Annotated in this window: 59 protein-coding genes, 1 tRNA gene and 1 pseudogene (2 of these 61 running past the window's edge); 52 read left to right on the top strand and 9 right to left on the bottom strand. The window is 40.9% G+C overall.

Translation table 11 applies throughout. From position 1 onward, the window contains the following. The 8 genes from guaB to ACGG81_RS04945 all read left to right on the top strand — a co-directional run. Positions 1–380 carry the end of an IMP dehydrogenase gene (gene guaB / locus ACGG81_RS04910; RefSeq protein ID WP_008976260.1) on the top strand. It extends 1,075 nt beyond the left edge of the window, so the window shows 380 of its 1,455 coding nt (coding positions 1,076–1,455); its start codon lies off the left edge, out of view; its stop codon occupies positions 378–380. 122 nt (positions 381–502) lie between these two features. Next, positions 503–1,171, top strand: coding sequence for an N-acetylmuramoyl-L-alanine amidase family protein (locus tag ACGG81_RS04915; protein WP_390109901.1), 669 nt, complete (start codon positions 503–505; stop codon positions 1,169–1,171). Between the two features lie 33 nt (positions 1,172–1,204). Beyond that, on the top strand, positions 1,205–1,717 hold the full coding sequence (locus ACGG81_RS04920) for a YqeG family HAD IIIA-type phosphatase (protein ID WP_016439255.1): 513 nt from the start codon (positions 1,205–1,207) through the stop codon (positions 1,715–1,717). Positions 1,718–1,812: 95 nt separating this feature from the next. Then, a complete protein-coding gene (gene efp, locus ACGG81_RS04925; protein WP_008976257.1) occupies positions 1,813–2,370 on the top strand; it encodes an elongation factor P in 558 nt (185 codons plus the stop codon). A gap of 197 nt (positions 2,371–2,567) precedes the next feature. Beyond that, complete coding sequence (locus ACGG81_RS04930) at positions 2,568–2,678, top strand: DUF3789 domain-containing protein (protein ID WP_009262774.1); 111 nt, start codon at positions 2,568–2,570, stop codon at positions 2,676–2,678. A gap of 215 nt (positions 2,679–2,893) precedes the next feature. Beyond that, a complete protein-coding gene (locus tag ACGG81_RS04935) occupies positions 2,894–3,784 on the top strand; it encodes a DUF5688 family protein (protein ID WP_009262773.1) in 891 nt (296 codons plus the stop codon). A gap of 68 nt (positions 3,785–3,852) precedes the next feature. Then, positions 3,853–3,924 (top strand) — tRNA-Arg (locus ACGG81_RS04940). A gap of 20 nt (positions 3,925–3,944) precedes the next feature. Beyond that, positions 3,945–4,679, top strand: coding sequence for a hypothetical protein (locus ACGG81_RS04945; RefSeq protein ID WP_270456772.1), 735 nt, complete (start codon positions 3,945–3,947; stop codon positions 4,677–4,679). Between the two features lie 112 nt (positions 4,680–4,791). Here ACGG81_RS04945 and ACGG81_RS04950 read toward each other — a convergent pair whose 3' ends face one another. From ACGG81_RS04950 to ACGG81_RS04970, 5 genes are all read right to left on the bottom strand, one after another. Next, on the bottom strand, positions 4,792–5,601 hold the full coding sequence (locus tag ACGG81_RS04950; protein WP_009262771.1) for a hypothetical protein: 810 nt from the start codon (positions 5,599–5,601) through the stop codon (positions 4,792–4,794). Continuing rightward, a complete protein-coding gene (locus ACGG81_RS04955) occupies positions 5,595–6,293 on the bottom strand; it encodes an ABC transporter ATP-binding protein (protein ID WP_016439252.1) in 699 nt (232 codons plus the stop codon). The genes ACGG81_RS04950 and ACGG81_RS04955 overlap by 7 nt, the downstream gene beginning before the upstream one ends. After that, positions 6,294–6,662: a GntR family transcriptional regulator gene (locus ACGG81_RS04960; protein ID WP_016439251.1), complete on the bottom strand. Its 369-nt coding sequence runs from the start codon at positions 6,660–6,662 to the stop codon at positions 6,294–6,296. A gap of 86 nt (positions 6,663–6,748) precedes the next feature. Further along, positions 6,749–7,651, bottom strand: a complete 903-nt coding sequence (locus ACGG81_RS04965) for a deoxyribonuclease IV (RefSeq protein ID WP_008976251.1) — start codon at positions 7,649–7,651, stop codon at positions 6,749–6,751. A 39-nt stretch (positions 7,652–7,690) separates the two neighbouring features. Then, positions 7,691–8,347 (bottom strand): flavin reductase, encoded by a 657-nt coding sequence (locus tag ACGG81_RS04970; RefSeq protein WP_336304766.1) that lies wholly within the window; start codon positions 8,345–8,347, stop codon positions 7,691–7,693. A 206-nt stretch (positions 8,348–8,553) separates the two neighbouring features. Here ACGG81_RS04970 and argS point away from each other — a divergent pair, with 206 nt between their 5' ends. The 3 genes from argS to ACGG81_RS04985 all read left to right on the top strand — a co-directional run bounded on the left by argS (position 8,554) and on the right by ACGG81_RS04985 (position 12,421). Beyond that, complete coding sequence (gene argS / locus ACGG81_RS04975; protein ID WP_008976249.1) at positions 8,554–10,320, top strand: arginine--tRNA ligase; 1,767 nt, start codon at positions 8,554–8,556, stop codon at positions 10,318–10,320. A gap of 18 nt (positions 10,321–10,338) precedes the next feature. Next, positions 10,339–11,487, top strand: coding sequence for an alanyl-tRNA editing protein (locus ACGG81_RS04980; RefSeq protein WP_336304768.1), 1,149 nt, complete (start codon positions 10,339–10,341; stop codon positions 11,485–11,487). 73 nt (positions 11,488–11,560) lie between these two features. Continuing rightward, positions 11,561–12,421, top strand: coding sequence for a CPBP family intramembrane glutamic endopeptidase (locus ACGG81_RS04985; RefSeq protein ID WP_390109910.1), 861 nt, complete (start codon positions 11,561–11,563; stop codon positions 12,419–12,421). A gap of 87 nt (positions 12,422–12,508) precedes the next feature. Here the strand turns inward: ACGG81_RS04985 and ACGG81_RS04990 are convergent, their stop codons facing one another. After that, a complete protein-coding gene (locus ACGG81_RS04990) occupies positions 12,509–12,877 on the bottom strand; it encodes a VOC family protein (RefSeq protein WP_117576324.1) in 369 nt (122 codons plus the stop codon). 234 nt (positions 12,878–13,111) lie between these two features. Between ACGG81_RS04990 and ACGG81_RS04995 the strand changes: the two genes are divergently transcribed. The 8 genes from ACGG81_RS04995 (at position 13,112) to rplT (ending at position 21,379) form a co-directional block, all read left to right on the top strand. After that, positions 13,112–14,326 carry an NlpC/P60 family protein gene (locus ACGG81_RS04995; protein ID WP_116441839.1) on the top strand — a complete coding sequence of 405 codons (1,215 nt, stop codon included), beginning with the start codon at positions 13,112–13,114 and terminating at the stop codon, positions 14,324–14,326. Positions 14,327–14,483: 157 nt separating this feature from the next. Further along, positions 14,484–15,803 (top strand): NlpC/P60 family protein, encoded by a 1,320-nt coding sequence (locus ACGG81_RS05000; protein WP_390109915.1) that lies wholly within the window; start codon positions 14,484–14,486, stop codon positions 15,801–15,803. 177 nt (positions 15,804–15,980) lie between these two features. Beyond that, complete coding sequence (locus ACGG81_RS05005; RefSeq protein ID WP_008976242.1) at positions 15,981–17,345, top strand: spore germination protein; 1,365 nt, start codon at positions 15,981–15,983, stop codon at positions 17,343–17,345. Positions 17,346–17,604: 259 nt separating this feature from the next. Further along, positions 17,605–18,990: an MATE family efflux transporter gene (locus ACGG81_RS05010; protein ID WP_016439242.1), complete on the top strand. Its 1,386-nt coding sequence runs from the start codon at positions 17,605–17,607 to the stop codon at positions 18,988–18,990. Positions 18,991–19,001: 11 nt separating this feature from the next. Further along, a complete protein-coding gene (locus ACGG81_RS05015) occupies positions 19,002–19,871 on the top strand; it encodes a DegV family protein (protein WP_008976240.1) in 870 nt (289 codons plus the stop codon). Positions 19,872–20,262: 391 nt separating this feature from the next. Continuing rightward, positions 20,263–20,757 (top strand): translation initiation factor IF-3, encoded by a 495-nt coding sequence (gene infC / locus ACGG81_RS05020; protein WP_008976239.1) that lies wholly within the window; start codon positions 20,263–20,265, stop codon positions 20,755–20,757. A 35-nt stretch (positions 20,758–20,792) separates the two neighbouring features. Next, the gene (rpmI, locus tag ACGG81_RS05025; RefSeq protein ID WP_008976238.1) at positions 20,793–20,990 is read left to right on the top strand and encodes a 50S ribosomal protein L35; all 198 of its coding nucleotides are present in this window, start codon (positions 20,793–20,795) and stop codon (positions 20,988–20,990) included. Between the two features lie 32 nt (positions 20,991–21,022). Beyond that, the gene (gene rplT / locus ACGG81_RS05030) at positions 21,023–21,379 is read left to right on the top strand and encodes a 50S ribosomal protein L20 (protein ID WP_008976237.1); all 357 of its coding nucleotides are present in this window, start codon (positions 21,023–21,025) and stop codon (positions 21,377–21,379) included. 90 nt (positions 21,380–21,469) lie between these two features. On the opposite strand, the gene ACGG81_RS05035 is transcribed toward rplT, so the two are convergent. After that, positions 21,470–22,081, bottom strand: coding sequence for a DUF1836 domain-containing protein (locus tag ACGG81_RS05035; RefSeq protein WP_008976236.1), 612 nt, complete (start codon positions 22,079–22,081; stop codon positions 21,470–21,472). A 186-nt stretch (positions 22,082–22,267) separates the two neighbouring features. Between ACGG81_RS05035 and ACGG81_RS05040 the strand changes: the two genes are divergently transcribed. The 26 genes and pseudogenes from ACGG81_RS05040 (at position 22,268) to ACGG81_RS05165 (ending at position 46,761) form a co-directional block, all read left to right on the top strand. Continuing rightward, positions 22,268–22,972 carry a LytR/AlgR family response regulator transcription factor gene (locus ACGG81_RS05040; RefSeq protein WP_390109921.1) on the top strand — a complete coding sequence of 235 codons (705 nt, stop codon included), beginning with the start codon at positions 22,268–22,270 and terminating at the stop codon, positions 22,970–22,972. A gap of 38 nt (positions 22,973–23,010) precedes the next feature. Further along, on the top strand, positions 23,011–24,324 hold the full coding sequence (locus ACGG81_RS05045; protein ID WP_390110341.1) for a sensor histidine kinase: 1,314 nt from the start codon (positions 23,011–23,013) through the stop codon (positions 24,322–24,324). Next, complete coding sequence (locus tag ACGG81_RS05050; RefSeq protein WP_390109923.1) at positions 24,321–24,755, top strand: DUF3887 domain-containing protein; 435 nt, start codon at positions 24,321–24,323, stop codon at positions 24,753–24,755. Before ACGG81_RS05045 ends, ACGG81_RS05050 begins: the two co-directional genes overlap by 4 nt. Positions 24,756–24,773: 18 nt before the next feature. Beyond that, positions 24,774–25,520, top strand: a complete 747-nt coding sequence (locus ACGG81_RS05055) for a DUF3784 domain-containing protein (protein WP_270458436.1) — start codon at positions 24,774–24,776, stop codon at positions 25,518–25,520. Positions 25,521–25,526: 6 nt separating this feature from the next. Next, positions 25,527–25,907, top strand: a complete 381-nt coding sequence (locus ACGG81_RS05060; RefSeq protein ID WP_117576318.1) for an SdpI family protein — start codon at positions 25,527–25,529, stop codon at positions 25,905–25,907. Between the two features lie 76 nt (positions 25,908–25,983). Continuing rightward, positions 25,984–28,209 (top strand): DNA helicase PcrA, encoded by a 2,226-nt coding sequence (pcrA, locus tag ACGG81_RS05065; RefSeq protein ID WP_317343700.1) that lies wholly within the window; start codon positions 25,984–25,986, stop codon positions 28,207–28,209. Positions 28,210–28,327: 118 nt separating this feature from the next. Beyond that, entirely contained in the window at positions 28,328–28,567 is a 240-nt protein-coding gene (locus ACGG81_RS05070) for a hypothetical protein (protein WP_016439235.1), read from the top strand. 149 nt (positions 28,568–28,716) lie between these two features. Then, positions 28,717–30,087 (top strand): 23S rRNA (uracil(1939)-C(5))-methyltransferase RlmD, encoded by a 1,371-nt coding sequence (gene rlmD / locus ACGG81_RS05075; RefSeq protein ID WP_390109927.1) that lies wholly within the window; start codon positions 28,717–28,719, stop codon positions 30,085–30,087. A 96-nt stretch (positions 30,088–30,183) separates the two neighbouring features. Continuing rightward, complete coding sequence (locus tag ACGG81_RS05080) at positions 30,184–30,372, top strand: tRNA (uracil-5-)-methyltransferase (protein ID WP_202030777.1); 189 nt, start codon at positions 30,184–30,186, stop codon at positions 30,370–30,372. A gap of 20 nt (positions 30,373–30,392) precedes the next feature. Beyond that, positions 30,393–31,082 (top strand): response regulator transcription factor, encoded by a 690-nt coding sequence (locus ACGG81_RS05085; RefSeq protein ID WP_390109930.1) that lies wholly within the window; start codon positions 30,393–30,395, stop codon positions 31,080–31,082. Beyond that, positions 31,058–32,323 carry a sensor histidine kinase gene (locus tag ACGG81_RS05090; RefSeq protein ID WP_390109933.1) on the top strand — a complete coding sequence of 422 codons (1,266 nt, stop codon included), beginning with the start codon at positions 31,058–31,060 and terminating at the stop codon, positions 32,321–32,323. Before ACGG81_RS05085 ends, ACGG81_RS05090 begins: the two co-directional genes overlap by 25 nt. 177 nt (positions 32,324–32,500) lie before the next feature. Next, complete coding sequence (locus ACGG81_RS05095; protein ID WP_006426335.1) at positions 32,501–33,175, top strand: ABC transporter ATP-binding protein; 675 nt, start codon at positions 32,501–32,503, stop codon at positions 33,173–33,175. Continuing rightward, positions 33,172–35,616 carry an ABC transporter permease gene (locus ACGG81_RS05100; RefSeq protein ID WP_390109940.1) on the top strand — a complete coding sequence of 815 codons (2,445 nt, stop codon included), beginning with the start codon at positions 33,172–33,174 and terminating at the stop codon, positions 35,614–35,616. Before ACGG81_RS05095 ends, ACGG81_RS05100 begins: the two co-directional genes overlap by 4 nt. Positions 35,617–35,900: 284 nt before the next feature. After that, positions 35,901–36,287 (top strand): hypothetical protein, encoded by a 387-nt coding sequence (locus ACGG81_RS05105; RefSeq protein ID WP_318265109.1) that lies wholly within the window; start codon positions 35,901–35,903, stop codon positions 36,285–36,287. 486 nt (positions 36,288–36,773) lie between these two features. After that, a complete protein-coding gene (locus ACGG81_RS05110) occupies positions 36,774–37,277 on the top strand; it encodes a CarD family transcriptional regulator (RefSeq protein WP_318265110.1) in 504 nt (167 codons plus the stop codon). 43 nt (positions 37,278–37,320) lie between these two features. After that, a pseudogene (locus tag ACGG81_RS05115) lies at positions 37,321–38,421 on the top strand (PhoH family protein). 18 nt (positions 38,422–38,439) lie between these two features. Further along, positions 38,440–39,102, top strand: a complete 663-nt coding sequence (locus tag ACGG81_RS05120) for an HD domain-containing protein (protein WP_117576300.1) — start codon at positions 38,440–38,442, stop codon at positions 39,100–39,102. A 59-nt stretch (positions 39,103–39,161) separates the two neighbouring features. Next, positions 39,162–40,073, top strand: coding sequence for a hypothetical protein (locus ACGG81_RS05125; RefSeq protein WP_390109943.1), 912 nt, complete (start codon positions 39,162–39,164; stop codon positions 40,071–40,073). A gap of 23 nt (positions 40,074–40,096) precedes the next feature. Further along, a complete protein-coding gene (gene ppk1, locus ACGG81_RS05130) occupies positions 40,097–42,148 on the top strand; it encodes a polyphosphate kinase 1 (protein ID WP_390109945.1) in 2,052 nt (683 codons plus the stop codon). Between the two features lie 196 nt (positions 42,149–42,344). Further along, positions 42,345–42,668 (top strand): ArsR/SmtB family transcription factor, encoded by a 324-nt coding sequence (locus ACGG81_RS05135; RefSeq protein WP_008976158.1) that lies wholly within the window; start codon positions 42,345–42,347, stop codon positions 42,666–42,668. 61 nt (positions 42,669–42,729) lie between these two features. Further along, positions 42,730–43,668, top strand: coding sequence for a CobW family GTP-binding protein (locus tag ACGG81_RS05140; RefSeq protein ID WP_390109948.1), 939 nt, complete (start codon positions 42,730–42,732; stop codon positions 43,666–43,668). A gap of 12 nt (positions 43,669–43,680) precedes the next feature. Next, positions 43,681–43,911, top strand: coding sequence for a thioredoxin family protein (locus ACGG81_RS05145; RefSeq protein ID WP_008976156.1), 231 nt, complete (start codon positions 43,681–43,683; stop codon positions 43,909–43,911). A 103-nt stretch (positions 43,912–44,014) separates the two neighbouring features. Further along, positions 44,015–45,028 carry a permease gene (locus tag ACGG81_RS05150; RefSeq protein ID WP_270602006.1) on the top strand — a complete coding sequence of 338 codons (1,014 nt, stop codon included), beginning with the start codon at positions 44,015–44,017 and terminating at the stop codon, positions 45,026–45,028. Between the two features lie 15 nt (positions 45,029–45,043). Continuing rightward, positions 45,044–45,481, top strand: coding sequence for an arsenate reductase ArsC (locus ACGG81_RS05155; protein WP_390109953.1), 438 nt, complete (start codon positions 45,044–45,046; stop codon positions 45,479–45,481). A 151-nt stretch (positions 45,482–45,632) separates the two neighbouring features. Next, positions 45,633–46,361 (top strand): hypothetical protein, encoded by a 729-nt coding sequence (locus ACGG81_RS05160; RefSeq protein WP_390109954.1) that lies wholly within the window; start codon positions 45,633–45,635, stop codon positions 46,359–46,361. 52 nt (positions 46,362–46,413) lie between these two features. Continuing rightward, complete coding sequence (locus tag ACGG81_RS05165) at positions 46,414–46,761, top strand: hypothetical protein (protein ID WP_270458454.1); 348 nt, start codon at positions 46,414–46,416, stop codon at positions 46,759–46,761. A gap of 106 nt (positions 46,762–46,867) precedes the next feature. Here ACGG81_RS05165 and ACGG81_RS05170 read toward each other — a convergent pair whose 3' ends face one another. Then, positions 46,868–47,590 carry a GntR family transcriptional regulator gene (locus ACGG81_RS05170; protein WP_009262735.1) on the bottom strand — a complete coding sequence of 241 codons (723 nt, stop codon included), beginning with the start codon at positions 47,588–47,590 and terminating at the stop codon, positions 46,868–46,870. A gap of 198 nt (positions 47,591–47,788) precedes the next feature. Between ACGG81_RS05170 and ACGG81_RS05175 the strand changes: the two genes are divergently transcribed. Genes ACGG81_RS05175 through ACGG81_RS05185 form a run of 3 tightly spaced genes read left to right on the top strand, consistent with a single transcriptional unit; the run spans position 47,789 to position 51,758 of the window. After that, positions 47,789–48,301 carry a flavodoxin gene (locus ACGG81_RS05175; protein ID WP_009262734.1) on the top strand — a complete coding sequence of 171 codons (513 nt, stop codon included), beginning with the start codon at positions 47,789–47,791 and terminating at the stop codon, positions 48,299–48,301. 12 nt (positions 48,302–48,313) lie between these two features. Next, positions 48,314–50,266, top strand: coding sequence for a sensor histidine kinase (locus tag ACGG81_RS05180; RefSeq protein ID WP_117576295.1), 1,953 nt, complete (start codon positions 48,314–48,316; stop codon positions 50,264–50,266). Continuing rightward, on the top strand, positions 50,238–51,758 hold the full coding sequence (locus tag ACGG81_RS05185; RefSeq protein WP_009262732.1) for a response regulator: 1,521 nt from the start codon (positions 50,238–50,240) through the stop codon (positions 51,756–51,758). The genes ACGG81_RS05180 and ACGG81_RS05185 overlap by 29 nt, the downstream gene beginning before the upstream one ends. A gap of 95 nt (positions 51,759–51,853) precedes the next feature. On the opposite strand, the gene ACGG81_RS05190 is transcribed toward ACGG81_RS05185, so the two are convergent. Further along, complete coding sequence (locus ACGG81_RS05190) at positions 51,854–53,200, bottom strand: extracellular solute-binding protein (RefSeq protein WP_009262731.1); 1,347 nt, start codon at positions 53,198–53,200, stop codon at positions 51,854–51,856. A gap of 247 nt (positions 53,201–53,447) precedes the next feature. Here ACGG81_RS05190 and ACGG81_RS05195 point away from each other — a divergent pair, with 247 nt between their 5' ends. The 4 genes in view from ACGG81_RS05195 to ACGG81_RS05210 are tightly spaced (at most 44 nt apart) and all read left to right on the top strand, a layout consistent with a single transcriptional unit that may run on beyond the window. After that, positions 53,448–54,350, top strand: a complete 903-nt coding sequence (locus ACGG81_RS05195; RefSeq protein ID WP_009262730.1) for a carbohydrate ABC transporter permease — start codon at positions 53,448–53,450, stop codon at positions 54,348–54,350. A 12-nt stretch (positions 54,351–54,362) separates the two neighbouring features. Next, entirely contained in the window at positions 54,363–55,715 is a 1,353-nt protein-coding gene (locus tag ACGG81_RS05200) for a carbohydrate ABC transporter permease (protein WP_009262729.1), read from the top strand. Between the two features lie 37 nt (positions 55,716–55,752). Beyond that, positions 55,753–57,003 carry an RICIN domain-containing protein gene (locus ACGG81_RS05205; RefSeq protein ID WP_117576294.1) on the top strand — a complete coding sequence of 417 codons (1,251 nt, stop codon included), beginning with the start codon at positions 55,753–55,755 and terminating at the stop codon, positions 57,001–57,003. Positions 57,004–57,047: 44 nt separating this feature from the next. Then, positions 57,048–57,671, top strand: the beginning of a protein-coding gene (locus ACGG81_RS05210; protein ID WP_016439213.1) for a DUF4091 domain-containing protein. Its footprint extends 1,065 nt past the window's final position; only the first 624 of its 1,689 coding nucleotides appear in the window; its start codon is at positions 57,048–57,050; its stop codon lies off the right edge, out of view.

The raw sequence follows: 57,671 nt of genomic DNA on the forward strand, positions 1-57,671 counted from the left end.
GAAGTATCTTCGCAGGATGTGATGAGAGCCCAGGAACATTTGAATTATTCCAGGGAAGAAAATACAAAGTATACCGTGGAATGGGATCGATCGCAGCGATGGAAAATGGAAGCAAAGACCGTTACTTCCAGGCAGATGCGAAGAAACTTGTTCCAGAAGGTGTAGAAGGACGTGTGGCATATAAAGGAACTGTAGAAGATACCGTATTCCAGCTCATGGGTGGTCTTCGTGCCGGAATGGGATATTGCGGGGCAAAGACAATCGAAGAACTGAAAGAAAGTGGAAGATTTGTGAAGATTTCTGCTGCTTCCTTAAAGGAAAGTCATCCGCATGATATTCATATTACAAAAGAAGCACCAAACTACAGTGTGGACGAATAGAAAATAAAGAGAGGACTGCCAGACGGCGGTCCTTTTGCAATATTTTAAGAAAAACTTCATTCTTTTAGGAAAATCTTGTGCTAGAATAGATAGAGATAAGAGAATCAAAAGGATAAAAGAGCATGAGATACAGAAAAAGAGATTATTATGTAAGAGGAAGAAAAAGAAAGCACATAGTAGTTGCAGCAGGAATCATTATCGTTTTTGCTTTGAGTATAGTGTTAGGTCTGATGAAAGCGTGCGGAATCGGGTTTTTCGGCAGGGCAGAACAGCTTAGCCAAGAGGAGATTGAAGAGCGGAAACCAGATATTGACGTTCAGCTGCTCACAGTCAATGAATATTCCAGACCAGGGACGGAAGTGGAAAAAATCAGAGGGATTGTGATCCATTATACGGCAAATCCGGGTTCTACAGCACAGAATAACCGAGATTATTTTGAGGGACTGAAAGATAGCCATGAAACGAGTGTAAGCAGCCATTTTGTTGTCGGATTGGAAGGAGAGATTATCCAGTGTGTTCCGACGTGGGAGATGGCATATGCGTCTAATTCAAGAAATGTCGATACAGTTTCCATTGAATGCTGTCATCCCGATGAAACTGGTAAATTTAACAGGAAGACATATCGTTCCGTTGTAGAACTGACTGCATGGCTTTGCCAGAAGTTTGGACTGACGGAAGAGGATGTGATCCGTCATTATGATGTGACAGGAAAAGCATGTCCGCTTTACTATGTTGAATATGAGAAAAAATGGGAAGAATTTAAAAAAGATGTAAAAAAGGCAATGCGATAAAATAGAAAAAGACAGGGTACGGGGAGGAAAAAGATGTTCGATATGTTTTTTCCGGATGAATATGTGGCATCCACATATGTGATTCCGTTTGAAGAATTATATGAAAAAGGGTACAGAGGTGTACTGTTTGATATCGATAATACGTTAGTGCCGCACGGTGCACCGGCAGATGAGCGGGCCAAAAAGCTGTTTGCAAGACTGAAGGAGATTGGATTTTCTTGTTGTCTGATTTCAAATAATCAGGAACCAAGGGTGAAGATGTTTAATGAGGAAATCCAGGTGCCTTATATTTACAATGCCCACAAGCCGTCTACAAAGAATTATCGAAAAGCAATGGAACTGATGGGGACAGATGAAAAGAATTCTTTGTTTGTGGGGGATCAGTTATTTACCGATGTTCTTGGTGCAAAGCGTGCAGGAATGCACAACATTTTAGTGAAGCCGATGCATCCGAAAGAAGAGATTCAGATTGTTTTGAAACGGTATCTGGAGCGGATTGTGCTTCATTTTTACAAGAAAAAGCAGAATAAGCCAACTCTTAAGTAAAAAAAGGTTGAAAATACTCGCGAAGTATTATAAAATGGTAAACAGTCAAATGAATGAGAATTGCTTTCATGGGCATAATTTAAGGAGGATTACAGATGATTTCAGCAGGAGATTTTAAAAACGGTGTAACAGTTGAAATTGAAGGAAATATTTTCCAGATTATGGAGTTTCAGCATGTAAAACCAGGTAAAGGTGCGGCGTTTGTTAGAACAAAATTAAAAAATATTATCAGTGGGGGTGTGGTAGAGAAGACATTCAGACCTACTGAGAAATTCCCAAAAGCTCACATCGAGAGAAAAGACATGCAGTACTTATATACAGATGGTGAATTATATCACTTCATGGATGTCGAGAATTACGAGCAGATCGCGTTAAATGAGGATGCGATTGGAGATTCTCTGAAATTCGTAAAAGAAAATGAAATGGTAAAAATCTGTTCTCACAAAGGAAATGTATTTGCAGTAGAGCCGCCGTTATTTGTAGAGCTTCAGATCACAGATACAGAGCCTGGATTCAAAGGAGATACAGCACAGGGAGCTACAAAGCCAGCTGTTGTTGAGACAGGTGCTACAGTATACGTTCCATTGTTCGTAGAGCAGGGAGATGTATTAAAGATTGATACTCGTACAGGAGAGTATTTATCAAGAGTTTAATTTAAATAAGATTGACAGTGGCTTAACGGCCACAGAAGACTAGATAAGACTGTTGCAGATATGTGACAGTCTTATTTTTTCGTAAAATGTACATAAAGAGAGGTATTAAAAACAGAACTGAAATGTATAAGGAAGAGAAATGCGGGCATACTGACAGATAGAACAGAGTAGCAAGCGAAAAAGTGGGGGTAATCAGTATGTTAAATTTTTTATGTGGGATGTGGGCCGGAAGTACGATTGGAGTATTGGTGATGTGTCTGATTCAAGGAGGCAAAGAGGGAGAAGTGAGAGAAGACAAAGAAAAGTAAGAAGAAGGGGAAGAACATTTTTTAGAAAAAATGTAGAAATTAGTAACAAAAATATAAGAAAAAATAGCTTGCATCAGAGGGAATCGAAAGGTATAATGTGTTTACATCATTTCAAATTCATTTCAATCAAATCAATTTTCGCAGGTACGGGTCGTACCAATATCCGACAGGATGTTATTTCATGGACTTTCTGATTATAAAAGAAAGGAAAGAGTATGAATTATCAACAATTTATTGAAGAAGTAGAAAGACGAGTAAAAGAAAAAATCAAGGGAAATGAGACGATTACCGTCTATATCCACACAGCAGTTAAGAATAATGGAAAAGAACGAAAAGGGATTACTGTGTCAGAGAAAGGAATCCATATTTCGCCTACCATTTATTTAGAAGAATATTTTCAGCAGTTTCAGGAAGGGAAGCCGATTGAGAAAATTGTGGAGAAGATTCTTCAACTTTATGAGGAAGTTAAGTGCAGTCATCCATGCGAGGAGAGTCTTTTGCAGAATTATGAAGAGCTGAAGGGGAAATTTGCATGCAAATTGATTCATCGGGGAAAAAATGAAAAGCTACTGAATGACATCCCTTATGTTCCGTGGATGGATCTGGCAATAGTAGTGTTTGTCCTTTTGGAAGTCAGTCCATATGGAACGGCGACAGTTCTTGTCAGGAAGGAACACTTGGAAATATGGGGACTGACAGAAGCACAACTTTTCGATGAGGCGAAAAAAAATACGCCGATTCTGCTTCCGTACCAGTTTTGCCCGATGCGGAAGCTGCTTCGGGAAATCTGCCCATATGCAGTGGATGAGGGAGAAGAGGAAGAAGAAAGTCTATATGTACTTTCCAACAAGCTGAGAAGTTTTGGAGCAGCAAGTATGCTCTATGAGGGGATCCTTGAGAAGGTGGGGCAGAAGCTGGGAGAGAATTATTACATTCTTCCGAGCAGCATCCATGAGGTGATCGTTGTCCCGGAGAGCAAAAGTCCGGTGAAGCAGGACCTGGAAGAAATGGTCAGAGAGATCAATGAAACGCAGGTGGAAGAGGAGGAAGTGCTTTCAGACAGAGTATATTATTTCAGTCGAAAGGAAAATCGATTGTTTTTATAGTTGGGCTTTACTTTTGAAAAAAAGTATGTTATTATAAGAAAGCGGTTTACGAAGTAAATGCGCCATATACACCTATAGCTCAGGGGATAGAGCACCGCCCTCCGGAGGCGGGTGCGGCGGTTCGAATCCGCCTAGGTGTGTATACCAATAGGAGGTAATTATGAAGCGGTCGAAGCGGACGGCGAATTCTTTCAGGAGGTATATCAGGCGTTACTTAAAAGCAATGTGTAGAAAGAGAAGAAATCAGAAGAAGCATCGAAGTGTGAGGTGTCAAAGAGCACAAGTGCTGTTTCGCATGAGTTTTATCCTGATTATCGCCAGTATTCTTTTTACCAATGAAAAATCACAGAAGATCACATCAGAGAAATCAAAGTCAGTTCAGACATCTGAGCATTATCTATTAGAGAACAATCCATTAGAAAAAAATAAATATCAGCCATTGAATTACCTTGTCGTGGATTATTTTACAAAACTATCTTCGGGAGATTTGGATGGAATTTGCAAACTATATGAGTCATTTAGTGAAGAATCTTTCGAAAAGATAAAGACCGGACAGAATCTGGCTGAATGGTATCAGGGAATTGATATTTACACAAAGAAGGCGAAAGAGCCACATGCCTATGTTGCCTTTGTCAGCTATCATATGAAACTTCGCGGTGCAGACCTACTTTTGCCTGGGCTTGAGACGATGTATGTCAGAGAAGAGAAAGATGGAACTTTTCATCTTGTGGACAAACCTTATGAGCCGGAAGTTGAGCAGGAAATTAGAGCACTAGCCAAAGAAAGAGCAGTCAGAGAACTTCTCTGTCAGGTGGAAAATCAGTATGCATATGCGAGCAGAGACAAAGAAGCATTGCAGAGCGCTTTGGCATGGCAGCAAGGCAGTGATGAGTAGAGAGAACACAGAAATAGGTATAGAAAAAGATGCCCGCAGGGAAACGAACTGAGGTAACCACTCAATTTGTACCGATGGGCATCTTTTTGCTGCTCAAAAATTTTTTCAAAATCTAATTTAAATTGATCTTCTTCGACAAAATATAGTGCGTGATCACATAGGCAATCACTGCCTGCACAATGGCGAGTATGAGAGAGTTCTTCGTAATAGAAAGAAAATATTCTGTCTGAGAATAAGATTCCGTGAAGAATCGGGTTGTCTCCGAACCGAACCCGATAGTATTTGGAAGTGTCCCTGAGAGAACACTTGTCAGTAAAACAATCACTGAAACAAGGGCGGTAAGACCTAAATAAGTCAGCAGTGCCATTAAAATCCGATGTTTGGAGAACAGCTGTCCGACTGCAATGCAGAAGTAGATTAAAATAATCCCTGTGAATGCAGAGATACAGTTTAATAAGAACATCAAGATAAAAAAGGCGTTGGAGTCCATTCCCAATTCTTTTGTCAGAGATTCAGATAGTTCCGGCCAGTGGGCGGAAACTTCTGGAACCATGACAAGAATGATAAAAGAAGCAAAGATAATGACAGTATCGATCAGCGCCCAAAGACCGCCAACCAGTGTACGGGCAAGCAGATGCTGTCCGGGTGTCACCGGCAAGGTAAAAGCCAGGTATCCTTCATCACTAAACAAACTCTGATAGAACCGGACAGAGATAAACAGTTGTGTACCGGTACTGATACCCACAAGCGAAAACAAGTAGAGCGTGATTAATATGATAAAGACAACAGTTGGAACCCGTTCGTAAACTTTTCCTGTAATAAAAAAGCGTCCGAGAATACTTGCAAGCAGAAGCAGAGCATGAAGTGGAAGCAACAGCCGTGACTGCGAGCGCATTTCATATTTCATTAATCGACTTAACATTGGAACACCTCCCGGAATAATGTATCGATGGATTTCTTCTGCTGAAAGCGAATCTCATCTACCGAATGGTTTAAAATCAGTTGCCCATTCTGAAGAAAGAGAACGCGATCGAGTATATTCTCAATCTCTGCAATCAAGTGCGTAGAGAGCAGAATCGTCGCATTTTCGTTGTAATTAGAGAGAATGGTACTCAGAATATACTGTCGGGCAGCAGGATCGACACCGCCGATCGGCTCATCCAAAATATAGAGATCGGCATCCCGGCTCATGACAAGGATGAGCTGTACTTTTTCCCGGGAACCCTTTGACAATGTGCGGAGTCTGGCGTCCGGACTGATCCCGAGGCGCTCCAACATTTCCAGTGCACGTTCTTTGACAAAGTTCGCATAGAAATCATCAAAATAAGCGATGATTTCACGCACTTTCATCCAGTCATTCAGATAGGTGCGCTCAGGGAGATAAGAAACAATCTCCTTTGTCCGTGTGCAAGGCGCCATTCCATCGATCAGGACTTTTCCGGAAGTAGGAGTGAGAAGTCCGTTGATCAGTTTGATCAGTGTAGATTTTCCACTTCCACTTGGACCGAGAAGCCCTACAATCTGTCCGCGCTCCAGTGTAAGTGAAAAATCAGAAAGTGCAGGAAAATGATTGTATTCTTTTGTTAAAGACTGACATTGTAATATTGGATCCATCTAGTTTTCCCCCTCTGCTGCTTTTGTTACTAAAGTAAGCAGCTCTGCACGTGAAAAGCCGAGCTGCTCCATCTTCTGAAAAAATTCTTGAATATGTTCTGTTGCAAGTTCCTTTTTCATTTGTGTCAACATCTCTGTGTCTTCTGTGATAAATCTCCCGCTTGTCCGCTGTGAGTACACAAGACCGCTGCGTTCGAGCTCCGACAATGCTTTTTGCATTGTGTTCGGGTTGACAGCAGCTTCCAGTGCAAGATCCCGGACAGAGGGCAATTTATCTCCAGGCTGATAGACTCCCGCGATAATATCCCTTTGAATACGCTCCATGAGCTGAAGGTAAATTGGGCGGTCATTGTCCAGTGTCCATGACATAATTTTATCACCTCGTTTGTATTATTGATATAATACAATTATTTTAAAGAGAAATGGAAGAAAAGTCAAGAGAATGGAGAAAAGGATTATTCATTTGCAGAGATAATCTGGTCCGCAAGGTCTGGATAAAAGGTCTGGCGGCGAAGCATCTCCATCTCGTATTTATATGGTGCGTAGGATTTCTTCTCTTTTGTCGGAGAAGGAATATAAGGGGTCTCAAGGATTTTCGGGACATCTGTAAAATCCGGGTGATGTACGATATAGGAGAGTGCATCAAATCCAATTTCTCCAAATCCGATATTGGCATGCCGGTCTTTGGCGGCTCCGGAAGGATTCTTACTGTCGTTGACATGGAAGACTGCAATCTGATCCTTTCCGATCAGACGGTCAAACTTTTCGATGACACCGTCAAAGTCATGGATGATATCGTAACCGCTGTCGCTTGTGTGACAGGTGTCGAAGCAGACGCGCAGTTTGTCGCTGTGAATGACACCGTCATAGATCTGTGCGAGTTCTTCGAAGCTGCGTCCGATCTCAGATCCCTTTCCCGCCATGGTCTCCAGTGCAATGTTACAAGGGGTATCAGCTGTGAGTACCTCGTTGAGTCCTTTGATAATCTGTGCAATTCCAGCTTCGGTTCCTGCTCCGACATGGGCGCCTGGATGCAGAATCAATGTTTGACTTTTGCAGGCGGCAGTCCGTTCAATCTCGAGCTGAAGAAATTGTACTGCAAGCTCGAAAGTCTCAGGTTTTACAGAGTTTCCGAGATTGATGATGTAGGGAGCGTGGACGATGATTTCTTCAATCTGATGTTGGGACAGATAGTCCCATGCGGCATCAATATTTAATTCGCTGATAGACTTTCTTCTTGTATTCTGGGGTGCCCCGGTATAGAACATAAATGTATCTGCACCGTAGGAAACCGCTTCTTTTGCGGAGCCAAGCAGCATTTCCTTGCCGCTCATTCCAACATGTGAACCTAATTTCATAGATAGACCTCATTTCTGTAAAGTCCCCCGCAGGGGGGACTATTTTTTGATGAATTTTTCTTTTGGCATTTTGCAAAGTGGGCAGGTAAAGGAGTCCGGAAGTTCCTCAAAAGGAGTTTCTCCGTCATAGACATATCCACATACCGAACATACCCATGTTTCTTTTTTTGTCAGAGTTTCTGTTTTTTCAGTTTCCTCTTCCGAAAGATAGGTCGGAGCATTTTTAGGACTCTTTCCTTTGATGACTTTGTGGTAGTAAGCATAAGTCATAGCAGGATCTGTCCCTTTGCTATCGCCATCGATCACTTCCCCAAGGAAGACGGTGTGTGTGTTTGTCTCCATCTGATCAATGATCTTACAGACGATATATCCGCAGCAGTCAGTGAGTACAGGCAAATGTTCCTGCTCCTCATAAGAAACTCCGGCAAACTTATCTGTGTCGCGACCTGACTGAAAGCCAAACTGACCAATCAGTGAGGGATCAGACTTTTCGGATAAGATAGAAACAGCAAAAACACCGGCACGTTTCATACAGTCGTTTGTATAATTATCATGATTCATACTTACTGCGATGGTAGCCGGAGAGGATGTGATCTGCATAACACTGTTGGCGACACATCCGGTTGGACGGCTTCCATCCAGGGTAGTAACGACGTAGACTCCGTAAGACAAATTGCGAAAAACATTTGTGTTCATAAAAAAATCCTCCTTTATCTTTGATAATAGTAATTGTTACTGAAATTATATCACAAATGAATGCCAGTTACAACTAGTATACGGAAGAAAAGCAGATAGATACAAATGTTTTTAAAATAGGTAGTTGTTGCTCTATCTTTCTTGTGCTAAAATAATGTATTAGCAATCGATGCACAGAATCATCAAAAGATGAAGATGGAGGTATTATGAAGAAAATTTTTGAATTTATACAGGAAGAATTGGAAAATGCATTTGAAGCGGCAGGGTATGATCGCGGACTGGGAAAGGTTACGTTATCAAACAGACCGGATCTATGTGAATATCAGTGTAATGGAGCAATGGCAGGCGCTAAGACGTATAGAAAAGCACCGATCATGATCGCGAACGATGTTGTGGAAAAACTTCAGGAGAGTACATGTATTCAGGAAGCAGAGGCAGTTGCTCCTGGATTTATCAATCTGAAGCTTGACAGAGAGTTCCTTGCAGGTTACTTAAATCAAATGAGCGAGGATGCACATCTTGGATTTGAAACTGCAAAAGAGCCAAAGACAATTATTGTTGATTACGGCGGAGCGAATGTGGCGAAACCACTTCATGTTGGTCATCTGCGCTCAGCGATTATTGGAGAGAGCATCAAGCGGATCGGAAAATTTGCAGGGCATCATGTGATCGGTGACGTTCACCTTGGTGACTGGGGATATCAGATGGGACTTGTGATCACAGAGTTAAAGAAGAGAAAACCAGAACTTCCGTATTTTGATGAAAACTTTGCGGGGGAATATCCGGAAGAAGCTCCGTTTACAATCGGGGAGTTGGAAGAAATCTATCCGACTGCAAGTGCTTATGCAAAAGAACATGAAGACTATAAAGAAGAAGCGCTTCAAGCGACTTTTCTGTTACAGAACGGACACCGTGGCTATCGTGCAGTGTGGAAACATATCATGAATGTGTCTGTTGCTGACTTGAAGAAGAACTATGGCAACCTGAATGTGGACTTCGATCTCTGGAAGGGAGAGGCGGATGCACAGGAGTATATCCCGGATATGGTAGAATACATGAAGAAAGAAGGATATGCACATATCGACAATGGGGCTCTTGTTGTAGATGTAAAAGAAGAGACAGATACAAAGGAAATTCCGCCATGTATGATCCTAAAATCAGACGGTGCAGCGCTCTATGATACGACAGATCTTGCCACTTTGATCGAACGTGAAAAATTATACCAGCCGGATGAAGTGATCTACGTTGTTGACAAACGTCAGGAGCTTCATTTTGTACAGGTATTTCGCTGTGCGAGAAAGACAAAGATCGTGAATGAGAAAACAGATCTTCAGTTTGTCGGATTTGGCACGATGAATGGAAAGGACGGGAAGCCGTTCAAGACAAGAGATGGCGGTGTGATGCGTCTGGAAAATCTGATTCGTGAGATCAATGAGGAGATGTACAAAAAAATTACTGATAACCGCACCGTATCAGAAGAAGAGGCGAGAAAGACAGCACAGATCGTTGGACTTTCTGCAATTAAGTACGGAGATCTCTCCAACCAGGCATCAAAAGATTATGTGTTTGATGTAGACAGATTTACTTCCTTTGAGGGGAATACAGGACCATATATCCTTTATACGATCGTGAGAATCAAATCAATCCTTGCAAGATATGCAGAGATGGAAGGAAGTAAGACAGATGTAAAACTCCTCTCAGCATGTTCAGACAGCGAAAAAGCATTGATGTTAGAGGCTGCAAAATTCAACAGTGTGATTGAAAATACGCTGGAAGAACTGGCTCCGCATAAAATCTGTGCATACATTTATGATCTGGCAAATACATTCAATCGCTTTTATCATGAGACAAAGATTCTTGCAGAAGAAGACAAGGAGCGTCAGGCAAGCTTTATTGCACTGCTGACAGTGACAAAGAAAGTACTTGAGACATGCATTGATCTGCTTGGATTTGAAGCGCCGGAGAGAATGTAGGAAGGATAAGCGGTACAGATGACAGAAAAATTATTTTATCAGGACAGTCATAGAAGTACATTTACGGCCATCGTGCAGGAAGTAAGACCGTCGGGGAACGGGTATGAGATTATTCTTGATCGGACTGCTTTTTTCCCGGAAGGCGGTGGGCAAAGCTCAGATACCGGAAGTCTCGGAGGTGTTTCAGTGAGTGATGTGCAGGAGATAGATGGGAAGATCATTCACTACACGGATGGGCCTCTTGTGGAAGGAACGGAAGTAGAAGGATGTATTGACTGGACAGAACGTTTTTCGAAAATGCAGCAGCATACTGGGGAGCATATTGTTTCGGGGCTGATTCATAAGATATATGGATATCATAATGTAGGGTTTCATCTCGGGACAGACAGTGTGACACTTGATTTTAACGGAGTTGTTCCGAAAGAAAAACTGCATGAAATAGAGCAGCTTGCCAATGAGGCAGTTGCAAAAAATCTCCCAGTGCAAGTATTGTATCCGACGGATGAGGAACTTTCAAAGATCAGTTACCGGAGTAAGATTGAGATTGAAGGGCAGGTACGGATTGTTGTGATTGATGGATATGATGTCTGTGCCTGCTGTGCACCACATGTGAAGCAGACGGGAGAAATCGGTTTGATCAAACTTGTCGGCATGCAAAATTACAAGGGCGGTGTGCGCATCTCGATGCTCTGTGGATTTCGTGCGCTGGAAGATTACTATCAGAAAGAAAAAAATAACCGGGAAATCGCAGTGATGCTTTCGGCAAAAGAATATGAGACAGCGGTGGAAGTGGAAAGACTTCAGGAAGAACTTGCGATGAAGAAGGCAAAAATTGCAGAACTGGAACAGAAGTTTTTGGAACAGAAAGTAGAGACGCTTGATGTTTCCGGTGAAATTGTCTGCCTGTTTGAAGAGACAGATCCGGTTATGACGCGTGAAATGGTAAATCTTCTCTTGAAAAAAGGAGCAAAGATGGCAGCTGTCTTTTCTGGAAATGAGAGAGAGGGTTACCGATATGTGCTCGGAAGCCGTAGCCTGGATGTCAGGAAAAATGGAAAGCTTCTCAACGAAGCGTTTCATGGACGCGGGGGAGGAAAGCCGGAGATGGTGCAGGGAACTGTACAAGGGAAAAGAGAAGAAATTGAGGCGTTCCTGAATTGTAGATAGCAATAGAGAAGAAAAATATCTGCTAAAACAGATGGACGAGAGACAGAAAAGCAGAAAGAAGAGAGGAGACTGGATGAAGCAGAGAAGTATTTTAGGGCGAGTGGCTGTTCCGCTTTTGATCTATTATGGAATATCGCTCGTCATTACGATGTTTGCAAGCGCCATTGTTGCCGGACTGAAGATGCCACAGTATCTGAATGGTCAGGTCGAGTATGCACAGATGGTAACCGAGATGACCAATGAGATTTTAAAGTATACGACTATCATCACTGGAGTGACAGCAATTGTAGCGATACCGATATTTTGGTGGATGTTCCACAAAGATAACCGGATCAGAAGACAGATGGGGATGGCTGAACCAGCGAAAGCCTCACCGGTAAAATATGTCTGGATTGTTATACTTGGTGTGGCGGCTTGTGTGGCGCTGAACAATATTCTTACGTTGAGCAATCTTGCGATGATTAGCTCTTACGAAGAAACTGGGGGAAATTTTTATAAGGTGAACATTGTGGCACAGATTATCTGTCTGGGGATTCTGACGCCGATTGCAGAAGAACTTGCTTTTCGCGGTTTGATTTTTAAACGTTTGCGGGAAGTAATGAACATGAAACGAGCTATTTTGATCAGTGCACTGATTTTTGGAATTTATCATGGCAATCTTGTTCAGGCAGTTTATGGAGGTGTGTTGGGTGCCCTGCTTTCATATGCTTATGAAAAATACGGATCGATCAAAGCGCCGATACTTGCACATATGGTATTAAATCTGACCTCTGTGATCTTGTCAGAAATCGGTGGATTTAGTTGGATGTTTGAACAACCGATGCGAATGGGAATTGCAACAGTTGCATGTGCAGCAATCTCTGCGACAATGTATGTTATGATTCAGAGAATCGGGCAGGGAGAAGCAGACCAAACATCATCAGAACAGCAATAAAGATTGAAAAAACAGAATTGCAAAATGTCCTGCGGGAATCAGCAGATTTCCAGCAGGACATTTTGCATAGCGAGAAGAGAATCGGAACTATTTTGCAGGAACAATTTCCAACCAGTATCCATCAGGATCTTCAATAAAGTAGATTCCCATTGCTTCGTTTTCGAAACAGACACATCCCATTTCTTTATGTTTTGCGAGAGATTCTTCGTAACAGTCTGTCTCAAAAGCAAGGTGAAATTCGTTGTCACCAAGATTGTATGGTCGGTCCCAGTCACGAAGCCATGTAAGTTCTAACTGGTGAGAGGTTTTGCTGTCGCCAAGATACACCAGGGTAAAACTTCCGTCTTCTGCATGATGTTCGCGGACAACGTCAAGTCCGAGCGCTTCCTTATAAAAGGCAAGAGATTTTTCCAGATCTCTTACATTAAAATTATTGTGTACAAATTTAAAACTCATAGTCAGCCTCCTGAAATTTTTCTTTGAGTATAACTTGTCGGAGAAAAAATGTAAAGAAGTTTTCCGAATTTCAAAGTGAAGAATCTGTGAGAGAAAGGAGGAAGATGGGACGGAAAAATATTACAAAAATGTTAAAAGTTATTGCATTTTAGGTGAAAAGAAGCTATAATAGCCCATATGAGAGTAGATATTTGATCTAAAGCAATAAATTTAGAAAGTCAGGATAGGTATTTTATGTATAAGAAAAAGTTTGGAAAATTAGTGATTATTTCATTAATGGCAGCAGCCTTAACAGTGACACCGGTATTTGCTGCACCGACAGTCAATGAATTACAGCAGAAGAAAGCAGAAGAGCAGAATAAAGTAAGTTCTCTGCAGGCAGAATTGACAGAACTTCTTACAAAGATGAGCGATCTGGAAGCAGATCTGATTGAAAAAGGTACAGAAGTGACTCAGGCAACAGCAGATTTGGAAGATGCACAGAAGAAAGAAGAAAAGCAGTATGAAGATATGAAACTTCGTATCAAATACATGTATGAAGAAGGAAATACTACATTTGTTGAGAAACTTTTGACAGCAGACAGTATTTCAGAACTTCTGAATCAGGCAGATTTTGTACAGAGTGTCCATTCTTATGACAGAAAAATGCTTCAGGAATATGTGGATACTAAACAGCAGATCGCAGATTTGAAAGCGACTCTGGAGACAGAGATGGCAAATATGGAGCAGATGCAGGATGATTATGAAGGAGAAAAGCAGAATCTGAATGCAACAATTGAGACACATAGAGCAAATGTAGCAGATTTTGATGTGCAATTACAGGCGGCAGTTCAGGCAGCAGCAGAGGCGGCTGCTCAGAGAGAGGCAGAGCTTCAGGCTTCCGTAAATGAAATTACAGGTGGCCAGAATAATGGCAACACAGGTGGTCAGTCAGGAAATGTTGGAGGTTCCGGACAGAATAACAATGGAAATACAAGTGTGACACCACCGCAGGGTGGTTCTGGGGATACAACAGGTGGTGTAGAGCAGACACCAAGTGTACCAGAGATCCCACAGCAGCCAGAACAGCCGCAGCAACCACAACAGCCTGTGACTCCTCCGGTAGGAGATACAAGCGTAGGACAGGCGATCGTCAATGTTGCTTATGGATATCTTGGCATCCCATATGTATGGGGAGGAACGACAACAGCTGGATTTGACTGTTCCGGTATGGTGCAGGCAGCACATGCGGCAGTTGGAATCGGTCTTCCACGTGTCAGTGAAGCGCAGGGGGCATGTGGACAGGCAGTAGGAAGTATGGCAGAGGCACTTCCGGGTGATATTGTATGTTATGGTTATCATGTAGGAATTTATATCGGCGGTGGACAGATGATTCATGCACCAGAGCCGGGAGATGTTGTAAAAGTATCTTCAGTATACGGCTCTCCATGGTTTAGACGCTGCTGGTAATCAGAGAGAATAAAAAAGGATCAGAGAGCTTTCAAAAGTGTTCTGTATATTTGGAGAAACACGATGTGCTACTTGATAGTTGAAGAGGAGAGGGTTGAAGTTATCAACCCTCTTTTGTGTATTAACAGGAAATCATTCAAAAGAGAAAGGAAAACGTATGAGAAAGAGAATTGGGAAGACAGTTGTGGCAGTGACTTTAGTCGGTTCGATGGCGGTAACACCTGTATTTGCCGCTCCGGCAAAGGAAAATGAAAAACAGACGAAAGAAAGTTCCGTGTCAGATCTCCAAAGTGAATTGGAACAGGTGATGACAAAGATGGCAGACCTAGAGACAAAACTGATCGCAAAAGGAGAAGAGATCCAGAAAGCTTCCAAAGAATTGCAGCAGGCGGAAGAAAAATCAGCAAAGCAGTATGAAGATATGAAGTTACGTATTAAATACATGTATGAAGCCGGAGATACAGAACTTGAGAAATTTATCAATGCGGAGTCGGCCGGGGACGCATTGAATAAGGCAGAATATGTGCAGGCAGTTTATACTTATGACAGAGATAAACTTCAAGAATATGTTGATACGAAAAAAGAGATTGAGAATCTGAAGACTACATTGGAAAAGGATAAGGCATCTCTGGAGAAAATGAATACAGAACTGAATGTGAAGAAGGAGACATTGACAACGACTATCCAGACAAAGCAGGCAGAAGAACAGCAAGTACTTGCAGCTGCTCAGGCGGTAGCGGAAAAACGTCAGGCGGAAGGAAAAGCAGAGAAGACGGATAATCCAGAAAAAGAAGAAACAACACCTGCACAGCCAGATGAAAGTGTTCAAGAACAAGTACCGGTAGAGCCGGAGACACCGAGTGAACCGCAGACACCTGCACAGCCGGAGACACCTGCACAGCCGGAGACACCGAGTGAGCCACAGACACCTGCACAGCCGGAGACACCGAGTGAGCCACAAATACCGACAGAGCCGGAAACACCAAGTGAGCCACAGGCACCGGCAGAGCCGGAAACACCAAGTGAGCCACAGGCACCGGCAGAACCAGAGACGCCAAGTGAACCGCAGACACCGGCAGAGCCGGAGATGCCAAGTGAGCCACAGACACCAGCAGAGCCGGAGACCCCGGAAGAAAATCAGAGTGCGGCGCAGCAGATTGTAAGTGCGGCATATAGTTTCCTTGGAATCCCATATGTATGGGGAGGAACGACAACAGCAGGATTTGATTGTTCCGGTATGGTACAGGCGGCTCATGCGGCAGCAGGGATTTCTATTCCACGTGTCTCCTGGGATCAGGGAGCAGCAGGAGTTGAAGTATCTGCTTCGGAGGCACTTCCGGGAGATATTGTATATTATGGATGGCATGTGGGAATCTATATTGGAAATGGTCAGATGATCCATGCACCGGAAGAAGGAGATGTAGTAAAAATTTCAACGGTAGACTGGGCGGCGCATACATTTGTACGTTGCTGGTAATGGAGATAAGGATGGACGAAAGAGAGCGTTCATCCTTTTTTGTAGAAAAATTATTGCAGCTTATGGAGTAAAAATACATTTTGTATGAGCAATCGCGGTTTGTGAAAAGAAAATCGAATAGAATATTTTGAAGAAAATCCGGCAATCCTAATCAGGTAAAAGCAGGAGGAAGATTGCATGGAAGAGAATAAGAAAAAAATAATGGGGACATTGGAGGAGAATGTCGCTTATATGAATGAAGTTCTGCCTGTAAAAGAGAGTTTTGACCTTGTACAGAGAGATATTGTGATCGGCGGAAAGAAAAGCAGCTTTTTCTTTATCGACGGGTTTACAAAGGATGATACAATGCTAAAGATCATGACCTCTTTTTTTTCAGTGACAGAAGAAAAAATGCCAGACAGTGCTACAGAGTTTTCCAGGTTGCTCGTACCTTACGTAGAGGTCGATACACTTTCTGAATTTGATGGAATCATCAAAAATTTGTTATCGGGGACTACTTGCCTTTTTGTAGATGGCTATGAAGCATGTATTGTGATTGACTGCCGCACTTATCCCGCCAGGGGAGTAGATGAGCCATACAATGACAAATCTCTGCGTGGCCCAAGAGATGGATTTGTGGAGACGATTGTTTTTAACACGGCGCTTATGAGAAGAAGAATCCGCGATCCGCATCTGATCATGAAAATGACAGAGATAGGAGAGAGTTCAAGGACCGATGTGGCGATTTGTTATATGGATGACCGGGTCGATCAAGAACTGCTGAAAAATCTGAACAGCAGATTGGAAAAAATTCATGTAGATGCTCTGCGGATGACGCAGCAGACGCTTGCGGAAGAACTGTTTAAGCGGAAGTGGTTCAATCCGTTTCCAAAATTTAAATTCACAGAGAGGCCAGATACAGCAGCGTCTTGTCTGCTGGAGGGAAAAGTTGTGATTCTTGTAGACAACTCCCCATCAGCGATGATACTACCGACGTCAATTTTAGATATGATCGAAGAGGCAAATGATTACTATTTTCCTACTATTACGAATGTGTATCTGAAAGTGTCACGTGCGTTGATCACAATTGCCACAGTGTTTGTTACACCATTGTTTTTACTATTTATGCAGAATCTTGAGTGGCTTCCGGAAGTGTTTGCGTTTGTGGCGATCAAAGATACAGTGAATATTCCACTGATTTTTCAGTTGCTCATTTTGGAACTTGCTATTGACGGACTTCGCTTGGCGGCAATGAATACACCAAGCATGCTGAGTACACCGCTCAGTGTGATCGCAGGAATCGTTATGGGAGAATTTTCAGTGCGCTCCGGATGGTTTAATTCTGAAGTGATGCTGTATATGGCGTTTGTCGCGGTTGCAAACTATACACAACCTAATTTTGAACTTGGATATGCGTTAAAATTTATGAGACTGTTACTTCTTGTTCTGACGGCAATGTTTAACTGGATCGGATTTCTTATAGGATGTGTGATCGTAATTGTTTCGATCGTTTGTAATAAGACGCTGTCGGGGAGAAGTTATTTGAGAATCAGTAAAAACTAAAAATTGACAAGTCAGGTAAAAGACAGCAGAAGGAATACGCTGCCATACAGACGAGGAAAGGCAAAGAAATCCAGAAGTGAAATGTGAAAAGTAAATAAAATATAGCGAAAGAATTGAATCGCATGAAAAAGATTGTTATAATAAAATACAGTGACAGATAGAACTGATATTTCTGAAGCCCCAGAAATATCAGTATTTATTTGTCCAAAAATTTTGGTAGCAGGGATGTCAGAGAAAAAAGAGAAAGGAAGAAGTTGAAATGGAACAAAGTAAAGATGAAAAACTGGGGACCGAGAAGCTTGGAAAACTCATTGTAAGTATGGCGCTTCCGGCAGTTGCAGCACAGCTGATCAACGTTCTCTATAACATCGTAGACAGAATTTATATCGGACATATAGCGGGACATGGAGATATGGCACTTACCGGTGTGGGGGTCACATTCCCGATCATTACTATTATTTCGGCGTTCAGTGCATTCGCCGGAATGGGAGGGGCACCGATTGCTTCTATTCATTTGGGAAAGAAAGATTATGAGGGAGCGGAAAAGATACTTGGAAACAGTACGAGTCTTCTGCTCTTGTTTTCAGTTGTGCTGACTGCATTCTTTATGATTTTTAAAACACCAATTTTATATGCATTTGGAGCAAGTGATAACATCATCTCATATGCGCAGGAGTACATTACGATTTATTTAGTGGGTACAGTGTTTGTACAGCTTGCAATCGGGCTGAATACATTTATCAGCGGTCAGGGAAATGCAAAAGTTGCAATGCTGTCCGTTTTGATCGGAGCAATAATTAATATTGTGTTGGATCCGATTTTTATTTTCTTATTTGATATGGGAGTGAAAGGTGCAGCGCTTGCCACAATTCTTTCTCAGGCAGTCAGTGCAGTTTGGGTAGTGAGATTCCTCATGTCAAAGAAAAGCATTATCCGTATCCGAAAAAAATATTTGAAACTAAGCAAAAAGATCGTAGGGGCAATTGCGGCAATCGGCATTTCCCCGTTTATTATGCAGAGCACAGAAAGCCTTGTGACGGTTGTATTGAACAATGGGCTTCAGAAATATGGCGGAGATCTGTATGTTGGAACGATGTCCATTCTGATGAGTGTGATGCAGTTGATCATTGTTCCGATTCAGGGTGTTTCACAGGGAGTGCAGCCGATCATCAGCTATAATTTTGGTGCAGGAAAGAGAGAACGGGTGATGGGCGCATTTAAGCGAATGCTTATTATCTGTCTGGCGGCATCGATGACACTTGGGATTTCAGCGATTGTTGGACCGGAATTCTTTGCGAGAATGTTTACAGATAAAAAAGAACTTGTGGATCTGACAGCAAGTGTCATGCCGGTATATTTCTTTGGAATTACGATTTTTGGGATCCAGATGGCATGTCAGTGCGCGTTTATCGCACTGGGGCAGGCAAAGTTATCACTGTTTGCGGCACTTTTGAGAAAGGTGATTTTGCTCGTGCCATTGGCAATCATTCTCCCGAAATATTTCGGAGTGTCCGGAATTTACTATGCAGAACCAATTGCGGATATTATTGCAGTATTTGTGACGAGTGTCTTATTTTTGACGATCACAAGAAAGTTTTTGCGTAATTGCGGAAATAATGATATGATGGGGAAAAGAAAACAATAGGAGGCCCATCTATGAGAGAATATGTGATAACAACGGACAGCACAGTCGATCTTCCAAAAGAATATTTAAGAGAACATCAGGTACAGGCAGTTTCGCTTTCCTATGAGATAGAAGGGGAGACTTATGAGGATCTAAATGGTCTGGAACCGGCAGTTTTTTATGAAAAAATGCGAAATGGGGCAATGCCGACGACTTCTCAGGCAAATCCAGAACAGGTGAGAGAGTTGTTCGAGGGAATATTGAAAGAAGGAAAAGACATTCTCCACATTGCTTTTTCTTCCGGGTTGAGTGGAAGTTATAATAGCGCAAGGATCGCGGCAGAAGAACTGAAGGAAATGTATGAAGGGGCAGAAATTTGCGTGATTGATTCCCTCTGTGCATCGGTCGGAGAAGGGTTATTATATCACAAAGCGAGATGCATGAAGGAAAAAGGCAAAACTTTGCAGGAAGTAGCAGCATGGGTGGAGAAAAACAAGTTACATATCTGCCATAATGTTGCGGTGGATGATCTGAATCATTTGTATCGAGGAGGGAGACTTTCCAGAACGTCAGCGGTGGTCGGGTCTATGATCAATATCAAGCCGTTCATCCACATGGATGAAAATGGGAAGCTTGTTCCGATCGGAAAGGTCAGAGGGCGTAAAAAATCATTGAATATTCTGGTGGATGCGATGGCAGAGCAGATCAAGGGATATGAGGAAGAGAACGATGTGATCATGATCAGCCATGGAGACTGTATAGAAGATGCCAGATATGTGGGGAAATTGGTAGAAGAGCGGTTTGGGATTCACAATATTTTGATTAATTATGTCGGAACAGTTATCGGCTCTCATACCGGGACAGGAGTTGTAGCGCTCTGTTTTATGGGAAACAAACGATAGAGAAAATAGAAAGACGGGATGCTGAGGGGCAAATATTTTGCTCATACGGTATCCTGTTTTTGTATGTGAGCGGTATATCCCAGGACAGAGTGGTATATCCTAGAACAAATAGAAGGAGTTTTGGAAACAATCTAATAAGTTTCAAAAAAGTAGTTGACAGTCTGTGGAGAATGTAGTATGATACATCTTGTGTAAAACGAAAAAGAAAGTAGAGTATCCACTCTCACCGCAGCACAATCGGGTGACTTCGGTTAATATAAGAACTGTCACTTTCGTAAATGTAGAAAGTTATAGGATTGTATTGTGTGGATAGTCGAAGCTATTCACTTTTTTTTGCGTTAAAAGAGTATGAGAGATTAGTTTATGGAGGTGCACGACTATTAGCGATTTAATGATTAATGAGCAGATCAGAGACAAGGAGATTCGTCTGATCGGGGAAGATGGAGAACAATTAGGAATCATGTCAACAAGAGAAGCTATGAAATTAGCAGCAGAAGCAGAGCTTGACTTGGTGAAGATAGCTCCAACAGCAAAGCCACCGGTTTGTAAGATTATCGACTATGGTAAATACAAATATGAGTTGACAAGAAAAGAAAAAGAAGCAAAGAAGAAACAAAAAACGGTGGATGTCAAAGAAGTGCGTTTATCACCTAATATTGATACAAATGATTTGAATACGAAAGTAAATAACGCAAAGAAATTTATTCAAAAAGGAAATAAAGTCAAAGTGACATTACGTTTTCGCGGAAGAGAGATGGCACATATGCAGACAAGTAAGCATATTTTAGACGATTTTGCAGATATGTTAAAGGATATTGCAGTCGTAGAGAAGCCAACGAAACTCGAAGGCAGAAGTATCAGCATGGTTTTAACTGAAAAACGTTAAAAATAAATAATCTACATTTAAGGAGGAAAAACATCATGCCAAAAATAAAAACAAGTAGAGCAGCAGCAAAACGTTTCAAAAAAACAGGTACAGGAAAATTAAAAAGAAATAAAGCTTACAAGAGCCATATCTTAACTAAGAAATCTACAAAGAGAAAAAGAAATCTTAGACAGGCAACTATCACAGATGCTACTAATGTTAAGAATATGAAGAAAATCTTACCATACTTATAAGATTTGAAGAATTGAAGGAGGATTAGAAAGACATGGCAAGAATTAAAGGCGGAATGAACGCTAGAAAAAAACACAATAGAACATTAAAGCTGGCGAAAGGTTACAGAGGAGCCAGATCTAAACAATACAGAGTTGCAAAACAGTCAGTGATGAGAGCACTCACATCTTCTTACGCAGGAAGAAAAGAGCGCAAACGTCAGATGAGACAGTTATGGATCGCTCGTATCAACGCAGCTGCAAGAATCAATGGATTATCTTACAGCAAATTTATGTACGGTTTAAAATTAGCTGGAGTTGAGATGAACAGAAAGATCTTAGCTGATATGGCAATCAATGATGCACAGGGATTTGCTACATTAGCAGAAGTTGCAAAATCTAAATTAGCTTAATTTTGAGATAGAAAATCAATCAGATTTTAAAGAGAGGCAGCGTACCACAAACGTGGAATACGCTGCCTTTTTATAATGCAAAGAAAAAAATCACTTTTTATGTTTCCTGTTATCGGAAGGCGGGAGTGCGTCAACGAGTTTCTCAATCAACTGTTTCTTGACATATACATCAAAACTTAATGTACAGATAAAAGAAAACAGACGGAGAAATTCACGATTCTCCTCATCCGCATCAGAAAAGGTTTCAGAAGAAGTGCGGTAAATTTCTGTAATATCTTCTTTCAGATGATCGATGCGGGATTTCTCAAGGCTGCACACCTCCTCGTAGAGATCTGTGAACGACAGTTCCTTATCTGTGTGGAAGTAGTTCTCTGTGATCGGTTTGAGCAATGTCTCAATATCTTTGATTGATAAAATATTTTTAAAATAATAGATAAAAATGAGAACCATCACATGCTCTTTAGAATACTTTTTCTTCAGAGGAGGTGGGAGAAGTTCATTCTTTGCATAGTTGTTGATCATTGTTTTTGTGAGAATCTTATCGTCTTCATATCGCTTGGAGGATTTCATGTGGTCATTCATAAAAGTTGTGACTTGATCCATATATAGGTCGATATTTGGAATCTCATCTGCCTTTACATAGTCAATTCTTGAAATACTTTCTAAAATACTGTTTAGGATATCTTCTGTGTTAATTGTCATGTCATCACCTCATAGTCTTAGTATATAGTATTGAAAACGAGGAAGCAACATAAATATAGGTAGTTTTAAGAAAACTATTGGATCAAATCCGGATGATAGGTACGAAAAACTGTATTTCAGTCAGGAAGCTTGAAATACAGTTTGGGGAAAGCGTATAATGGCGATAGAAAGGAAAGGGAAGAAGAGATGCCAAAGATTGCAGTATGTGATGATGACAAAGAGAGCGTCATGCGGTTAAAAGAGATGATTTTATCAGCCGGTATCTCAAAAGAGATAGACTGCTATGAGAACGGTGAGAAATTAGTGGAGTCCGATCAGAACTATGACATTCTTTTTCTTGATATTGATATGGATGGGATGAATGGCATTGAGACGGCGAAGATTCTCAGGGAAAAGGACAAGAATGTAAAAATTATCTATGTGACAAGTTATGCGGAATATGTGCATTACGCTTTTGCGGTTCATGCATTTGCCTATCTCTTGAAACCGGTGAGCCAGGAGCAGGTAAAAGCACAGCTGCAGGAGGCGATTTCCTATTATCAGAAGAGGAAAAAAGAAGATGAGATCAGTATTCGATTTGAGACAAAGGATGGGTCAGAACTTGTAAGGATCAATGATATTTACTATTTTGAATACCGGGAACGCCGAGTGTATGTAAAGACAAAAAAGGAAAATCTGATCATTCGCGGAGGGATCCGAGAGATTGCTGAGCGGATGAAAGGATACGATTTTGCAGTGCCTCATAAAAGTTTTGTAGTAAATCTTTTTTATGTCAAAGCGGTGAAAGGGTATGATATCCGGATGATGGATGGCAGTCTGATCCCGCTTTCTCAGAAAAAATCAACAGAATTTCGGTCACTGCTGAATAAATTCCTTGCAGGGTGTATTTAAGATGATCTGTCGTAAGAAATACAGGAAGAGAGGTGGGAATGGTTTTGGCCGTAAATGTATGGTTGAATTTCGTAGAATTAATCGTAATCCACACGATGATCTATTATTTTTTAAGTTGCCTTCCGAGAAACATCCATAGACCGAAATGGTGCTATCTGGTGGTATTTTTTCTGCATAGCATGACATTTTGTTATGTGATTTATCGGTGGGGAAATGCAGGGGCGGGAGCACTGATAACAGTGGCTGGATGTATACTGGCCTGCTATTTTCTATTTACCACAGACCAGATACAGATGTTTTACAGCTGCGTATATGTGACAGTGTTGATCCTATGTCAGGGGATTGTCATATATGGTCTGGGAAGCATCTATGCACGCCTAGGTTTGTTTATCACTTACCGGGAGGCAAATGTGATGATCCTTTTGAAGATTGTGGCAGAGATTTTTGTGACAAAATGTTTCGTGTGGATTTCCCGAAGAAGAAGAGCGAGCAGTCTGACAAAGTTTCAGTATATAGTTTTTTTGATCGTTCCGGTATTCAGTATAGTGTATTTCTATTCCATCTGCGTGTTCTCGGGAATCTATGTTCAGCTTTACGGGATGGAGCTTGTAGTCTTTAATATTGTATTGCTGCTTGTGATGAATGGATGTATGACATATTTGCTTGCAAAAATTTTGAAGACCAATTCTCTTCAAAATGAGCTGAATCTGGCAAATCAGAAAGAGGAGATGCAGTGCCGGTATTATGAGGAGATAGAGCAGAAGTATCAAGAATCCAGGAAGATTATTCACGATATGAGAAATCATCTTCTTGTAATCGAGCAGCTCCAAAGCTCAGGAGAAGAAGAGCGAGCAAGAGAATATATAGGAGATGTACATCAGATGTTAAATATGTTTGGTCACAAATACTATACCGATAACCGTCTGCTAAATATTATCTTAAACGATAAAGAAAAGGCGGCAAATAGAGCAAGTGTAACATTTGATGCGAGAATCGGTGCGATTGCTTTGGAGGGAATGAAAGACAGTGATCTTACAACTGTTTTTGCGAATCTTTTGGACAATGCAGTTGAGGCGGCGAAGGAATCAGAGCAGAAGCAAGTGGTGATACGGGCGGACAGCATTCATGAATTTAATGTGATCCGCATTGAAAATACGATGTCCTTATGTCAGAAAAAGAAGGAAGGTCATATGGGAATCGGATTGGAGAATGTGACAAGAGTGTTGAAAAAGTATGACGGCAGCTTTCAGCGAGAAAGGATGGATGGGAAATATGTCTGTATCGTGACGATGCCAAAATTCCCGGGAATGACTGAAAAAGCAGAGTTCAATGAAAAGAGGAAATGGATATGAAAAAATGTACAGAAAAATGGATGCACGTATTTGTATGTGCCGGATGTGCAGCAGCAATGATTTTTGCAGGCTGTTCCGGTCAAAAACCATTGTCAGACCGTTTTGTGGAAGAGACGGTCAAAAAGACGGCAGAAGAGATTATCGAACTTATCCATGAGGGGGACTATGAAAAGATCATAGAGGAATATGAGAGTGCAAAGCTTGTGACGGTACTTACAGAGGAGGATTTAAGAAATGCAGTGCAGCCTGTGATGGAAGAATTGGGTGAGCCGGAAAAAATTGAGAAGACAGTTGTGCGTGGAACCGAAAATCCAGAGACGAAGGAAAAGTACGCAACTGCGGTCAGTATAGTATCTTATGAAAATGGGAAAGCACAGTATACGATCACGTTTAATCAGGCGATGAAGATGGAAGGTTTTTACATTAAATAAGGGAAGGAAAGAATGGTTATGTTGGGATGGATTATTTTCGCTGTTTTTGCGGTGATGGGAGTTCTTTTCTGGACGGGAAAAGGAGGATGGCTCATCGCAGGCTATAACACAGCGAGCGCAGAGGAAAAGAAAAAATATGATGAGAAAAAGCTGAATAGAACAATGGCGAAGGGATGGACGATCATCACAGTAAGCCTTCTGTTTCTTAATTTTGCAAAGGAAGATATGACTCAGGGTTTTCTGACGATATCTATGATCCTTATGTTTGTTGGAATCGGCTATATTCTGCTGATGACAAATAACTGTTATGTAGAAACAGAAGAAATGTCTGAGACAGAAAAAGAAAAAATTGCAAAAGAAAGAAGAAATGGAAGACGGTATTCTTTGATCATCCTGACAATCTTAGCAGTTTTGACAGGGGTACCAATATTTGCAGGTTCTGTCAACATAGAATTTGAAGAGGATAAAATTCGTCTGTCAGGATTTCTTGTTCCTGGATATACGCTGGAGCAGAAGGAAATTCTCTCTGTGGATTACGAAAAAGAACTGGATCTTGGAAGGCGGACGAATGGAAATGGTTCTGTGAGGATTCAGGCAGGGCAGTTCCGAAATAAGCGATTTGGAAATTATCGTCTGTACAGTTACAACGCATGCAGAGAATATGTTGTGATCGATACAGAAGACAAAACGATCGTTGTCAATGACAAGACACCGGAGAGGACAAAAGAACTATATGAAAAATTAAAAATATTTTCAGAGAGGTGATCACATATGGCAGAATTTTGGTTTTTATTTATCTGTAACATGCTTGTACCTGTGACAATGCTTGTCTTAGGCTATTTGTTCAAAGGAATTCATTTTCCCAAGGATGTGAACGCACTTTGCGGCTATCGTACATCGATGTCAATGAAAAATGAAAAGACCTGGAAATTCGCCAATGCCTACTGGGGAAAAATCTGCTGGCGGATTGGCTGGGGTGTGGCTCTGGTCACAGCCTTTGCGACTATACTTTCTTATCTCGCAGGAGAAGAGATATTTAATACGACATCGATCGTACTTTGTATGGGACAGTGTGTAGTTCTGCTTGTGACGATCATTCCGGTAGAGAGAGCGCTGAAGAAGAAATTTGATCGGAACGGGGAGGAGCGATAAAAGATTTCTGGCATTGCGTTTCGCGGAGAGTTTGGTATAATAGGATAAGCAGTAAGGGATAAGGAGTCATAAAACTATGAGTATATATGATACATTAAATGCAGAGCAGCGGGAGGCGGTCTTTCACACGGAGGGACCGCTTCTTATACTGGCAGGAGCCGGATCTGGGAAAACAAGGGTGCTGACGCACCGTATTGCATACCTGATTGAGGAGAAAGGAATCAATCCGTGGAATATTCTTGCAATCACGTTCACAAACAAGGCGGCAGGCGAGATGCGGGAGCGTGTAGATGATATCGTAGGATTTGGCTCAGAAAGTATCTGGGTAAGTACGTTTCATTCTACTTGCGTGCGGATTCTTCGCAGGCATATTGACCGGCTTGGATATGACAATAACTTTACAATCTATGACAGCGATGACCAGAAGACTTTGATGAAAGATGTATGCAAATTGCTTCAGATTGATACAAAAACATATCGGGAGCGTACGATCTTAAGTGCGATTTCCTCGGCAAAGGATGAGATGGTCACACCGGAAGAATATGAATTGAATGCATATGGAGATTTCAGCAAGAAGAAGATTGCTGAGGCTTACAAAGAGTATGAGAGGCAGCTGAAGGCAAACAATGCACTGGATTTTGATGATCTTTTAGTAAAGACCGTACAGCTGTTCCAGACACAGCCGGAGATATTGGAATATTATCAGGATCGCTTCCGCTATATTATGGTAGATGAGTATCAGGATACCAATACCGTGCAGTTTAAGTTGATCAGCCTTCTTGCGGCAAAATATAAAAATCTGTGTGTAGTCGGAGATGATGATCAGTCGATCTATAAATTCCGCGGGGCAAACATTCAGAATATTTTAAGCTTTGAAAAAGAATTTGAACATACAAAAGTGATTAAACTTGAGCAGAATTACCGTTCGACGAGCACAATCCTCGATGCGGCAAATGCGGTGATCAAAAACAATGTAGGAAGAAAGGCAAAATCACTTTGGACGGAAAATGGAGAGGGGGAAAAAATCCAGTTTCGCCAATTTGACACCGCCTACGATGAAGCTGAATATATTGTAGGAGATATCAGAGAACGCGTAGATAATGGAAAAGCAGCTTACTGTGATCATGCAGTTTTGTACCGTACAAATGCACAATCCCGTCTGTTTGAGGAGAAAATGATCACAGCCAATATTCCATACAAGATTGTCGGCGGAGTCAATTTCTATGCGAGAAAGGAAATCAAAGATCTGCTTGCATATTTAAAAACGATTGATAATGGAAAAGACGATCTTGCAGTGAGGAGGATCATCAATGTTCCGAAGAGAGGAATTGGTCTTACAACAGTCAATCGCATTACGGAGGCAGCGCAGCAGAGAGGAATCAGTTTCTACGAAGCACTGTGTTCTGCCGATCTTGTTCCGGGATTGGGAAGAAGTATTTCCAAACTAGAATCTTTTGCGGCGATGATCGAATATTTCCGGAAAGAAGCAGAACATCTTTCGATTACAGAACTGATGGAAGAAATCCTTACGGAAACCGGGTATGTGGAAGAACTGAAGGCAGAAGGAGAAGAGGAGGCAGAAGCACGTCTCCAGAATATCGATGAATTTCTGAATAAAATCGCTGCATATGAAGAATCCTGTGAGGAGGAGCTTCCGACACTTTCCGGATTTTTAGAGGAAGTGGCGCTGGTGGCAGATATTGACAGCTTGGATGAAGAAAGCGATTATGTTGTGCTGATGACATTGCACAGTGCAAAAGGATTGGAATTCCCTTACGTTTATCTGGCAGGGATGGAAGATGGGATTTTCCCAAGCTACATGACCATTACAGCAGATGATCCGACAGAAATCGAGGAGGAGAGAAGACTCTGTTATGTCGGAATCACCCGGGCAAAAAAAGAACTTGCGATGACTTGTGCCAGAAGACGTATGATTCGCGGGGAGACACAATATAATAAAATGTCAAGGTTTTTAAAAGAAGTTCCGCCGCAGCTTTTGTCTACCGGGAAAATTGTGGAGAAAGAAGAGCTGGAACTGCCGAAACAGAATTCCTATGTTCAGGCAAAACAGTCTTTTCAAGCAAAACCGTTTATGATCTCAAAACCGGTACAGCAGTTTGGAGTCAAAAGCGGGGAAGGACTTTCCTATGGTGTCGGTGATCGTGTCCGTCATATGAAATTCGGAGAAGGTACGGTGACTGCGATCACGGAAGGTGGAAGAGATTACGAGGTGAGTGTCGATTTTGACAGCGCAGGGACAAAAAAGATGTTTGCATCTTTTGCGAAATTACAAAAAGTATAGAAAAAATAAAATTGGGAAAAATATATGAAATGTTATAGCAATCTTCCCTTGTTAGTGCTATAATAATGGAAGCGAAATCCATTTGAAAAGTAAGGAAATCGGAAAGGACGTGGCAAGTATGAACAGAGTAGAAGATATTATTGCAGCATCAAAATTAAATGACATTTTAAAGAAGAAAGATGACAAAACAAAGAATACAGTTCTTTGGGTACTTGCAATTGTAGGTGCAGTTGCAGCAATCGCAGGAATCGCTTACGCAGTATATTGTTTCTTCACACCAGATTATCTGGAAGATTTTGAAGAAGATTTCGATGATGAATTTGATGACGATTTCTTTAGTGAAGAAGACGAGATTTAGAAAGTGCAATAAGGCGGGACAAAAAGTCCCGCCTTTTTCTTGCAGAGGAAGTTTTTGGAGAACTTGTAAGGAAAACAATGTGCAAATGGGAATATAGAGTGGAGCAATTGATTGCTCAATAGAACTGTAAGAGAAAGGAATACAGATAGATGAAAAAAGGACAAGTTTATGAGGGGATGATTCAAAAAGTAGAATTCCCAAATAAAGGAATTGTGCAAGTGGATGGGGAAGAGAAGCCTGTCATTGTAAAAAATGGGATTCCGGGGCAGAAGATCCGGTTTTGTGTCAATAAGCTGAGAAAAGGAAAAGCGGAAGGACGTCTGTTGGAAGTAATGGAAAAGTCTGCATTAGAGACAAGAGAGCCGGTGTGCAGTATTTTTCCGGCCTGTGGTGGTTGCATGTATCAGACCATGGATTATCGGGCACAGGTGAAGATGAAAGCGGAACAGATCCAATCGATCATGGATGCGGCTGTGGATGGGTATTCCTATACCTTTGAGGGAGTAAAAGAAAGCCCGAAGGAATTTGCTTACCGCAATAAAATGGAGTTCTCCTTTGGGGATGAATATAAGGACGGGCCGCTTTCTCTCGGACTTCACAAGAAAGGAAGCACCTACGATGTACTGACCGCTTCTGACTGTAAATTAGTTCACGAAGACATGACACAGATTTTAAGTTGTGTGCTGGACTATTTCAAGGAGAGAGGTGTCAGCTACTACAAAAAAATGCAGCATATCGGATATTTGCGCCATCTTCTTTTAAGGAGAGGAGATACGACTGGAGAAATTCTTGTAAATCTTGTCACAACAACACAGGAAGAGCATGAATTGGCTCCGCTTGTGGAAAAACTTCTGGCGCTTCCGGTAGAAGGCAAGATTGTCGGAATTCTGCATATTTTGAATGATTCCTTATCCGATGTGGTGCAGAGTGATGAGACAAAGATTCTCTATGGACAAGACTATTTCTATGAGAAAATCATGGGGTTGGAATTTAAAATCACACCATTTTCCTTCTTTCAGCCAAATTCAAGAGGAGCTGAGGTGCTTTACAGCACTGTGCGGGAGTATATCGGAGATATCCACGATATGACCGTGTATGATTTGTTCAGCGGAACCGGGACAATCGCGCAAGTATTGGCGCCGGTGGCAAAGCAAGTGATCGGAGTCGAGATCATCGAGGAAGCTGTGGAAGCAGCAAAAGAAAATGCAGAGCGGAATGGACTGCATAATTGCAGATTTATTGCGGGAGATGTTTTTAAAGTATTAGATGAAATAGAAGAGAAGCCGGATGTGATCGTGTTAGATCCGCCTAGGGATGGGATTCATCCGAAAGCGTTGCCGAAGATCCTTGATTATGGAGTAGAAAATATCGTGTATATTTCCTGCAAGGCTACGAGCTTGGCAAGAGATTTAGAAATGATACAGGCGAGAGGATACCGGGTGGTGAAATGCACGGCGGTGGATCAATTTTGTCAGACCGTTCATGTGGAGACGGTTGTTCTTTTGTCCCAACTGAAATAAAAGCCGGATGATTACATTAATGTCACGATTGAACTTGATGATATGGATATAACATCTGCAGAGACTAAGGCTACATATGATGAGATAAAGAAGTATGTGGCTGAACATAATGCCGGCATGAAGGTTTCCAATCTGTATATCTCACAGGTAAAGAGAAAATGCGGAATTGAGGTTGGAAAGAATTATAATTTACCTAAAAATGAAGATAGCAGGCAACCGCAGTGTCCAGAAGATAAAGAGAGTGCAATTGTGGAGGCATTGAAGCATTTTAAGATGAATAGTTAATAAAGAGAGGTGCAGATGCTATGCCAGGTATACTCGTGGTTGAAGATGATGAAAATTTAAATCGTGGAATTACATTTTCACTGAAAAAATCCGGATATGAGGTTTTTTCAGCAGAATCAGTGAAAAAAGCGAAAAGAATTGCAAGTGATCAGAATGTGGATGTTACCATTTGCGATGTGAATCTTCCGGATGGGAATGGACTGGAATTTGTAAGGTGGATGAGATGCAATTATAATACATACATTATTTGTCTTACAGCACTAGATCAGGAGATGGATCAGGTCATGGGATATGAAGCAGGGGCAGATGATTATATTACAAAGCCGTTTAGTCTTTCGGTACTTCTTTTGAAAATAGAAGCACATTTCCGCCGCAGACAGGAGAAAACGGAAGCCGGAAAGATGATTTCGGGAGATATCGTATTTATCGCAGGAGAAATGAAAGTCCTGATAAAGAGTCGTGAAATCAGTCTGACAAAAACGGAGTTGAAAATGCTGACTTTTTTTCTTCAGAATCCGAAACAGATTCTTTCAAAAACACAAATATTGGAAAATGTGTTTGATCTGGAAGGGGATTTTGTGGATGAAAATACAATCGCTGTAAATATCAGAAGACTCCGTGAGAAAATCGAAGACAATCCGGCTGCACCGGTCTATATAAAGAATATCAGAGGTCTTGGGTATATATGGAATCAGGAGGTAAGGCAGTGACAAAGAGATATCACAAGAAGATTACAGTAGTGCTCTCCTTGGTATTACCTGTCATATTATTGTTTGCAATATTAAATTGCTTTACCACGTATGTGTTTTATGAAGATTATAAATATAAAATGAATCTTATGACAGAGATTGCTGCAAAGGAAGAATTTTCCGGGCTGGATGCTGTTTCGGAATTGCTTAAGGATAAGGACATTGAAACCAACGAACAGGGAAAGCAATTATTGGAGCAATATGGATACTGGGGGAATAAAGGGAATGCATTTTATTCGCAATTCCGGCATCAGGTTATGGTGACCGGTGCTGTAAGCACTGTGATATGCGTGCTTCTTTTGACTTTTTTACTTTATTGGAAGAAAAAAGAAGATGCGTGTCATCAGAAAATTTTAGACCAGTTGGAAGAAATTCTGATCAGATTCCGTGAAAATAAATTTGATGATTTACTGAAAACGGAAAATCATGCAGAACTGGAAAAATTGAATGACCAGCTTGAAGCAATCGGACATCATATTCAGTTGATAAAGGAAGAAGCAAGGGCAGAAAAGGAGAACACGAAAGAAATGGTTTCTGATATTTCTCACCAGTTAAAGACACCGGTTGCAGCTTTGGATACATGTTTTAGTGTGCTGATGCAGAATGACTTAAGTGCCACAGAACAGGAGGAGTTTCGTATCCGTTGCCGGAGTGCTCTGGATGGACTGGAGACATTATTGCAGTCGCTTCTTGAAATATCCAAGATGGAAACTGGACTGATTCAGATTAATAAGAAAAAACTTCCGTTTATGGATACTGTCATATCTGCTGTGAACCGCACTTATCCTAAAGCGGATGAGAAAGAAATTGAATTCGTTTTTGACTATGAAAAAGAGCTGGAAACATGCACGATTATGCAGGATAAAAGGTGGCTTGGTGAAGCTGTGATCAACGTTCTGGATAATGCGGTCAAGTACAGTCCGTGTGGTTCAAAAATATTTATCCGGTTACAAAAAAGAAACGATCTTGTAAGAATGGAAATTGAGGATCAGGGAATTGGTATTCCGCAGAATGAGTATCACAAAATTTTTCAACGATTTTACAGAGGAAGTTCCAGGGAGGTCATGGAAAAGAGTGGTACAGGAATCGGACTTTTTCTATCGAGAGAAATTATCGAAAAGCACGCAGGTATGATTACGGTAACCTCCGGCAAAAAGAAAAAAGGAAGCACGTTTGTGATTCAATTACCGTATGTTGGTTAAATTTTAAGTGAGCAGAAATCTTACAATTCTGTAAGATTTCTGCTCGTTTTTTGAAAGTGAAATGAAAGATTGTCCTGATACAATTTGGATGTAGGTTGAAAAATGACCAAATATATAAACAGGCAAAGAAAGCGTGCTGAAAAGGTACGCTTTACAGAATTGAAAAGGAGGCAACACATGAGTGTGATATTAGAAACCAAGCAGCTTTGTAAGTTTTATGGCGCAGGTGAGAATCAGGTCAAAGCGGTCAATCAGGTGGACATTCAGATTGAGCAGGGAGAATTTGTCGCAATTGTTGGAAAGTCAGGTTCCGGTAAAAGTACATTACTTCATATGCTTGGAGGGCTTGATACCCCGACAAAAGGCAGTGTTACTTTGGCAGGGAAAGATTTATATAGGATGAAGGAAGATGCCCTTGCTGTTTTCCGCAGAAGGAAAATCGGATTTGTTTTTCAGGCATTTAATCTGGTTTCATCTGTTAATGTCTGGGAAAATATTGTACTGCCACTGGGGCTGGATGGAAGAAAAGTGGATGAAGCGTATGTAAATGATATTATTGCAACTCTGGGGATTGAAAATCGGATTTATAATCTGCCAAATCAGTTATCCGGAGGACAGCAGCAGAGAGTAGCAATTGCAAGAGCACTGGTGAATCGTCCGGAAATTATATTTGCAGATGAGCCGACAGGAAATCTTGATTCTAAGACCAGTGATGAGGTAATCGCTCTGCTTAAGATGACAGCAAAAAAATATGGACAGACAATTGTAATGATTACCCATGATGACGAAATTGCACAGGTCGCTGACCGTATTCTGGTGATTGAGGACGGACAGGTGGTGGATTTCAGATGAAGACAATAAGCAGGATTGCATATAGCAATGACAAAAGGAACAGGACAAGAAGTATACTGATCATGATGGCAATCTGTCTGACCACGATGCTGCTTGTTATCATCAGTACTGTGGGAAATGGGGGAATTCATTTACAGAAAAGTCAGGCGGCAGGATCATATGGAAGCAATTATGGTCTGTTTGTTTCCGCAGACGGATCGCAGTTAAAAGAAGTAAACCGCCGTGCGGAAATAGATGCTACAGGCACTATGTGCACCGAAGGTATCATAAAAGGCAATGAAAAAGGCGGGTTTGTCTGCATGGATGAGACTGCAAGAAAAATGCTTCCTTATAATAAAGAATATGAGTTGAAGGAAGGAAAGTATCCGGAAAAAATGCAGGAAATTGCCGCAGGAAGAGCGTTTTTTCGTGCAATGGGGTATGGTGATGTAAAGATCGGAGATACGGTTACACTGGATTACCGCGCAGGGATGCAGTCAGAATATAAGCCGGAAGAATTTGTTGTCAGCGGAATCCTATATGATCGGGATGAGTATACCATCGAGGCATCTTATGTTGCTTTCGGGTCGCAGGAGTTTTATGATGAGCACGTCGCAGAGAATGACAGACAGTATAATATTTATTTTACTTTAAATGATTCTGCAAATGTATCTATGAATAATATTGATTCGGTTATAAAGCAGATTGCAGCAGCTTGTGGGATCGAAGAAAAAAACGTTATAGTCAATGATCTCTATTTGCAATGGGTCTTGCAGCCGAGTTATGAAACGATTGCGGTATGCGGGGTTTTGATTCTTGCAATTGTACTTTTCTCTGTTGTGGTCATTTATAATATTTTTCAGGTTGGTATTGCCAACAAGATACAGGAGTATGGAAAAATCAAGGCTCTGGGAGCGACAAAAAAGCAGATGAAACAACTGATCTTCAGAGAGGGTATGTTTTTGACAATTTCTTCAATACCAGTTGGATTGCTTCTTGGTTTTCTGATTGCAAAATGCGGTTTTAACTGGCTGGTAGAACAGGGAAACCTTGTATCAACCGGAACTGGCTCTATGGGAGTCCAAAATCAGCAGATGCCACTGTTTTCCCTGCCTGTTATGCTTCTATGTATTTTCGTGTCATTTTTTACCGTTGCTTTGGCGCTGCGTAAACCAATGAAAATTGTTTCACGGATTTCACCTATCGAAGCAACACGGTATTTAGAAAATGCAGAAACACACAAAAAAGGAAAACGAAATGGCAGAAAAAATGTCACCGTGTTTTCTATGGCAATGGCAAATATAACGGGTAATCCAAAAAGAACCATTGGTACCATCCTCACACTGGGGCTTTCCTGCGCATTGTTTGTGATTATCTCTAATTATGTAGGAAATATTGATACGGAGCATGAAGCACGTCTTTCCGTTAATCATGGACAATTTGAATTGCAGCTTGACTATTCTGCTGAGTACGATGAAAGATATCCGGAGAATAATCTGGATACGATTCTGACGGATAATCCATTGAATGATTCAATGATTGAAGAAATCAAAAGCATTCCAGGAGTGACAGATGTCATGACGAGAGAGATTGTCTCTGTAAATCTGAACGGAACAAGATTTCCGGCTGATATTGTGAGTAAAAATGATTTTGATTTTATGCGCCAAGACGGGGATATTGGCTCTATGGACTATGATCAGGCGGTAAAGAATGGTGAAATTTTCTTTGGTTGGTTGATGTGGATGGAACAAGATGGATATGCTCCGGGTGAATCCATTGCATTTGACTTTGAGAATGGAAGTGAAACCTATACCTATCAGGGAAAGATTGCAGGATCCTTTGTAAGCGCGGACACTTATCTTGTCATTCCGGAAGGTGTATACCGTTCCATGAATCCGAGGGGAACAGCCTATGGCTATCTGTGGGTGGACTGTGATAAAAAAGATGTTGCATCTGTGGAACAGAGTCTGAATACTTTGATTTCTAATACTTCGCATATAAAAATGGATACCTATCATGCACAGTTACAATCTGCAGAATTCACAGCTCGCATGATGAAGCTTGGCTGTTATCTGTTTATGGCGGTTGTAGGACTCATCGGTTTTATGAATATGGCAAACACCATAATCATGAATATTACGACAAAAAAGCAGGAATATGGTGTATTACAGGCTGTGGGTATGACAAATAAACAATTAAATTTATGTCTGCAGTTACAGGGAATGATGTTTACGGTTGGTACCATATGCGTAGCTTTGATCATTGGTCTGCCGCTCGGCTATGCACTTTTTTCCTATGCAAAACATAATGGAATATTTGGAATGAATATCTATCATGTTCCAATCGTACCAATTTTTATTATGATTTTTTTGGTCGGTCTGTTGCAGATTGTACTTTCCTGCGTTTTAAGCAGTAATCTGAAAAAGGAAACGCTGGTAGAAAGAATAAGGTATCAGGGATAGCAAGTAATATGTAATGAACTAGGTCTTAACGAAGAGGAGAAATAGATAACTTCCATTTTGTATGTATGATAAATCTAAACAGTATTTTAGCAACATTTCCTGAGTGGGGGCAGAAAGTGCCCCCACTTTCACTATTTGGGGGCGAAAAGCGCCACCATATATCATAAATGATGGGTTCAAGGGAAAAATCCCTTGCTAGAACAGTATTTGGATGGAGACATCTCTAATGCGTATCTAGCCGTCAACCTAAGAAGTATCAAGGCAGCCAAAACAGCAGATTAATCATGCAACATGTTCTTTCCACAATGGCTGGACTGGCATTGCGGGAAAATGATATCGGTTATGCGAGATTTTTGTCAGGGAAGGTACAGGCAGTTGCACATACATTGGAAATGGGAAAATATAATGAGTATTCGCCAATGCTTGATATTGTATGTGCAGGGAAAGATGTAGAGGGAACATATAAGGTGGTAAAACATCTTCTTGATAATGTGGGTACTATGTATGATTTTAGAAAGTCCGGTTTATATAAGCATATGAAGTTCAGAGATATTGATGAAGCTATATTAGATGGTGTAAAAGAAAAACTTCTTGAAGGATTCAGAAATGAGGAAGAATTCGGCTACATGGCAGGATATGAACCGTGGGAGAAATTAATTTTTGACAGATAAGTTTTTTGAAAACTGTCGTTTGGTAAAATCTATTCCATTTTTAAAAGCCTTGCGATAAAATATGTTCTGTGAAACTATTGTACTGCTACAAAAAACGATGTAGAAAGCTTAGAAGCTTTTTTAAGTGGATTATATTTATAAGCAAGGTTAGTAATCTGAAATAAAGAAATAAAAAATGATATCAATAGTTGTAGATATAGAGTATGGTAAGGCGTTCAGAAATGGGCGCCTATTTGATTGCCCAAAATGAACTTTACAAAATATCTATCTAAATTTTACATTAGTAAGGTAGATAAAGATAGAAACGGTGTGATATTTTGAAAAAAGAGAGAGTGATTGTTGGAAGGAGATAGGTATATGTGTGAAACAGCTTTGGTACGAACAAATTTAATGGGAGATGTAGAAAGAAAAGCTGTTTTATGGTTCAAGTCTAAGGAATAGTTTTTTGATGGCTCTGTTTCTGTATGGAACAGAGCCTTTTTGGAGGTGCTAAGATTGAAAACATATCATATAGGTGAAAAAGTGGTACATTGTCCAGAGGGAGTATGTGAAGTAGAAGATATTTGTCAAATAGAAATGGATAAAATGAAAAAATATTATTACAGGCTGAAACCGATTCAAAGTAATGTGAAAGTAGTATATATTCCGATAGATAAAATAGAGATGCATGTACGACCGCTAAAGACAAAGAAAGAATTAGAAAAAATCTTTTGCATTGAACCGGAAGAACAACTGATCTGTTACAGAAATCCACAAAAAAGAATGGATATACAAAATCAGGCTGTCAGGGAAGATGATGCGGTAATGTTGATTCAGTTGATTAAGATGTATCGAAGAAAACGGCAAAAAAATCACATCTCGCTCGGGGATGCAAGATGGTTGAAAGAAGCGGAGTGTTATTTGTTTTCAGAGATGTCTGAAGTGTTAGAGTGTGATTATAATTTTTTGTTACAGTGTGCACAATATAATCAGAAAATCGAATGTGCATAACAAGATAGATATGAGAGTCATTGATTATATGAGGAAGATAACTATGAGGAAAATATATGTAATGGATACGAACATTTTGATTCATGCACCCGAGGCAATTTTGAATTTTGAAGATAATGAAGTAGTGATTCCAATGACAGTATTGGAAGAACTTGATGGATTAAAAAAATTCTGAGAAGGAAAAGGGGAGAAATGCCAGAGAAGCGATTCGCCACTTGGAAAATCTTCTGATACAAGGCAATCTTGTAGCGGGTGTAGATACGGAGCAGGGAGGAATCATCCGGATAGAAAAAAATTATGTTGGTATGCAACTTCCACCGGATATGCCTGAAGATAAGATGGACAATCGGATATTAAAGGTATGTTTGGGACTTCAAAAAGATTATCCGGAAGAACAGACTATTTTGGTCACAAAAGATATGCTTCTTAGAATCAAGGCGCAGATGCTTTCTATCACAGCTCAGGATTATACAACAGACAGAATAGCAAAGAAAGAAGAACAGTATAGTGGAAGGATGGAAGTTTATGTAGAGGAAGAGCATTTTAAAGAGCTCAAAAAGAAAGGAATCAAACCGGAATATATTTATCAAATGGGAGAAGATGGGATTCGTCATCAAGTCATGCCGGAGATGAATCAGTTTCTGATCTTAAAAGCAGATCAATCTACGAAAAAAGTACAGCTTGGACGTTTTGATGGAACAAAAGTAGTTCCATTGCAATATAAAAAAAGTAAACCGTATGGTGTGTCCCCAAGAAATGTCGGTCAGTATTTCCTGCAGGAAGCATTGATGACGATATCGGTTATCTTCCGGGAACAGAACAAGAGAAAATCTCACCATTAATGCGCCCGATTATTGATAATTTAGAACAGTTGATCGATTCTGATGAAGAAGAGCGGTATAAAAATGAAGAAGAATTGCATGCGAAAATCGATGAGTTATTTGCAAGAGGATTAATTGAAACAGAGGCGATGAATTTTATCCGAGGAAGATCCTTTGTAAATACATATCTGGATGAGCAGACAAATGGATTGAGTTATGCGTCGGAGCATATGAAGAGAAGTCCATTCTGTTATCAAATCACATTCAATGCAGAAGAATGTGAACGGTCAGAATTAGCTATGGATGCAATACAAAGAATGTAGAAAGACAGAGGCAAAAAATTGAATTTAACGTATCGGGACATAAGGGAAAACAAAGAAATTAATCAGTATATTACAATGGGAAATGAAATACTGGGGGTTCTTGGCTATACAGATCATTCGCAGAAACATGCTGTGATTGTAGCTGAACGGGCAGCAGAACTGTTAGAAGTATTGGGCTACTCAAAAAGAGAGATAGAATTGTGTAAAATTGCAGGATTTATGCATGATATAGGGAATTGTGTGAATCGCTCGGATCACGCGCACAGTGGAGCAATTATGGCAATGCAGATCCTAAGGAGTCTTGGAATGGATGCAGAAGATATTTCAGTTGTGATTTCTGCAATTGGAAACCATGATGAAGAAACTGGAACTGCGGTAAATGCAGTGTCAGCAGCAATTATTTTGGCAGACAAAACCGATGTACGCAGAAACCGCGTACGAAATAAAAAGAAATCAAGTTTTGATATTCATGACCGGGTGAACTATGGTGTGCTTTCAACAGAACTTGCAGCGAACCCGGAGAAACAAGAGATACATTTGAATTTAGAATTGGATGAAGAAACATGTTCTATTTTAGACTATTTTGAAATTTTCACAGAACGAATGTTGATGTGCAGGAGAGCTTCGGAGATGCTGGGGATGCATTTTAAGTTTACAGTCAATGAAAGAAAAGTATTGTGATTTGCAATACCTGTATGTTCTCATTTGTGGAAAAATTTTATATAGAAGGAGAAATATAGATGAAACAGGCGATTATGGATATTGGCTCGAATTCCATGAGGGTTACTGTCTATGAGGTTGACGGAACAGTGTTCCGTATTCTTTTCAAGGAAAAAATTATGGCAGGATTGGCAGGGTATGTAGAAAATAAAAAAATATCTCCGGAAGGAATTGAATGTGCATATACCGGCCTTTTAGAATTTAGAGAAATTCTAGAATCATTAAATATCAATCATGTTGCAGTATTTGCGACAGCATCTCTTCGGAACATTCAAAATACTGCGGAGGCTGTATCGGCAATTAAAGCGAGGACAGGATACGATGTGGAAGTGATCAGTGGAAAAGAAGAAGCATTTTTTGGGTATACAGGGGCCATGCAGGATGTAAAGTTATCAAGAGGTGCATTTATCGATATTGGTGGAGCAAGCACAGAAGTTGTTCCCTTTGAAAACGGAGAGGTACTGGATGCTGCAAGTTTTCCTGTTGGTTCCCTGAGCCTGTATAAAGAGTGTGTGAAACATATCGTGCCTGGGGAGGGGTCGCTGAAAAGATTAAAAAAATCGATATCTGCTGAAATTGGAAAGCAAAAGATGTTTACCTATAAAAAGTGTTCCCCGCTAGTTTGTGTTGGTGGAACTGCAAGGGCAGTTTTGCGGATCGCAAAGAAATTATATGATCTTCCACCAGAATGTCATACGGTTTCCAGAAAGCAGTTGGATCAGTTATGTTCTCAGCTGTATCAAGCGGACAGGAGAGCGATCGATCTTATTTTAAAGCTGGAGCCGAATCGTATTCACACGATCATTCCAGGGATTATGATTCTGCAGCATATCTTCCGTTTGTTTGCTGCCGATGAAATTGTAGTCAGCAATTACGGTGTAAGAGAAGGATATTTATGCAAGAGGATCATTGCACCACAAAAGAAAAAATAAGGAAAAGAATAGGAGAAAAAGTGATGAGGAAGAATGTAAGTCTACCATATGTAAATAGAGAGTTATCATGGCTGAAGTTCAATGAAAGAGTATTGGAGGAGGCAGAGGATAAGTCTGTGCCATTATGTGAGCGCCTGACATTTTTATCGATATTTCAGAGCAATCTGGATGAATTTATAAGAGTACGCGTTGGAAGTCTGGCAGATCAGATGGCATTGCAGCCGACCTTGAAAGATAATAAAACAAATATGACAGCGGAAGAACAGTTAAAAGCTGTATTGGATGATATGAAAAAACTACTCCAAAGAAAAGATTATACATATACACTTCTGAGGAATGAACTGAAAGCAGAAAATATTAGCATTGTAGATTTCAATATGTTGTCGAAAAAAGAATCCGATTATTTAGAACGATATTTTGATTCAGAAATAGCTCCATTGATTTCACCGATGTTAATATCAAAGAACGCACCTTTTCCGTTCCTGAAAAATAATGATATTTATGTGGCTGTACTGCTTGGAAAAAAGAATAAAAAGGATAAGGTAGGGATTATTCCTTGCAGCAACAATGTGTTTCCACGCTTGATTAAGAGTCCGTTTCGAGAAGGAACCTACATGCTTACAGAAGAATTGATTTTGCATTTCGTAGAAAAAGTATATCCACATTATATTGTGAAGTCAAAAACACTTTTGAAAATTACAAGAAGTGCAGATATTGATGCGGCGGATTTGTATGACGATGATTTAGATTATCGTGATATTATGTCAGAATTGATCAGTAGAAGGAAAAAACTAAGTCCACTGACGATGAGTATGACACGAAATGTAGATGAAAAAGTTGTAGATACATTATGTGAAAATCTCGGCTTGCAAAAGAAAAGGGTATTTTACAGCGCTTCGCCATTGGATTTTAAATATGTATTTCAAATTCAGGATGCGCTTCGCAAAAAGGAAGAATTGTTTTTTCAGAAACGCGTGCCGCAGCCAAGCGCAATGTTCGATATGAAAAAAAGCATCATAGAGCAGATCGTGGAGAAAGACAGAATGTTATCGTTTCCATTTGAAAGTATCCGGCCATATATCGAATTTTTAAGAGAAGCAGCAAATGATCCGGAAGTATTATCGATTAAAATCACATTGTACAGGGTCGCCAAAAATTCAAAAATTGTAGAAACATTGGTGGAAGCAGCAGAAAATGGAAAAGAAGTGACCGTATTGGTAGAACTTCGTGCGCGCTTTGATGAAGAAAATAATATAGAGTGGTCGAGAAGACTGGAATATGCAGGGTGTAATGTGATTTATGGATTACCTGGGTATAAAGTACACTCGAAATTGTGTCTGGTGACACGAAAGCATCATGATGAAATTCAGTATCTGACGCAGGTTGGAACAGGAAACTATAATGAGAAAACAGCAGAACTTTATACGGATTTGATGGTTATGACAGCGAATCCGCAGATTGGTGAAAATGCAAGACAAGTATTTCGGGCGTTGGTGATGGGAGAAGTCGTAGAACAGTCAGAAAAACTTCTTGTGGCACCGAAATGTCTTCAAAATCGAGTGCTGGAAATGATAGACGAAGAAATTGCTCATGCCAGACAAAATGAGAAGGCATATATTGGATTGAAAATGAATTCTTTGACAGATAAAAAGATTATTGATAAGTTAATCGAAGCATCTCAGGCAGGAGTAAAAATTGATATGGTTGTTCGTGGGATTTGCTGTCTGGCAGCGGGGATTCCGGGATACACAGAAAATATCGAGATAAGAAGCATTGTTGGACGTTATCTGGAACATTCTAGAATATATATATTTGGCATAGAGGAAAGAAGAAAAATATATATTGCATCGGCAGATTTTATGACTAGAAATACGGTGAAACGTGTGGAAGTTGCAATACCGATAGAGTCAGAAGAGTTAAAGGTCCGGATAGAAGAGATGTTTATTACGATGCTGTCGGATAATAAAAAGGCAAGGAAGATGAAGCCAAATGGATTGTATGAGAAATTGCCAATAGACGGTACAGAGGTCAATGCACAAGAGTTGCTTTTTGAACAGTCTTATTTGCAGCAATAAAATATTAAAGTAAATTTTATTAATATCAAAGAATATATATGGAAATAGGATAAAAGACGGCGCATAGTTGTGCAAGCTTTTATCCTGTTTTTATTTAAAAGCATGCATTTTAATAATGACATATTGACAAATTTCTATATAAGATGTATTCTGTAAACATAGAAAATAATCAATGCGTGATGAGAGGAGGGAGTGCATGGGAATAGATTACATAGAATATGCAAAGATTTTCAAAGTATTTTCGGATCCGAAACGTCTGAAGATCATCAATATGCTGTCCAACGGTGAGCTTTGTGCGTGTAAGATTCTAGAGGAATTTCAAATCACACAACCAACATTATCGCATGATATGAAGCTCCTGACAGATATGGAGCTGGTCGTTCCGAGAAAAGAAGGAAAGTGGACACATTATTCTTTAAACAGAGAGAAGATGAACGAGATATACAAAACAGTCGGGAAACTGATGATCCCCGATGGGTTTTCAAACATCGTGGATTGTGACTGCGAAAAGGACAGATGACAGGAGGCAGAAAGCCGGATCACAAGCGAAAAAGATTTTGTATCATACAAGGAGGGAGATTATGTATAGAACAGACACGAAATTATATGTTTTGACAGGATTTTTAGGATCAGGGAAAACAACAGTGCTGTTAAAGCTTTTGGAGATATTGAAAGGACATCGGATTGGGATTATCCAGAATGAATTTGGGAAGCTGGGAATCGACGGAACCATTTTACGAAATGACGAGATTCAGATGGTGGAGATAAACCGAGGATCGATCTTCTGTTCCTGCCTGAAGCTGAATTTTGTGCAGGCGTTGGCTGAGATGGCGGCACAGGATTTTGAGTATTTGTTCGTGGAGAGTTCCGGATGGGGGGATCCTTCGAATGTGCAGGAGATTTTGGAGGCAGCTAAGATTGTATCTGGAAAAGAATATGATTTCAGAGGAGTCATCTGTTTTGTGGATGCGGTAAATTTTCTAGAACAGGTCAAAGAGGAAGAGACTGCTTTTCGCCAGTTAAAACACTGTCACCTGGCAGTGATCACAAAGACGGATCTTGTCGGTGAAAAACAGATTGAGAAGGTCGAGGAGAAAATCAGAGAAATCAATCCGGTCTGCGAAATGAAGACAAGTGCTAATGGGCAGATAGATGATTCTTTTTTAAAGAAAGATCTGCTGATCTATGAGTGGGCAGAAGGTGAAGAGACGACGAATTCCGTAGAAACAAAACCAAAATCTATATTTATGGAGTATGACGGGCAAATTGATTGGCAAAAGCTGAATGAATTTTTAACTGTGATCGCACCAGATGTCCATCGCGTGAAAGGATTTTGCAATTTGACGGAAACCGGGTGGACGCAGGTGGATGTAGTAGGAACACTGATAGATTATAAAGAATCGGAGGCATTTGAAAAGTCACAGTTAGTGTTTATTTCCAAAATAGGACCGATGATTATCAAGAAGATCCTTTCAGCATGGCAGGAACACGTAGGAACTGAAATGAAGTTGAGAAATTAAAGGAGAAAGCGCATGAAGATTAAAGTGATTGGTGCAGGATGTGAAACTTGTGATAAATTGTATGAACATGTGCGGGAAGCCGTAGCGGAGACCGGATGTGACGCAGAAGTAGAAAAAGTGGAAGATCTATTGGAAATTGTAAAGCTCGGAGTCATGTCGGCGCCTTCGCTCATGATTGACGGGAAGTTAGTTGTGTCTGGGCGGATGGCTAAAAAAGATGAAATTATACGATTTTTAAAATAAAATAGAGGTGGTCAATGCAGCAGAAACTTCGTTTGTGCTGCAAGTGACACATTTTTTTGAGAATATATCGATATATTTAAATGTATGAATGGGAGGGGGATATATGGAATTTGTGAAAGAAATATGGGAATTTATTCAAAATCAAGTACTTGGCATGCAGTGGCTCAGGGAACTGATTGGGAATGGACTTGCGGTGGCAGGTCTTGACCTTTCATCAAGGGCAGGTGGAAGCATCTTATTCTTTCTGTATGATCTGATCAAAATTGCGATCTTGCTGTGTCTGCTGATTTTTGTCATTTCCTATATTCAAAGTTATTTTCCACCGGAAAGAAGCAAGAAAATTTTGGGGCGTTTTCATGGAATCGGGGCAAATATGGTCGCTGCACTTTTAGGAACTGTCACTCCGTTTTGCTCCTGCTCTTCGATTCCGCTATTTATGGGATTCACAAGCGCAGGGCTGCCTCTTGGTGTGACATTTTCTTTCTTGATTTCTTCCCCGATGGTCGATCTCGGGAGTCTTGTTCTTCTTATGAGCATCTTTGGAGGAAAGGTAGCTGTTGTATATGTAGTGCTGGGAATCATGGTGGCGGTGCTCGGAGGAACGATCATTGAAAAATTACATATGGAAAAATATGTAGAGGAATTTATTAGAAATGCATCTGGCATAGAGATAGAAGCGCCGAAACTGACAAAAAAGGATCGATTACTGTATGCAAAGACACAAGTAGAAACGACCTTTCGGAAGGTGTTTCCATATATTTTGGTCGGAGTCGGGATCGGAGCTGTGATCCACAACTGGATTCCGGAACAATGGATTGAAAAAATTCTCGGAAATGACAATCCGTTTGGAGTGATTTTGGCAGTTCTGGTGGGAGTTCCGATGTATGCAGATATTTTTGGAACGATACCGGTAGCAGAAGCGCTTCTTTCAAAGGGAGCACAGCTTGGAACAATTTTAAGTTTTATGATGGCTGTGACAACGTTAAGTCTGCCGTCTATGATCATGCTGCGAAAAGCAGTCAAACCAAAATTACTGGCAGCATTTGCAACAATCTGTACGACTGGAATCGTGATGGTGGGATACTTGTTTAATTTGTTTCAGTCTGTATTTTTATAAGAGAAGGAGAAGAGAATGAGTAAGCAAACCTATGAGAGAAAACCAAAAGTGGCATTTGTATGTGTACACAATTCCTGTCGGAGCCAGATGGCAGAAGCACTTGGGAAACTGCTGGCATCTGACGTATTTGAAAGATATTCTGCGGGTACAAAATTAAAAAAACAGATCAATCCGGATGCAGTCAGGCTTATGAAACAGATATATGGGATTGATATGGAAGAGACACAGTACAATAAACTGTTGTCAGACATTCCAAAACCGAACGTAGTGATCACTATGGGATGTAACGTAACATGTCCGTGTGTTCCGGGGCAGTATACAGAAGACTGGGGATTGGAAGATCCGACGGGAAAAGGGGATGAAGAATTTTTGAAAGTGATAAACAGCATCGAGGAGAAGGTACGAAAGTTGAAAGAAACATTGCGAGGGGATACTTCTTACAGTTGGACATAGATATGCTTATAAAACAGGATATTTTTTATGTATTCGGTAGGAAAAATTTTGAAAAAGAATGAATTTTCCTTTTTTTTCTGCTATGATAAAAGGAAATAGCAGATGAAAAATCTAGAATGATATTTGTAGTAGAAAAGAGAGGAAGGATACGATGCAAAATCAGGAAAAAGAAGAAAGGGAGAGGTGGATCTGGCTGTTACTTGTCGGAATTGGAATGTTTTTTACAGACAGATTGCTGGCATGGACGGTGTATAGTATCCGTTTGCTGTATTTAGTACCGCTTCTTGTATCGGGAGTCTATTTCTTGTATTTGTGTATTCAAATAAGCAGACACAAATTAGACCGGAGAAAATGCAACCAGCTTGAGGTTTGGATGATGGAGGCAAAACGATGGATGTTATCAGGATTTTGGTTATCATGTGCCTCATTTCTGGAGACGTTGTTTTTAGATATGACAAAGTTTCTCAGTGTGGATATGGCAAATGCATTTCATAGAAGTATCACATTTTATTTTTGGGTATTGTTGTGGATTGGATATTTCTTAGGATTTTTTTCAGGTCGGATCAGAGAGAAGTATATGAAACACCATCCAAAGAAAGAGATGTCCCGTAGAAAGAAAATTCTGCTTCTTCTAGGAATTGCGGCTGTGGTCATAATTGCATTTACATTGAGGTGCCTCGGAGATCTGATGGTGATTTTTCAGGGAGCAGGAGTGATGGCTGTGATTCTATTCTGGTATTCCGGATATGAGGAAGGACAGCGGTTTCGGTACGAACGAAGAAGGCTGGGGATATATGGTGTTGTATTACTGGCAATCTTTGTGGTGCTATTGCTGGCGATTCCAAAAGAATGCATGGAGTTTCCTCACATAGCTTGGTAAGAATATAAGAAGAAAGAGTGATCATAGAATCGTGCAGAAAGGAGTGTCTGGGATGGAAAAAGAGAGAAAGAAAAAACAAAGGATAGAAAGAGTAGTCAAAGCAATATTCTTACTGATTCTTCCACTTGTGACAGCAGCATTGACAGCATTTACGATGGCAGATAATGGAAGTGTGTCAGAGTTTCTCACAATAAATATACTTACACCGATGTTTGTTATATGGTTTCTGTCGCTCGTGATTGATATTTTATGGAATAAATACCGCTGCTGGAAGAGAAAGACAGTAATATCGGTAAGAAGCTGGATTTTCTATGGAGTCTCACTGGGGATGTTTCTTTCGTTTTTCTTTATACAGATGTTTTCAAAGAGTATTCTTCTTGGAGGATTTCATGCTTCGTAGAGATGAAAAATTGTGAAAAAATGCTAAGTGCGCCTGTAAAATCTTGTTTGATTTTGCAGACGCACTGTTTGTATATAGAAAAATATGTATAGTGGCGAAAAGATTTTTATAGAGTAAATACAAATTTATCGCTTCGGTAGATAGTCCTCGCAATCTCCAGTATGCGTCCGGTTGACTGATCTACGCATTTAGAACTCATGACAAGGCAGGAAGCAAAGCCTTTGATATCAAAGAGGGCACGCTCCTTTTTATCAAGAGCAGAGACAGAAAATTCATAATTCTCGTCGGTAAAATCATTGTAACCACACTCGTGCATGTAATCGCGAAGGGATGTGATGGAAAGTCCGCGCTGTGCCAGATCTGGAAATGCATAATCTGGAAGATAGCTGACGCGGATTGCGACCGGTTCATCGTCGACGAAGCGAAGAAGAGTCAGTTTATAAATATCATGAAAATCCATTTCTTTTTCAGAAAGCTGAAACATCTCAGAGACAATCAGATTGTCCTTGATCAGCTCAAAACCGACATTTTCTGTGCGGTAGTGGATTCCGATGGAATCCATCTTTTCAAGAAAACTCTGACTGTCATTTAAGAGCAGGCGGATCTTTTCTTTCTTTCCAGAGAAAAAGCTTCCGTAGCCTTGCAGAGAGTGGATGTAGCCTTTTTCTTCTAAGTGAAGATATGCTTTCCGGACTTCTGTGCGGGTTGTATCAAAGCGGACCGCCATCTTGCTTTCGCTTGGCATTTTTTCTCCTTTTTTATATCCGTCATGTTCAAGTTCCTGAATCAAAGTATCAACAATCGTTTCCCAGGTTGTAGTTGTTTTCATAGAGAACTCCTCCTTTTTCGAAAAGTAAAGACTATTCTTTCATTATAACAATTTATGAAAAAGAAACAAGATGTTAGTGATGGATTCACGAAAATTTCATAAATTTTACTTTCTCTATTGACTCGCACCTGCTGTTTTGTAGTAAAATAGATAAAAGAAAATAATTTTTTATACAACAATAGGAGAGGAAGCAGAAAGATGAGAGAACAAAAAATACTGGTTGCATATTTTTCACATAAAGGAGAGAATTATTCTAACGGGAGCATTGTCAATCTGGACAAGGGAAATACTGAAATCGCAGCGGAGATGATCGCAGCACATAAGCATGCAGAGTTGTTTGAAATTGAATCAGAGACAGGATATCCTTTTGCGTATAGAGCATGTGTAGAAGTTTCCAAAAAGGAATTGTCTGAGGATGCAAGACCGAAGCTTAAGGAAGAAAAATCCATTTCTGCCTATGATACAATATATATTGGCTACCCAAACTGGTGCGGAACAATGCCGATGCCAGTCTGGACTTTTTTGGAGAACAATGATTTTACAGGAAAGACGATTTATCCATTCTGCACAAATGAAGGAAGCAAGATGGGAAGAAGTGAGGAAGATATCAAACGGCTTGCAGCCGGGGCAGAGATCAAAGAAGGACTTCCGATCCACGGTTCTTCTGTCAAAGAGGAGCGGGAGCAGATTATCCGGTGGGCGGATCAATAGAGAGGATATGCCATGAAACAGTGGAAGCACATCTGCTTGAAATGGAATGAATTTATTAAAAGAATTTTGAGAAAGGAAAGTATTTTTAAGCGACTGAATCTTTCTTTTCTCGGATTGTTGCTTGGGGCAGCGGCATTTATCACTTTTTTTAGTTTTGACAAGTATTCAAAAGAGATTATCTGGAATCTGAAGCAGAATGCGGCGATGCAGGTGCAAAACATCTGTTTGAAGATGGAAGATATTATGCGGGAATATGAAGATGTTGCGCTTCAGTTTTATGATGATGCAAGAGTCTTGCAGGCTGCTGTGGAAAATGCCGAGGCGGATCAGAACGGTGAGAAGGGAAAAGAAGACAACATTGCGCTGATCGAGGAGAAGCTGTATACTATGAGCCGTCAGAGAAAACATATCAAAAATGTACAGTTTGTGACACCCGGGAGACAGTATCATATGATGGAGGAAAATGGATATCGCAGGGGAGGAACGATAAGGAATCTGACAGAGTTTTATAATAAGACATATTATCAGGAGCCGCAGGAAAAACATGGATATCCGGTTTGGTTTGAGGATGCAGGACAAAGTGAGACGTTTTATGAAAACGAGCAGAGTGTGTATGGATTTGGAAGTATAGTGACACTGGGGGTTGCTGTTTATAATCCATATACGAGAGAATTTCTAGGGGTTCTTTTTATTAATATCAATATAGAAGCTTTTGAAGCGGCAGCAGATGGATATGAGGGAGGTCCGGAAGGCAACATGTTTCTTACCGGAAAGGACAGCGTGGTTCAGGGGTTTGCCCCAAGTATCTATGCGCCGTCTTTTCCGAAGGATAAGACGATTTTTGATGATATGAAAGAGAAACAGAAAGATTCCGTGAGAAAAAGAATCGAGGAAAGAGATGTCCTGTTTGCCTATGAAAACATACCGGGGACAGATATGTCTGTTGTGTATCTGGGAAATATGGACAGACTCCTGGAGGGGACTTATCAGACGAGAAATGTCTGTATTTTTGTGTTGATCTGTGTGGTACTTGCATGCTTTGCCGTTTCTTATTATGTCACATGCAGTATTTCTGATCCCATCCGTCAATTGATCAAGGTGATGGATAAAGCGGGAAAGGGAAAGTGGACGGTGCGTTATCCAATCAGTGGAAATGATGAGATCACTGTGCTGGGAGAACGGTTTAATGATATGGCAGACAGGACAAACCAGTTGATCGAACAGGTATACCTGTCTGAGATCCGACGGCAGAAGCTTCAGCTTAGCTGGAAAAATGCGCAGTTAGATGCGATGCTGATGCAGATCAATCCCCATTTTTTGTACAATACACTTGACATTATTCGTTGGGAGGCGATGTATGAGGCAAACGGAGAGAGCAGAGTGACGAGGATGATTGAGCAGTTTAGCAAACTCTGCCGGATGGGAATGCGCACAGGCGGAAATACAATCCCGCTGTCAGAAGGATTGGAACATGCGAAAGTATATCTGGAAGTGATCAATTTCCGTCATCAGGATAAGATCGAATTAAGTGTCAGCATAAAACCGGATGTAAGAGATTGTTATATTCCACAGTTTATGCTTCAGCCGATCATGGAAAATGCAGTGGTCCATGGATTTAATGATGCAGCAAAAGGATGTCAGATTGAAATCCTTGTGACAAATTGGGAAGAAAAATTAAAAATTGTAGTGAAAGATAACGGAAAAGGAATGACAGAAGAAGAACAGAAACAATTGCAGAAACAGATTGATGAGGAGATTCAGTCTGGTAAAAATATCGGAATGGCAAATGTCAATCAGAGGATCCGTCTGTTCTATGGAGAAGAGTATGGAATCCAGATGGAAAGCAGACAGGGAGAGGGAACAGAGGTAGAAATCATCCTTCCGATCCGAAAATATTCTGAAAATATGAAAAATCTGTCCGGAGAGGAGAAGGAAGATGATCTATCAGGTTCTGATTGTAGATGATGAAGAGATTGTGTGCCGCGGAATGGCACAGTTTGTGAAGTGGAAGGAACATGGATTTGAAGTGGCGGCAATTGCTACAAGCGTAGACGAAGCGCTTTTGATCCTCAGAAAAATGCATATTGATGTAGTGTTTACGGATATCCGGATGCCGGAGAAGTCGGGGATTGATCTGTTAAGAGAAATCAGAGAACAGAAGTTTGATACACAGTGTGTAATCTTAAGCGGATACAGTGATTTTGATTATGCAAAGGAAGCAATGCGTTATGGCGCAGTGGAGTATCTGACGAAACCGGTGAATCTGCGGGAAGTCGAACAGTTCCTTGATAGGATGCGGACAAAGCTCAATAAACTAGTGGAAGAAAGGCTTGATCATACAAGACAGATGGAAGGTTTGCTGTTGTCAATTGCGAGAGGATATGCCAGTGCTGATATAGAGAAATATGGACTTCCAGAATTGGAAAACTGGTATGGGGTATCCATTTTTATGACAGAGAGGACAGCAGATACCGATGAGGTTCAAGTACAGAAAAAATTGATGAAGGATCGGATTCTGGCGGTGATCCCGGAGACCATTGTACTAGATAGTGGGAACCGATCGCTTTTTGCAGTGATTCCGTTTCAAACAAAAGAGCAGCTGAATTATTTTGTGTCAGTGTCAGAGCAGGTATGCAGTGAAGAAAAGCACTGGGCGCTTGCGGTCAGCAAGGAAAAGAAAGGAATTTACGGACTTTCAGAGGCCTGGAAAGAGACAGAGAGCGCAATGAGATACCTTCTGGCAGACACGAAGAAAAATATTATCTTCTATAAAAATATTGAGACGCTCTACGCGGAGGAGGCGGTGGAGGTGCCAAAACTGATCACAGCCTTTTTACAGAAGTTACATACACCGGAAGAGCGTAGAGATGCGGCAAAATGGATGGAGAAGATGTTAAAAGAGCTCGAGAAGGAAAAGCAGATGGATGTGCTGAAACTGCAGACCATATGTATCCGGATCGTCATAGAAGTCAATGGATATTTAAAGGAAATCGGGATGGAGGAGTCCAGTCTGCATGATCGCTTAAATGAGGCGCTAAAACAGTTGCTGCTCTGTGCAGAGGGACAGGAGGTGCTTCGCTATATGGAATCTTATCTGGAATGGATCATGGAATGCATCGGACAGGCAGATCATCAAAATGTAGGAGGCGGAGTCATCTCTGAAATGCAGAGCTTTATCCGACAGCATTACAATGAAAATATCAGCCTGAATATGCTCGCAGAGCAGTTTTATATGCACCCAAACTATCTGAGCCGTCTGTTCAAAGAAAAAACTGGAGAAAATTTTGTGGAATATTTGACGGAGGTGCGCATGCAGAAGGCGCAGGAATTGTTGAGAGATTCGGAATATAAGATCATTGAGATATGCGGGATGGTCGGATATGACAATCCGAGGTCTTTTAGCAAAGCATTTAAGCACTTTACCGGGATGACACCAAGAGAGTGCAGAGAACGCTAGAAACAGCATAGTTGAAGAGAAAAAAGTGTGTGGGTTTTTCCAAAGAAAAAACGTCCTGCCAAACGGTGGTTACTGTTTGACAGGACATTTTTTGATTATTTTTTATTTGCTTCGTTGAATTTTTCCAATGCTTCTTTTTCACAGAGGCTCTGTGCTTCTGAGAATTCTTTTTCCGGGTCTGCACTTGGATCTGTCAGAATCTTTTGTACAGCTTTGTCAACATAAGTTCCAAAGTCTGCTTTTCCGTAGAATTCCAGACGTCCGATGGATTTTGCAGATTCAAGCACTTCTGCGTATTCTTCCGGGAATTCATAGAAGTCTGTAATACTCATGTCATCTCTAGGAATGATCACCGGGTTTGGAGCACCTTTAGTTGCAAGGTTTTCAAAGTAAGAAGAGCGGTATTCTTTTCCAGTCATATAGCTGATGTATTCCCATGCAGCATCTTTTTTTGCCTGATCTGTTTTTGCATTGATCACATAGCAGTCTCCTGCGATTGCAGTTGTCTGTTCGCCGGAAGGTCCTACTGGTGGAAGGCAAAGTCCGATATCATCTGGATCGATTCCATTTGTGATCGCCTCAGACACCCAGTCTCCTGCAAACGGCATCATACCGATTTTTCCCATACCAAAGTTTTTCACAAGGTCATTGAATTTTAAAGTAAGATCGCTCTGGAGAACTCCTTCACTCTTTAATTTTTGATAATATTCAGCAGCCTGGATGACAGCTGGATCTGTGAAAGTAAGTTCGGCAGTTCCGTCTTCATTTTCCTTTGTGAGATCTCCGCCTGCCTGCCATACATAATACTGGAAGAACCATTCCGTCCATTCAGCGGCAAGTGTTGCATATCCGGTTACCTGATTGTCTGGATCGTTGATCTTCTTAGCTGCCTCAAGAGCTTCGTCCCATGTTTTTGGTGGTTCGTTGATTCCAGCTTCTTCAAATAAAGTCTTATTATAAGCAAAAAGCATTGGTGCTACAAGGTTAGGAATGCCGTAGACATTTCCGTCTTTTGTGAACATATCGACATATTCTTTTGTAAAGTCACCCCATTCATCCCACTCATCTGTATATTTGTTCAGAGGCTCTAAGATTCCGGCGGACATATAGGAGTCCATCATTGTAAAGGAACAGTTTACCAGATCCGGTGCAGTTCCAGATGCGACTGCCTGATAAAATTCATTTCCAGGATCACCTTCTTTGACAACTTTATTCAAAGTGATATCCGGGTGTTCCTCAAGAAATTTTTTCTCCATAGAAGTGTACCAGTCATCTTTGTTACGGCTTGTGTCCCAGATAGTAAGCTCAACCTTCCCTTTGCTGCTTTCTTTGTCTTTGCTTCCGGATGTATCTGCTTTATTTCCATCAGATCCGCCGCAGCCTGCAAGAGAAGCGGCAGCCATAGAAAGGCAGAGAACAGAAGCGATCAGTTTCTTCTTCATAATCAAGTCCTCCTTTGACTTCGTTTTGTTGATGGATTTATCATAACAGATTTGCAGGGAAAAAGAAACGAACCAGAACTAACGAAAAACGTCACATTTTTTAAGATATGGACGAATTTGACAGCGGGCAGGAAAAAAGGTGCGGGAAGACTTTAAGAACGGTGACATCGTCGTTAGGTTCAGACATTCTATTTTAGACAAAATAACGATATACTTTTAGGGAGAAAACACAAGGGAGGTAATACTGATGAAAAAAAGTCCGCAGAAAAAAAACAGAGCAGGCAGTTATCAGTTTCGAAAAAAAGTGACGCCTTGGTGTATTTTGTTCATTCCGATGGCGTGCACAGTATGGCTGAAATATTATCCGATTTTCAGTGCATTTTTCATTTCATTATTTAACTACGATCCAATCAACCAGCCAGGGAAATTTGTTGGTTTCCAGAATTATGTAGATATTTTCCAGATGCAGGGATACTGGGATTCCTGGAAGAATACATTTATTCTGCTCGCATTACAGCTGTGTATGTGCTTTTTGATCCCACTGATCCAGGCGCTTCTTTTAAATGAGTTGGTGCGGTTGAAGAAATGTCTGACGACACTTTATATTCTCCCGGCATTGATTCCGACTTCTGTAAACGTAATTATATGGAAATGGATCTGGCATCCGGACTACGGTGTGGCAAACCAGATCGTGAAGTTTTTTGGAGGTCAGCCGCAGACATGGCTCAGTGATCCAAATCTGGTCAAATTTTGTATCATCTTTCCGGGAGTGCTCGGAGGTGGATTGACAGTGTTGCTTTACCTGTCAGCAATCCAGGGAGTTTCCACGGATATTATGGAGTCGGCGGCGCTTGATGGATGTACCGGATTTGGAAGAATCATACATATTATATTACCGAACATTTCCTTTATGATATTTATCCAGCTGATCATGTGTGTGATCACTACGATGCAGCTTTTGGATGTACCTTATATGTATGCTTCAGGAGGTCCAAGTGGGGCATCGACTACACAGGGAATCTTCATTTACAATGCATTCAATCAAGATCTGAATTATGGCAGAGGTTCTGCGGCTTCTGTGATCCTGTTGCTCGTGATCGCAGCAATGACGATGATCCAGATGCGTTTTGAAAAAATGGAGAAGGAGTAGGAGGCAGAGAAGATGAAGAAAACAAAGCATAGAACAAAAATGAAGCTTGGAAAATCTGAGCGCGGGCTGAAAATTGTTGCAGTAGTCGTGTCACTGATCTTTGCGGCAGCGATGTTGTATCCGATGATTTTTGCAGTTTCCAGCGCGATGAAAGATAACAAAAAAATATACGAGATACCGCCGAAACTGCTTCCGGATGCAGCAAATAGCTTATCGGTCGTGTTAGATTATTCTGAGGTCAAAGGAGACGAGAAGGAATTAAAGGACAAAATGCTGCAGGATAATATTGTGACCATGTTTGGAGTCAGCCAGAAGATGCAGGAAGATTCTATTATGGAAATTAAAGTGTACGGAGTGAAAGACGGAGAGACGGTATTTTACTCGAGAGCACACCAGATGAAACTGCAGATGGAAAAGGATTATGGAATTTATAAAGGAACTGCGATCAAGACAAAAGTACTTCTCCACGGGGATCGCTACATCCGTGCATGTGATTCCATTGGCTATGAATTTGATATGAACGGAGTGTCTGAAAAAGCACCGGAAGGACTTGGGACAAAGTTCTCTGAGAAAGTCGCAAAGATCATGGACGAAAAATATCAGACAACCGGAGAGCTTGTAAGCGTTGGTGACAAAGTGAAAAATTTTCTGAATCTGGAGAGCTTTAAATACTACTTACAGATGCCGGCATATATTTATCCAGAAAGTGAAGCAGTACAAAACTTTGGATTTATGACATTTGTATTTAATAGTATCATCGTCATCGGATTCGCAATGGTTTCACAGGTGATCTTGTGTTCGGTATGTGCATTTGTCATCAGCAGGAAACTTTCCAAGAGAGCAGGACAGTTTGTACTGTTATTCTTCCTCGGTGGAATGATGGTGCCATTTGCAAGCATTATGCTTCCACAGTTGATCATGTATAGAGAAATGGGAGCTTACAACAACTATGCAGCGTTGCTCCTTCCGTTCTTGTACCCGTATGGATTTTATGTGTACCTGTACAAAGGATTTTTTGATCAGATTCCGGGAAGTTATTTTGAGGCGGCAGAGCTTGACGGCGCGGGAAGCTTTTACCTCTATACAAGAATCTGTATGCCACTGTCTAAGCCAATCATTTCGCTCATTGCGCTGCAGACCTTTATTGGGAACTGGAATGATTTCTTCTGGGCATGGCTGGTCACAGAAGATCAGAAACTTTGGACATTAAACGTGGCACTGTATAATATTTCTAACAACGTAGCGACAAAACAAAATGCGCTGATGGGACTTGCGGTCGTGACGATCACGCCAGTGATCCTGCTTTCGATTTTGTTCTCAAAACAGTTAAAACAAAGTATTGTCGCATCTGGTGTGAAAGGATAATAGTTCTAGTATTTTCGTATGAGAAAGGGGACGTCATATGTATAAGAAAAGAAGTGAATTCAAGAAAATTGCAGCGATCGCTGTGGGAGCTTGTGGAATTGCATATGGATTTGGAGGAGCAGAAGTGCAGGCAGCGCCGCCGGAAGGAGGAAACTGGACGTTGCTTCCGGCTTCTTCCGATGAGTTTGATGGAGACTGTCTGGATGAGAACAAATGGACAAACGGAATCTGGTATGATGTCACAACAGATCTTGCGTTTTGTCCGGAAAATGTATCTGTGCGAGATGGAAATCTTGTACTCACAGCGAAAAAGCAGGACTATAACGGAAAGGCTTATACGGCAGGAGCGGTGGAATCAAAATTCGATGTTCCGGGAACTGCAAGCTATGTAGAAGTACGTGCGAAAGCATTAGACAAAAAGGCGAATGTACTCAGTGCAATCTGGATGCAGTCTTCCCCATTGAGCTTTGAGCTGAATCCGAATCCGGAAATTGATATTATGGAAACATTTGATTATACAAAAATGACAAGTACGATTCATACGTGGAACCAGAGTCCGTCTCTCCATCTGCAGAGAGGTACAAATGGGTGGAAGACTGGCCTGGAAGATATCAGTGCAGACTATCATACCTATGCCCTTGAGCGGAGAGAGGGAAAGATGAGGTTCTATTTTGACGGACAGCTTGCATGGGAGAAGACAAGCAGAGAGGATTCTTTTGTAGAACTTTCCCGCCACATGGTGCTCAGTTTGGAGGGACATCTAGGTACGCCAGAGGAACAGTATCTTCCGGGAGAATTTCTCGTAGATTATGTAAGAACTTACTATGACAGTGATTTTGCAGGGCTTCCGGAAAGTGGAACCTATCAGATCGTCAATCAGGAAAGCAAAAAAGTGCTGGATCTTTCCGGCGATCAGAAAGGAATTCAGTTGAGACAATCTTCGGCAGAGAGTGGAAGTGACAGTACCAAGTGGACATTGATGCAGAATGCAGATCAGACATGGAGTATACAGAATATGGCAGATGGAACCTATGTGGATCTGACTGCGGATTCCGGAGTGACATCAAATGGGAATCCGGTCGTGGCATATCCTTATCATGGAGGAACTAATCAGAGATGGTATCTGGTTCCAACAGAGAGCGGGACATGGAAACTGATGTCGGCGCTTAGTGGAAAAGCATTGTGTGTAGAAAATGCTTCTTTGGAAGAAGGTGCACCGATTGTCCAGTGGAGTTATGAGAAAAACGAGAATGCAAACGATGAGTGGACGTTTGTGCCTGTTCAGTAAAAGGCAAAAAATTGAGACAGATAAGGAGCAGGAAAGGGAAAAACATGGGTAAGAAATATCAGGGTGTCCTGACAGAAAAGGAAGAATTTTTATATCCGGACAGTGTCTCTGAGACACTGCCGGAGTCCATTCGGGTGGTAATGCCGAAAAATGGAAAGCAGGGGATTCAGCTTTTGCTGGATACGACAGGCGATGAGATCCAGATGGATTTCGAAGGTGATGGATTTTATGCAGAGTGGTATGAAATGATTGCAGTGCCGGTGGAATACAATACCGGAGATGGGGAAAATCAAGGCGGAGCGATGGTACTTGTGGAGGAGCAGAAAGAAACACCGGCTTATGCAACAAGAAAGGCGCCGTTTTTCGTCTATGATTGCCTGAAAGAACAGCAGACCGGGAAGATTCCAGCGAGGGAAAGTGAAAATGACAGAAGAGCGGCAGTTTACTTTTGCATCTGTCCGGAGAAAGAGCTGGAAGCAGGAGAATATTCCGTCATGGTGACGGCAAAGATGGCAGAAGGAATCTATCAGCTTCGAGTCACTGTGCAGATCTATGATGTGAGGATACCGGAAAATACATTTTGGGTCACGAACTGGTTTTCCGAGGAGGCAATCTGCCGTTTCCATGGGGTGGAAAAAGGTTCGGAAGAGTATTTGCAAATGCTTCGA

The sequence above is a fragment of the Faecalimonas umbilicata genome (assembly GCF_042846195.1).
In the GTDB taxonomy this organism is placed as follows: domain Bacteria; phylum Bacillota; class Clostridia; order Lachnospirales; family Lachnospiraceae; genus Faecalimonas; species Faecalimonas umbilicata.

Bases quoted from the DNA above. Each gene is read 5' to 3' on its own strand.
- ACGG81_RS05170 (WP_009262735.1), bottom strand. From the start codon at position 47,590: ATGAAAACAACTACAACCTGGGAAACGATTGTTGATACTTTGATTCAG.
- ACGG81_RS05010 (WP_016439242.1), top strand. From the start codon at position 17,605: ATGGAACAAAGTAAAGATGAAAAACTGGGGACCGAGAAGCTTGGAAAA.
- ACGG81_RS04950 (WP_009262771.1), bottom strand. From the start codon at position 5,601: ATGTTAAGTCGATTAATGAAATATGAAATGCGCTCGCAGTCACGGCTG.
- ACGG81_RS04930 (WP_009262774.1), top strand. From the start codon at position 2,568: ATGTTAAATTTTTTATGTGGGATGTGGGCCGGAAGTACGATTGGAGTA.
- ACGG81_RS05200 (WP_009262729.1), top strand. From the start codon at position 54,363: ATGAAGAAAACAAAGCATAGAACAAAAATGAAGCTTGGAAAATCTGAG.
- ACGG81_RS05105 (WP_318265109.1), top strand. From the start codon at position 35,901: ATGCAACATGTTCTTTCCACAATGGCTGGACTGGCATTGCGGGAAAAT.
- ACGG81_RS05145 (WP_008976156.1), top strand. From the start codon at position 43,681: ATGAAGATTAAAGTGATTGGTGCAGGATGTGAAACTTGTGATAAATTG.
- ACGG81_RS05045 (WP_390110341.1), top strand. From the start codon at position 23,011: ATGGTTTTGGCCGTAAATGTATGGTTGAATTTCGTAGAATTAATCGTA.
- ACGG81_RS05150 (WP_270602006.1), top strand. From the start codon at position 44,015: ATGGAATTTGTGAAAGAAATATGGGAATTTATTCAAAATCAAGTACTT.
- ACGG81_RS05000 (WP_390109915.1), top strand. From the start codon at position 14,484: ATGAGAAAGAGAATTGGGAAGACAGTTGTGGCAGTGACTTTAGTCGGT.
- ACGG81_RS05090 (WP_390109933.1), top strand. From the start codon at position 31,058: ATGGAATCAGGAGGTAAGGCAGTGACAAAGAGATATCACAAGAAGATT.
- ACGG81_RS05060 (WP_117576318.1), top strand. From the start codon at position 25,527: ATGGCAGAATTTTGGTTTTTATTTATCTGTAACATGCTTGTACCTGTG.
- ACGG81_RS04960 (WP_016439251.1), bottom strand. From the start codon at position 6,662: ATGTCATGGACACTGGACAATGACCGCCCAATTTACCTTCAGCTCATG.
- ACGG81_RS05055 (WP_270458436.1), top strand. From the start codon at position 24,774: ATGTTGGGATGGATTATTTTCGCTGTTTTTGCGGTGATGGGAGTTCTT.
- infC (WP_008976239.1), top strand. From the start codon at position 20,263: ATGATTAATGAGCAGATCAGAGACAAGGAGATTCGTCTGATCGGGGAA.
- ACGG81_RS05190 (WP_009262731.1), bottom strand. From the start codon at position 53,200: ATGAAGAAGAAACTGATCGCTTCTGTTCTCTGCCTTTCTATGGCTGCC.
- ACGG81_RS04980 (WP_336304768.1), top strand. From the start codon at position 10,339: ATGACAGAAAAATTATTTTATCAGGACAGTCATAGAAGTACATTTACG.
- efp (WP_008976257.1), top strand. From the start codon at position 1,813: ATGATTTCAGCAGGAGATTTTAAAAACGGTGTAACAGTTGAAATTGAA.
- ACGG81_RS05135 (WP_008976158.1), top strand. From the start codon at position 42,345: ATGGGAATAGATTACATAGAATATGCAAAGATTTTCAAAGTATTTTCG.
- ACGG81_RS05125 (WP_390109943.1), top strand. From the start codon at position 39,162: ATGAAACAGGCGATTATGGATATTGGCTCGAATTCCATGAGGGTTACT.
- ACGG81_RS05205 (WP_117576294.1), top strand. From the start codon at position 55,753: ATGTATAAGAAAAGAAGTGAATTCAAGAAAATTGCAGCGATCGCTGTG.
- ACGG81_RS05185 (WP_009262732.1), top strand. From the start codon at position 50,238: ATGATCTATCAGGTTCTGATTGTAGATGATGAAGAGATTGTGTGCCGC.
- ACGG81_RS04965 (WP_008976251.1), bottom strand. From the start codon at position 7,651: ATGAAATTAGGTTCACATGTTGGAATGAGCGGCAAGGAAATGCTGCTT.
- ppk1 (WP_390109945.1), top strand. From the start codon at position 40,097: ATGAGGAAGAATGTAAGTCTACCATATGTAAATAGAGAGTTATCATGG.
- ACGG81_RS04945 (WP_270456772.1), top strand. From the start codon at position 3,945: ATGAAGCGGTCGAAGCGGACGGCGAATTCTTTCAGGAGGTATATCAGG.
- rplT (WP_008976237.1), top strand. From the start codon at position 21,023: ATGGCAAGAATTAAAGGCGGAATGAACGCTAGAAAAAAACACAATAGA.
- ACGG81_RS04995 (WP_116441839.1), top strand. From the start codon at position 13,112: ATGTATAAGAAAAAGTTTGGAAAATTAGTGATTATTTCATTAATGGCA.
- ACGG81_RS05050 (WP_390109923.1), top strand. From the start codon at position 24,321: ATGAAAAAATGTACAGAAAAATGGATGCACGTATTTGTATGTGCCGGA.
- pcrA (WP_317343700.1), top strand. From the start codon at position 25,984: ATGAGTATATATGATACATTAAATGCAGAGCAGCGGGAGGCGGTCTTT.
- ACGG81_RS04990 (WP_117576324.1), bottom strand. From the start codon at position 12,877: ATGAGTTTTAAATTTGTACACAATAATTTTAATGTAAGAGATCTGGAA.
- ACGG81_RS05035 (WP_008976236.1), bottom strand. From the start codon at position 22,081: ATGACAATTAACACAGAAGATATCCTAAACAGTATTTTAGAAAGTATT.
- ACGG81_RS05095 (WP_006426335.1), top strand. From the start codon at position 32,501: ATGAGTGTGATATTAGAAACCAAGCAGCTTTGTAAGTTTTATGGCGCA.
- ACGG81_RS05085 (WP_390109930.1), top strand. From the start codon at position 30,393: ATGCCAGGTATACTCGTGGTTGAAGATGATGAAAATTTAAATCGTGGA.
- ACGG81_RS05100 (WP_390109940.1), top strand. From the start codon at position 33,172: ATGAAGACAATAAGCAGGATTGCATATAGCAATGACAAAAGGAACAGG.
- ACGG81_RS05040 (WP_390109921.1), top strand. From the start codon at position 22,268: ATGCCAAAGATTGCAGTATGTGATGATGACAAAGAGAGCGTCATGCGG.
- ACGG81_RS04985 (WP_390109910.1), top strand. From the start codon at position 11,561: ATGAAGCAGAGAAGTATTTTAGGGCGAGTGGCTGTTCCGCTTTTGATC.
- ACGG81_RS05160 (WP_390109954.1), top strand. From the start codon at position 45,633: ATGCAAAATCAGGAAAAAGAAGAAAGGGAGAGGTGGATCTGGCTGTTA.
- ACGG81_RS04920 (WP_016439255.1), top strand. From the start codon at position 1,205: ATGTTCGATATGTTTTTTCCGGATGAATATGTGGCATCCACATATGTG.
- ACGG81_RS05005 (WP_008976242.1), top strand. From the start codon at position 15,981: ATGGAAGAGAATAAGAAAAAAATAATGGGGACATTGGAGGAGAATGTC.
- ACGG81_RS04955 (WP_016439252.1), bottom strand. From the start codon at position 6,293: ATGGATCCAATATTACAATGTCAGTCTTTAACAAAAGAATACAATCAT.
- ACGG81_RS05165 (WP_270458454.1), top strand. From the start codon at position 46,414: ATGGAAAAAGAGAGAAAGAAAAAACAAAGGATAGAAAGAGTAGTCAAA.
- ACGG81_RS05015 (WP_008976240.1), top strand. From the start codon at position 19,002: ATGAGAGAATATGTGATAACAACGGACAGCACAGTCGATCTTCCAAAA.
- ACGG81_RS05180 (WP_117576295.1), top strand. From the start codon at position 48,314: ATGAAACAGTGGAAGCACATCTGCTTGAAATGGAATGAATTTATTAAA.
- rpmI (WP_008976238.1), top strand. From the start codon at position 20,793: ATGCCAAAAATAAAAACAAGTAGAGCAGCAGCAAAACGTTTCAAAAAA.
- rlmD (WP_390109927.1), top strand. From the start codon at position 28,717: ATGAAAAAAGGACAAGTTTATGAGGGGATGATTCAAAAAGTAGAATTC.
- ACGG81_RS05155 (WP_390109953.1), top strand. From the start codon at position 45,044: ATGAGTAAGCAAACCTATGAGAGAAAACCAAAAGTGGCATTTGTATGT.
- ACGG81_RS05195 (WP_009262730.1), top strand. From the start codon at position 53,448: ATGAAAAAAAGTCCGCAGAAAAAAAACAGAGCAGGCAGTTATCAGTTT.
- ACGG81_RS05175 (WP_009262734.1), top strand. From the start codon at position 47,789: ATGAGAGAACAAAAAATACTGGTTGCATATTTTTCACATAAAGGAGAG.
- argS (WP_008976249.1), top strand. From the start codon at position 8,554: ATGAAGAAAATTTTTGAATTTATACAGGAAGAATTGGAAAATGCATTT.
- ACGG81_RS05070 (WP_016439235.1), top strand. From the start codon at position 28,328: ATGAACAGAGTAGAAGATATTATTGCAGCATCAAAATTAAATGACATT.
- ACGG81_RS04915 (WP_390109901.1), top strand. From the start codon at position 503: ATGAGATACAGAAAAAGAGATTATTATGTAAGAGGAAGAAAAAGAAAG.
- ACGG81_RS05140 (WP_390109948.1), top strand. From the start codon at position 42,730: ATGTATAGAACAGACACGAAATTATATGTTTTGACAGGATTTTTAGGA.
- ACGG81_RS04970 (WP_336304766.1), bottom strand. From the start codon at position 8,347: ATGAACACAAATGTTTTTCGCAATTTGTCTTACGGAGTCTACGTCGTT.
- ACGG81_RS04935 (WP_009262773.1), top strand. From the start codon at position 2,894: ATGAATTATCAACAATTTATTGAAGAAGTAGAAAGACGAGTAAAAGAA.